This is a genomic window from Desulfovermiculus halophilus DSM 18834, from assembly GCF_000620765.1.
In the GTDB taxonomy this organism is placed as follows: Bacteria; Desulfobacterota; Desulfovibrionia; order Desulfovibrionales; family Desulfothermaceae; genus Desulfovermiculus; species Desulfovermiculus halophilus.
The window spans coordinates 1-57432 of sequence record NZ_JIAK01000010.1 but is presented as its reverse complement, the minus strand read 5'-3'; the positions used below and the strand labels follow the sequence as shown (position 1 = coordinate 57432).

General features: G+C 53.9%; 53 protein-coding genes, 1 tRNA gene and 1 pseudogene. 18 read left to right on the top strand and 37 right to left on the bottom strand.

Annotated features, from left to right (window positions below; all coding sequences use genetic code 11):
* Window positions 1-23 precede the first annotated feature (23 nt).
* The 4 genes from rdgB (at window position 24) to N902_RS0106425 (ending at window position 5292) form a co-directional block, all read left to right on the top strand.
* Window positions 24-638 (top strand): RdgB/HAM1 family non-canonical purine NTP pyrophosphatase, encoded by a 615-nt coding sequence (rdgB, locus tag N902_RS0106440; protein WP_208596278.1) that lies wholly within the window; start codon window positions 24-26, stop codon window positions 636-638.
* A gap of 26 nt (window positions 639-664) precedes the next feature.
* Complete coding sequence (gene glmS / locus N902_RS0106435) at window positions 665-2488, top strand: glutamine--fructose-6-phosphate transaminase (isomerizing) (RefSeq protein ID WP_027370265.1); 1824 nt, start codon at window positions 665-667, stop codon at window positions 2486-2488.
* A 615-nt stretch (window positions 2489-3103) separates the two neighbouring features.
* A complete protein-coding gene (locus N902_RS0106430; RefSeq protein WP_027370264.1) occupies window positions 3104-4822 on the top strand; it encodes an N-acetylmuramoyl-L-alanine amidase in 1719 nt (572 codons plus the stop codon).
* A gap of 59 nt (window positions 4823-4881) precedes the next feature.
* The gene (locus N902_RS0106425; protein ID WP_027370263.1) at window positions 4882-5292 is read left to right on the top strand and encodes a hypothetical protein; all 411 of its coding nucleotides are present in this window, start codon (window positions 4882-4884) and stop codon (window positions 5290-5292) included.
* On the opposite strand, the gene N902_RS0106420 is transcribed toward N902_RS0106425, so the two are convergent.
* Entirely contained in the window at window positions 5282-5632 is a 351-nt protein-coding gene (locus N902_RS0106420) for a sulfite exporter TauE/SafE family protein (protein WP_027370262.1), read from the bottom strand. The two genes, N902_RS0106425 and N902_RS0106420, sit on opposite strands and share 11 nt — an antisense overlap.
* 555 nt (window positions 5633-6187) lie before the next feature.
* Here N902_RS0106420 and N902_RS0106415 point away from each other — a divergent pair.
* The 8 genes from N902_RS0106415 (at window position 6188) to N902_RS0106375 (ending at window position 16761) form a co-directional block, all read left to right on the top strand.
* Entirely contained in the window at window positions 6188-6949 is a 762-nt protein-coding gene (locus N902_RS0106415) for an SIR2 family NAD-dependent protein deacylase (protein WP_027370261.1), read from the top strand.
* 3 nt (window positions 6950-6952) lie between these two features.
* Entirely contained in the window at window positions 6953-8284 is a 1332-nt protein-coding gene (locus N902_RS0106410) for a helix-turn-helix domain-containing protein (protein WP_027370260.1), read from the top strand.
* A 17-nt stretch (window positions 8285-8301) separates the two neighbouring features.
* Window positions 8302-9450 (top strand): DNA polymerase III subunit beta, encoded by a 1149-nt coding sequence (gene dnaN, locus N902_RS0106405; protein WP_027370259.1) that lies wholly within the window; start codon window positions 8302-8304, stop codon window positions 9448-9450.
* A 5-nt stretch (window positions 9451-9455) separates the two neighbouring features.
* Complete coding sequence (gyrB, locus tag N902_RS0106400) at window positions 9456-11873, top strand: DNA topoisomerase (ATP-hydrolyzing) subunit B (protein ID WP_027370258.1); 2418 nt, start codon at window positions 9456-9458, stop codon at window positions 11871-11873.
* Window positions 11874-12410: 537 nt separating this feature from the next.
* Window positions 12411-14837 (top strand): DNA gyrase subunit A, encoded by a 2427-nt coding sequence (gene gyrA / locus N902_RS0106390; protein ID WP_027370256.1) that lies wholly within the window; start codon window positions 12411-12413, stop codon window positions 14835-14837.
* 132 nt (window positions 14838-14969) lie between these two features.
* On the top strand, window positions 14970-15587 hold the full coding sequence (locus tag N902_RS0106385; protein WP_027370255.1) for a M23 family metallopeptidase: 618 nt from the start codon (window positions 14970-14972) through the stop codon (window positions 15585-15587).
* Window positions 15588-15809: 222 nt separating this feature from the next.
* Window positions 15810-16163: a DVU0772 family protein gene (locus N902_RS0106380; RefSeq protein WP_027370254.1), complete on the top strand. Its 354-nt coding sequence runs from the start codon at window positions 15810-15812 to the stop codon at window positions 16161-16163.
* A 70-nt stretch (window positions 16164-16233) separates the two neighbouring features.
* Window positions 16234-16761 (top strand): universal stress protein, encoded by a 528-nt coding sequence (locus tag N902_RS0106375; protein WP_027370253.1) that lies wholly within the window; start codon window positions 16234-16236, stop codon window positions 16759-16761.
* Between the two features lie 79 nt (window positions 16762-16840).
* On the opposite strand, the gene N902_RS16725 is transcribed toward N902_RS0106375, so the two are convergent.
* From N902_RS16725 to N902_RS20495, 8 genes and pseudogenes are all read right to left on the bottom strand, one after another.
* Window positions 16841-18286 (bottom strand): MmgE/PrpD family protein, encoded by a 1446-nt coding sequence (locus N902_RS16725; protein ID WP_051564386.1) that lies wholly within the window; start codon window positions 18284-18286, stop codon window positions 16841-16843.
* A gap of 44 nt (window positions 18287-18330) precedes the next feature.
* Complete coding sequence (locus N902_RS0106365) at window positions 18331-19494, bottom strand: MFS transporter (protein WP_244147383.1); 1164 nt, start codon at window positions 19492-19494, stop codon at window positions 18331-18333.
* 297 nt (window positions 19495-19791) lie between these two features.
* Window positions 19792-21078, bottom strand: a complete 1287-nt coding sequence (locus N902_RS0106360) for a TRAP transporter large permease (protein ID WP_034621999.1) — start codon at window positions 21076-21078, stop codon at window positions 19792-19794.
* A 12-nt stretch (window positions 21079-21090) separates the two neighbouring features.
* Complete coding sequence (locus tag N902_RS0106355) at window positions 21091-21582, bottom strand: TRAP transporter small permease (protein ID WP_027370250.1); 492 nt, start codon at window positions 21580-21582, stop codon at window positions 21091-21093.
* 183 nt (window positions 21583-21765) lie between these two features.
* Window positions 21766-22758: a DctP family TRAP transporter solute-binding subunit gene (locus tag N902_RS0106350; RefSeq protein WP_027370249.1), complete on the bottom strand. Its 993-nt coding sequence runs from the start codon at window positions 22756-22758 to the stop codon at window positions 21766-21768.
* A gap of 106 nt (window positions 22759-22864) precedes the next feature.
* Entirely contained in the window at window positions 22865-23449 is a 585-nt protein-coding gene (locus N902_RS0106345; RefSeq protein WP_027370248.1) for an amino acid synthesis family protein, read from the bottom strand.
* Window positions 23450-23458: 9 nt separating this feature from the next.
* Complete coding sequence (locus tag N902_RS16720; protein WP_341830621.1) at window positions 23459-23911, bottom strand: NAD-binding protein; 453 nt, start codon at window positions 23909-23911, stop codon at window positions 23459-23461.
* Window positions 23885-24097, bottom strand: a pseudogene (locus N902_RS20495) (NAD(P)-binding domain-containing protein); the annotation flags it as partial. The pseudogene N902_RS20495 and the gene N902_RS16720, both read right to left, overlap by 27 nt.
* Before the next feature lie 191 nt (window positions 24098-24288).
* Here N902_RS20495 and N902_RS0106335 point away from each other — a divergent pair.
* Window positions 24289-26013: an IS1634 family transposase gene (locus N902_RS0106335; RefSeq protein WP_027370247.1), complete on the top strand. Its 1725-nt coding sequence runs from the start codon at window positions 24289-24291 to the stop codon at window positions 26011-26013.
* A 10-nt stretch (window positions 26014-26023) separates the two neighbouring features.
* Here the strand turns inward: N902_RS0106335 and N902_RS16715 are convergent, their stop codons facing one another.
* The 13 genes from N902_RS16715 to N902_RS16690 all read right to left on the bottom strand — a co-directional run bounded on the left by N902_RS16715 (window position 26024) and on the right by N902_RS16690 (window position 38344).
* Window positions 26024-26323, bottom strand: a complete 300-nt coding sequence (locus N902_RS16715; RefSeq protein WP_051564383.1) for an NAD(P)-binding domain-containing protein — start codon at window positions 26321-26323, stop codon at window positions 26024-26026.
* Window positions 26324-27566: 1243 nt separating this feature from the next.
* Window positions 27567-28961: an MmgE/PrpD family protein gene (locus N902_RS0106315; protein ID WP_027370245.1), complete on the bottom strand. Its 1395-nt coding sequence runs from the start codon at window positions 28959-28961 to the stop codon at window positions 27567-27569.
* A gap of 45 nt (window positions 28962-29006) precedes the next feature.
* Entirely contained in the window at window positions 29007-29516 is a 510-nt protein-coding gene (locus N902_RS0106310; protein WP_084287910.1) for an MmgE/PrpD family protein, read from the bottom strand.
* A 12-nt stretch (window positions 29517-29528) separates the two neighbouring features.
* Window positions 29529-30341 (bottom strand): MmgE/PrpD family protein, encoded by an 813-nt coding sequence (locus N902_RS0106305; protein ID WP_027370243.1) that lies wholly within the window; start codon window positions 30339-30341, stop codon window positions 29529-29531.
* A 3-nt stretch (window positions 30342-30344) separates the two neighbouring features.
* On the bottom strand, window positions 30345-31079 hold the full coding sequence (locus N902_RS0106300) for a succinate dehydrogenase/fumarate reductase iron-sulfur subunit (protein ID WP_027370242.1): 735 nt from the start codon (window positions 31077-31079) through the stop codon (window positions 30345-30347).
* 26 nt (window positions 31080-31105) lie between these two features.
* Window positions 31106-32926, bottom strand: a complete 1821-nt coding sequence (locus tag N902_RS16710) for an FAD-binding protein (protein WP_153304153.1) — start codon at window positions 32924-32926, stop codon at window positions 31106-31108.
* A complete protein-coding gene (locus N902_RS18645; RefSeq protein WP_153304152.1) occupies window positions 32919-33758 on the bottom strand; it encodes a succinate dehydrogenase/fumarate reductase transmembrane subunit in 840 nt (279 codons plus the stop codon). The genes N902_RS16710 and N902_RS18645 overlap by 8 nt, the downstream gene beginning before the upstream one ends.
* 23 nt (window positions 33759-33781) lie before the next feature.
* The gene (locus N902_RS16700) at window positions 33782-34465 is read right to left on the bottom strand and encodes a GntR family transcriptional regulator (RefSeq protein ID WP_051564379.1); all 684 of its coding nucleotides are present in this window, start codon (window positions 34463-34465) and stop codon (window positions 33782-33784) included.
* A 44-nt stretch (window positions 34466-34509) separates the two neighbouring features.
* On the bottom strand, window positions 34510-34725 hold the full coding sequence (locus N902_RS0106280) for a 4Fe-4S dicluster domain-containing protein (RefSeq protein ID WP_027370241.1): 216 nt from the start codon (window positions 34723-34725) through the stop codon (window positions 34510-34512).
* Window positions 34726-34749: 24 nt separating this feature from the next.
* Window positions 34750-35640, bottom strand: a complete 891-nt coding sequence (locus tag N902_RS0106275) for an HpcH/HpaI aldolase/citrate lyase family protein (protein ID WP_027370240.1) — start codon at window positions 35638-35640, stop codon at window positions 34750-34752.
* The gene (locus N902_RS18640) at window positions 35637-36233 is read right to left on the bottom strand and encodes an HD domain-containing protein (protein ID WP_051564378.1); all 597 of its coding nucleotides are present in this window, start codon (window positions 36231-36233) and stop codon (window positions 35637-35639) included. Before N902_RS18640 ends, N902_RS0106275 begins: the two co-directional genes overlap by 4 nt.
* Before the next feature lie 2 nt (window positions 36234-36235).
* Window positions 36236-37138 carry a succinate--CoA ligase subunit alpha gene (locus N902_RS0106265; protein WP_027370239.1) on the bottom strand — a complete coding sequence of 301 codons (903 nt, stop codon included), beginning with the start codon at window positions 37136-37138 and terminating at the stop codon, window positions 36236-36238.
* Between the two features lie 18 nt (window positions 37139-37156).
* On the bottom strand, window positions 37157-38344 hold the full coding sequence (locus N902_RS16690; RefSeq protein ID WP_051564377.1) for an ATP-grasp domain-containing protein: 1188 nt from the start codon (window positions 38342-38344) through the stop codon (window positions 37157-37159).
* Between the two features lie 326 nt (window positions 38345-38670).
* On the opposite strand from N902_RS16690, the gene feoB reads away from it, so the two are divergent.
* Window positions 38671-40857, top strand: a complete 2187-nt coding sequence (gene feoB / locus N902_RS0106255) for a ferrous iron transport protein B (protein ID WP_027370238.1) — start codon at window positions 38671-38673, stop codon at window positions 40855-40857.
* A 329-nt stretch (window positions 40858-41186) separates the two neighbouring features.
* On the opposite strand, the gene N902_RS0106245 is transcribed toward feoB, so the two are convergent.
* Complete coding sequence (locus N902_RS0106245) at window positions 41187-42035, bottom strand: MurR/RpiR family transcriptional regulator (RefSeq protein WP_027370236.1); 849 nt, start codon at window positions 42033-42035, stop codon at window positions 41187-41189.
* 34 nt (window positions 42036-42069) lie between these two features.
* A complete protein-coding gene (locus N902_RS0106240; RefSeq protein ID WP_027370235.1) occupies window positions 42070-42960 on the bottom strand; it encodes a DMT family transporter in 891 nt (296 codons plus the stop codon).
* 87 nt (window positions 42961-43047) lie between these two features.
* Here N902_RS0106240 and N902_RS0106235 point away from each other — a divergent pair, with 87 nt between their 5' ends.
* Window positions 43048-43800, top strand: a complete 753-nt coding sequence (locus tag N902_RS0106235; protein WP_027370234.1) for a DUF6125 family protein — start codon at window positions 43048-43050, stop codon at window positions 43798-43800.
* A gap of 67 nt (window positions 43801-43867) precedes the next feature.
* On the opposite strand, the gene N902_RS0106230 is transcribed toward N902_RS0106235, so the two are convergent.
* From N902_RS0106230 to N902_RS0106190, 9 genes are all read right to left on the bottom strand, one after another.
* Window positions 43868-44533 (bottom strand): amino acid ABC transporter permease, encoded by a 666-nt coding sequence (locus N902_RS0106230; RefSeq protein WP_027370233.1) that lies wholly within the window; start codon window positions 44531-44533, stop codon window positions 43868-43870.
* A 6-nt stretch (window positions 44534-44539) separates the two neighbouring features.
* Entirely contained in the window at window positions 44540-45280 is a 741-nt protein-coding gene (locus N902_RS0106225) for an amino acid ABC transporter ATP-binding protein (RefSeq protein ID WP_027370232.1), read from the bottom strand.
* Window positions 45277-45969 (bottom strand): amino acid ABC transporter permease, encoded by a 693-nt coding sequence (locus N902_RS0106220; protein ID WP_034621994.1) that lies wholly within the window; start codon window positions 45967-45969, stop codon window positions 45277-45279. The genes N902_RS0106225 and N902_RS0106220 overlap by 4 nt, the downstream gene beginning before the upstream one ends.
* 182 nt (window positions 45970-46151) lie before the next feature.
* Window positions 46152-46946 carry an ABC transporter substrate-binding protein gene (locus N902_RS0106215; RefSeq protein ID WP_027370230.1) on the bottom strand — a complete coding sequence of 265 codons (795 nt, stop codon included), beginning with the start codon at window positions 46944-46946 and terminating at the stop codon, window positions 46152-46154.
* A 186-nt stretch (window positions 46947-47132) separates the two neighbouring features.
* Window positions 47133-47792 carry a hypothetical protein gene (locus N902_RS0106210; RefSeq protein WP_027370229.1) on the bottom strand — a complete coding sequence of 220 codons (660 nt, stop codon included), beginning with the start codon at window positions 47790-47792 and terminating at the stop codon, window positions 47133-47135.
* Window positions 47793-47833: 41 nt separating this feature from the next.
* Window positions 47834-48763, bottom strand: coding sequence for an ArsA family ATPase (locus N902_RS16685; protein ID WP_034621991.1), 930 nt, complete (start codon window positions 48761-48763; stop codon window positions 47834-47836).
* Complete coding sequence (locus N902_RS0106200) at window positions 48764-49045, bottom strand: DUF7990 family protein (protein ID WP_027370228.1); 282 nt, start codon at window positions 49043-49045, stop codon at window positions 48764-48766. It abuts the gene before it with no gap.
* A gap of 9 nt (window positions 49046-49054) precedes the next feature.
* Entirely contained in the window at window positions 49055-49546 is a 492-nt protein-coding gene (locus tag N902_RS18635) for a ferritin-like domain-containing protein (RefSeq protein ID WP_027370227.1), read from the bottom strand.
* A 470-nt stretch (window positions 49547-50016) separates the two neighbouring features.
* The gene (locus tag N902_RS0106190) at window positions 50017-51747 is read right to left on the bottom strand and encodes a carbon starvation CstA family protein (RefSeq protein WP_027370226.1); all 1731 of its coding nucleotides are present in this window, start codon (window positions 51745-51747) and stop codon (window positions 50017-50019) included.
* Window positions 51748-52064: 317 nt separating this feature from the next.
* Here N902_RS0106190 and N902_RS19650 point away from each other — a divergent pair, with 317 nt between their 5' ends.
* Window positions 52065-52211 (top strand): hypothetical protein, encoded by a 147-nt coding sequence (locus N902_RS19650; protein ID WP_153304151.1) that lies wholly within the window; start codon window positions 52065-52067, stop codon window positions 52209-52211.
* Window positions 52212-52328: 117 nt separating this feature from the next.
* Here the strand turns inward: N902_RS19650 and N902_RS0106185 are convergent, their stop codons facing one another.
* The 3 genes from N902_RS0106185 to N902_RS0106175 all read right to left on the bottom strand — a co-directional run bounded on the left by N902_RS0106185 (window position 52329) and on the right by N902_RS0106175 (window position 55819).
* Window positions 52329-53246: a dihydroorotate dehydrogenase gene (locus N902_RS0106185; protein WP_027370225.1), complete on the bottom strand. Its 918-nt coding sequence runs from the start codon at window positions 53244-53246 to the stop codon at window positions 52329-52331.
* Window positions 53247-53435: 189 nt separating this feature from the next.
* Window positions 53436-54221 carry an iron-sulfur cluster-binding protein gene (locus N902_RS0106180; RefSeq protein WP_034621988.1) on the bottom strand — a complete coding sequence of 262 codons (786 nt, stop codon included), beginning with the start codon at window positions 54219-54221 and terminating at the stop codon, window positions 53436-53438.
* Window positions 54221-55819, bottom strand: a complete 1599-nt coding sequence (locus tag N902_RS0106175) for a DNA repair protein RecN (protein ID WP_027370223.1) — start codon at window positions 55817-55819, stop codon at window positions 54221-54223. Before N902_RS0106175 ends, N902_RS0106180 begins: the two co-directional genes overlap by 1 nt.
* Before the next feature lie 166 nt (window positions 55820-55985).
* Here N902_RS0106175 and N902_RS0106170 point away from each other — a divergent pair.
* Window positions 55986-56061, top strand: a tRNA-Ala gene (locus N902_RS0106170).
* Window positions 56062-56221: 160 nt separating this feature from the next.
* Here N902_RS0106170 and N902_RS19125 read toward each other — a convergent pair.
* Window positions 56222-56551, bottom strand: coding sequence for a tyrosine-type recombinase/integrase (locus N902_RS19125; protein WP_084287901.1), 330 nt, complete (start codon window positions 56549-56551; stop codon window positions 56222-56224).
* Between the two features lie 107 nt (window positions 56552-56658).
* Between N902_RS19125 and N902_RS20150 the strand changes: the two genes are divergently transcribed.
* A complete protein-coding gene (locus N902_RS20150; protein ID WP_208596277.1) occupies window positions 56659-57246 on the top strand; it encodes a four helix bundle protein in 588 nt (195 codons plus the stop codon).
* Window positions 57247-57432: the final 186 nt, after the last annotated feature.

Here is a 57432-nt window from a genome sequence, read left to right as displayed (position 1 = left end):
TGACCTCTGAATCAGGAGACAGTATGCGCATAGTACTGGCCAGTGCCAACACGGGAAAGATCGGGGAAATAAAAGAGCTGCTCCGGGAGCTGGATCCAGAGCTGAAAGTCTGCGGGAAAGACGACTATCCGGAGCTCGGCTCCATCCCCGAGCCCGGCCGGACCTTTGCAGACAATGCCCTGTATAAGGCCAGGTACGTCTGCCGCCATACCCGCCTTGTCGCCCTGGCCGACGACTCCGGACTGGAGGTTGAGGCCTTGAACGGGGCACCTGGCGTCTATTCCGCCCGTTACAGCGGGGAAGGGGCCACGGACGACAAGAATAACGCCAAGCTCCTGCAGGCCCTGTCCGGCCACCAGAACCGCCGGGCCAGGTTCTGCTGCGTCCTGGCCGCCTGTGCCCCAAACGGGGCCGAGCTGACCGTCACTGGAATCTGGGAGGGGAGGATTGCCGAAACTCCCCGCGGCGAGCAGGGTTTCGGCTACGATCCCATCTTTGTGGACCTGGAGAGCAAACGGACGGCTGCTGAAATGAGCAGGGAGGAAAAGTCCAGCCGGAGCCACCGGGGACATGCCCTGCGGGAGTTGGTCCGGCTCTGGCCGGAGTTCATCGCCCGAGCCGGGCACACTCAAACCTGAACCATCAAAATTTCGGAGACAGGCTTATGTGCGGAATAATCGGATACAGCGGCCACCGCCCAGCCATCCCCATGATCATGGACGGCCTGCGCCGTTTGGAATACAGGGGCTACGACTCGGCCGGGGTTGCCTTCGTCCAGAACAAAAGGCTGGAGACCATCCGGGCCCAGGGCAAGCTGGACCAACTGGCGGCCAAAATCAAGGCCAGCGACGCAGCCCATGCCACCACCGGCCTCGGTCATACCCGGTGGGCAACCCACGGGCTGCCCACTGAAGACAATGCCCATCCCCACCGGGATTCGGGAAGCCATCTGGCCCTGGTCCACAACGGGATCATCGAGAACTATTCCTCTCTCAAACGGGAGCTCCAATCCCAGGGGGTGAGCTTCTCCTCCCAGACGGATACTGAAGTACTGGTCCACCTTATCAGCGGCTTCCTGAACCAGGGACAGGATATCCCCCAGGCCATCAAGTCCACCCTGGACCGGGTTGACGGCTCATACGCCCTGGCGGTGATCAATGTCCATAATCCGGAGGAGATCTGGGCCGCCCGGCACTCCAGCCCTTTGATCCTGGGTCTGGGGACCGGAGAAAACTATGTGGCCTCGGACATCCCGGCCTTTTTGCCCTATACCCGGGAGGTGGTGTTTCTCGAAGACCGGGAGCTGGTCCGGATCACCCCTTCATCCTGGCAGGTCTTCGACTTGCGCAGCATGCAGGAAGTGGACAAGACCCCCCAGCACATCTCATGGGATGTCCAGGCGGCCCAAAAGGGCGGATACAGGCATTTCATGCTCAAGGAGATCATGGAGCAGCCCGAGGTCATCCGGGACTGCACATCCGGACGAATCGATCCGGAACAGGGCAGCGTCGTCCTGGAGGAGATTCAGGACCTGCCCATCCCTGAGGTACTGCACATTGTGGCCTGCGGCACATCCTACCATGCCGGGCTGTGGGCCAAGTACCTCTTTGAAAAATGGGCCCAAATCCCGGTTCAAGTGGATATAGCCTCCGAGTTCCGTTACCGCAGCCCCATCCTTCGAAAGCAGGATCTGGTCCTGACCATCAGTCAGTCCGGGGAAACCGCAGACACCCTGGCCGGACAGCGGATAGCTGCCGAGCAGGGGGTCAAGGTTTTGGGCTTGTGCAATGTCCTGGGTTCCAGCGTGGCCAGGGAGTCGGACGCGGTCATCTACACCCAGGCCGGCCCGGAGATCAGCGTGGCCTCGACCAAGGCCATGTGCAGCCAGATGGTGGCCCTGCTGCTCATCGCTCTGGATTGGGGCCGGAAACGCTCTTTTCTGTCTTCGGACTTTGTTCGCCGAGCTGTAGCCGGACTCAGCGACCTTCCCCAGGTCATGCAGGCCGCCCTGCCAGGCATGCAGGACCGGGCCTCCCGCCTGGCTCAAGACTTCAGCCGGGCCCGCAGCTTCTTCTATCTCGGGCGGGGAATGTACACGCCCCTGGCTATGGAGGGAGCCCTGAAACTTAAAGAAATCTCCTACATCCATGCAGAAGGGTATGCCGCCGGAGAGATGAAGCACGGCCCTATTGCCCTGATCGATGCTGATTTTCCCACCTTTGCCCTGGCCCCGGCCGATGAACTCTTGCCCAAGCTCCAGGCCAACCTACAGGAGGTGCAGGCCCGGGGCGGCCCGATCCTGGCCTTGACCCATCCGGGATCCGGGGTGGACATATCCCCTGTGTGGGAGGTTCCCCAAGTCTGGGGACCGTTGAACAGCTTTCTTTTCCTCCCCGCTTTGCAGCTCTTTGCCTATGAAATGGCCGTCTATCTGGGCAAAGACGTGGACCAGCCCCGCAACCTGGCCAAAAGCGTAACCGTCGAATAGACAGGCAAAACGTCCGCCCCGGGCCAAACCAGCGCGGGGCGGCAGATCGGCCCAGCCCAGGTTCTCCTGGACATGGGGCGGCTGTGGACGGGTCACGCGCCTGTCCGCCCTTGCCACACGTCCTGTCTTTTATTACCCTCGCTTAAAAAATGGCTCTTGGACACAGAAAATGAAGTTGCATAGATAAGAGTTTGCCGTCTCTTCTGTGTGCCTTGAGCGGCAGGCCCGCACATTTTCTTGGTCCCGCCAAAAGGGGGAAACCAGGCACTCACGTGTATGAAAAGCTTTTATATGAAAAACTGTTATGAGTTATTGGTTAATAGTTATCAGGATCCGATTGGGTAACCTCTCCCAGTCGGTATCGGTATCGGTATCGAAATCGTTTGTATGCTTCGTTAGCGCAAGCGTGCCTGCGCCTTGGCAGGCATGTGGGTTAGTCACACAGAAAGCAGTGATCTGCACGTGAGTAGCCTGGAGGGGGCAGGGATCCCCCTTTGGCGGGGCTTAGAAAATACCGGGCCGAAAGTGGGCACACAGAAGAGATGGCAAACTCCCAAAATCCACAGCCTACGTCGAAGAACCAAAAAATGATCCAAGGACGCCCTGATATCTCATATGCCTTGTTCTAAGCTGACTGCCATATGCCTTGGCATCCTTTCACTGGTCCTTTTAGCCACGCCGGGCTGGTCAGCCGGTCCGGTCCAGGAGTTCCAGGCTGGATGGCGCGCTTTCCATGCCCTGAGCAAGGATCCCCAGGATGCCAAGTACCGCTCCTCCTGGATGCGGGTAAAAGACCGCTTTCAGCGGGCATACAAAGCCAATCCGGACGGCTCCTACGCTCCCAAGGCCCTGTATTATTTGGGCCGGACCTACCAGGAACTCGGCAAGCGGTCCTATCTCCAGGAAGACTTTGAGCAGGCGGTGGACTATTTCCGGCGGGTGGAAAAGAAATTCCCAACCCACAGTTGGACGGACGACGCCCTGCTCTTTGCAGCAAAGACCTTGCTCAACCATATGGACAGTCCCCAGGGGGCCTATCAGATCCTGACCCGGATCACCCAGTCCTATAATCAGGGGGACAAGGCACCGGAAGCCGAGGCCCTGCTGGAAAAGATCAAAGCCGAGTATCCGTCCAGGATCGATGCCTGGAGGGCTTCCTGCCATACCGCAGGCAAAAAAGGTGCAGACTCTGGCCAATCATCCGGGTCTTCCGATCCTGTCCATATCCAAACCATCCGGCACTGGAGCAGCGACGACTATACCCGGGTGGTCCTTGATCTGGATTCGCAAGCCGCTTACAAGGATATGCTCCTCAAGCCGGATCCGTCCATTGACAAGCCCTTTTACCGGGTGGTTGTGGACGTGCACAACACCCGGCTGGCCGAAGATGTCCAGGACAAGCTTTCCATCAAGGACGGGATCCTGCGCACGGTTCGAGCCGGGCAGTTCCGCCCCGATCAGGCCCGGGTGGTCCTGGACGTCAATTCCTTGAACGACTACCGGACCTTTTCCCTGGACAACCCGAATCGAGTGGTCATAGACGTCTATGCCCCAGCCAGCTCTGCACAGCAGAAAAGCACCAGCAAGGCCTTGGCCCGGGCGGCCAAGGAAGGAGGCAAGTCGGTTTCCAGCAACCTAGTCGAGCAGCTGGGCCTGGACATCCAGACCATCATGCTCGACCCGGGACACGGAGGGAAAGACCCGGGTGCGGTCTGTTCCGGGATCATGGAAAAGGACATCAATCTTCGCCTGGCCACGATAATGGGCCAGATTCTGGAAGAAAAGGGCTACAATGTGCTCTACACCCGGACCTCGGACAAATTCATCCCCTTAGAGGAACGCACCGCCATGGCCAATGCCGAGTCGACGGACCTCTTCATCTCCCTGCACGTCAACGCCCATCGCAGCTCCAAGATCCACGGGCTGGAGATCTACTACCTCAACCTGGCCAACTCCGACGAGGCAGTCCGGGTAGCGGCCCGGGAAAACTCCGTATCAGAAAAAAAGATCAGCGATCTGCAGCTCATCCTCTCCGATTTGATGCTCAACTCCAAAATCGAAGAGTCCGAAAAGCTGGCCGAGAGGGTCCTGGACGCCACGTTGGATTACAGCCAGCGGTTTTACAACATAAACGACCATGGGGTGCGCAGGGCACCATTTTACGTGCTCATGGGCGCCCAGATGCCGGCCATCCTGGTCGAACTGGGCTACCTGACAAACCCCACTGAACGCAAGAGGTTGCAGAACTACGCTTTCTTGAAACGAATGGCCTGGGGGATCGTCCAGGGCATTACCCACTACCATCAGGACATCAACAGCTTCGCCCAGCGGTGACCGGCGCGAAATCTGCCGGTCCAGGCCGGGGGCACTTCCATCCACAAGGAGACAGCGCCATGACCCATTCGTATCCGCAAGAAATGAACGATTTTCTGAACCAATGGCCGGATGAAGACATGAAGGACTCCTTTCTCCTTCTGGCCCAGCAACTGGCTGGATACCCCGATGTGGACCTTGACTTCAAGGCCAGACCTGGAGTGACCTATTCGCTGCGCGGGAAACGGCAGGGACAGAGCCGGGAGCTCATGGTCATGATTGATGTTATCGACGACGATCCCGAGGCCCGCTGGCTTTCAGTCTGTTTTTTTGCCGAGATGATCACCGACCCCAAGGAAGAAGGGGATATTGTGCCCGAGGGACTCTTAGGCCATGACGGGTACTGTTTTGATCTCATCTCTTCAGACCAGGAAGATCTGGACTATGTGGCCCAGCGCATCCAGGAGGCCTACACGGCTGCTATTTCTTAAACATATACACGGCCAAGGCCACCAAAACAAAGGCAAAGATCCTTTTAAAGCCCTGGGTCGAGACATGCTCAACCAGGCGGGCTCCAACCTGGGCTCCGAGAATCCCTCCCAGTCCCAGCATGATCCCGGCCCAATAATCCACATTGGCCAATTTGTTGTGGGCTATCAGGGCGGAAAGAGAGATAACCAGAATGGCCGCAAAGGACGTTCCCACTGCCTGCTGGGCCGAATAGCCCATGAACAACAGGAGGGGGACCATGAGAAACCCGCCCCCGAGTCCGGTGAATGAGGCCCCAACTCCGACTCCGATTCCAAGCACAATCAACAAAACATGGTGCATAGCGCCTTCCTTGTGGTTTCCATGCCGATCCGGGACCGGCCTGTCCTCCCACCGTTTTTCGGCTCTTCGACACAGAAAACTGTCATTAGTTAATAGTTGGCATAATCCAAATCGAAATCGGGATCGCTATCGAAATCGAAAGAATATGTCATTCGGTGCAGCAGGAACCCTCAGTTTATGGATATCGATCCCGATAGCGATTACGAAACCGAAGAAAGAAAATCACAACAATGGGTAACCACTTTCAATCGGTATCGAAATCGTTTGTATGCTTCGTTAGCCTAAGCGTGCCTGCGCCTTGGCAGGCATGTGGGTTAGAAAATACCGGGCCGAAAGTGGGCACACAGAAGAGATGTCAAACTCCAAACCTCCACAGGCTAGGTCGAAGGACCCTTTTTTCAGAGGGACAGACTGGCGTGCCCCACAGATGAAATATTCCCACAATCCAGCAGGCATTTCAATGCCTTAACAGCCCGCCTCGACTTGTTTTTCCTGCCGATTTCTGGTAAGAATACAAACTTGCGCTGATGAAGTCTTCTGCCCAAGGAGGTGGCTATGACATCAGAGTCTGAGAAGGCCAAGCTGCAGGAAGCTGCGGCCCTGTTGCAGCATGCCCGCACAGCAGTCGCCTTCACCGGTGCCGGGATTTCCGTGCCCAGCGGCATACCTGATTTCCGCAGCCCAGGCGGATTGTGGACCAAGTACGATCCCTTCGAGGTGGCCTCTGCCCATGCCCTGGACCACAACCCCCGCAAGGTCTGGGAGTTCATGCTCGAGACTGTGGACCTCCTCGGACGAAGCCAGCCCAACCCGGGGCACCTGGCCCTGGCTGACCTGGAAACGAACAGCCGGCTGAGCGGGGTCATTACCCAGAATATCGACAACCTGCACCAACGGGCTGGCTCGCGCCTGGTCGTGGAGTACCACGGAAACTTCCAGCGCTTTTACTGCCACGGATGCCTTCGGGAATGTCCGGAGCAGGAGGTCATGGATCACTGCTCCCGCTCCATTCCGGTCTACTGTCCGTCCTGCGGGGGGTTAGTCCGTCCGGATGTGGTCTTCTTCGGCGAAGCCATCCCGGCTCAGGCCCATCAGCACAGCCTGGAGCTCATCCAGGCCGCTGACGTCCTGATTATCGTTGGGACCTCCGGGGAGGTGGCCCCGGCCAATGTCCTGCCCAGACAAGTAAAACTCAGCGGGGGCAAAATCATCGAGGTCAACCTGGGCCAGACCCATTATGCCGACATCACCGACATCCGTTTCGATGCTTCGGCCGAGCAGGTACTGCCCCAACTTGCAGCCATGGTCCTTGAGTAAGCAATGGTCGCCTGCAGCCTCAGCCAATCTCATCCATCCATGACCCACTGGAACCAAAGCGAGCTGCGCAGCTTCATCCACGCCCACTTCCAGCCGAACGCCTCGGGAGCCAATCCCTCCTGGGTCAATTCGGTGGCGTTGCAGATCGATGCACAAGGGGTGCTCAACGTAGCATTCCCCCACGCCTACTTTCAGGAATGGTTCACCCAGTACCTGCAGGGCGAGTTTGAATCCTTTATCCTGCACAATGTGCCAGGCATAACCGGTTTTCTCTATCAGGACAAGCCGTTTGCCCGGGAAAAGGGCGAGCCGTTCTTTCCTCCGTTTCAGGGCGATGAGCGGCACACATTCACCCGGTTTCTGCACAACAGCGGGAACCGGGAACAGATCCGAACCGCCCGGGCCCTGAGCGCACACCTCCAATGGCCGGCCACAGTCCTGCTCATTTGCGGCCCCCCGGGCAGCGGAAAAACCTCGTGTCTTTTTTCCATGGCCAATGCCTTGCTCAACATGCCGGCTGCCGATCCAGTCCTGGCCCTGAACTGCGACGACCTCCAGAGCCTGGCCCACCTTTCCGGCAGGGAGCAGGAGAGGGCCCGCAAGGAGATCCATAGGGCCCGGGCCTTTTTGCTCGACGATGTGCACCTGAGCGCTCGTTCCACAGCCCTGCAGGAAGAGCTGGTCCTGCTTTTCGACGCCCTGGAAGAGGCCAAAACGCCGATGGTCTTCACCAGGCGGGAGAACATGGCTGAAAACGACGGCCTTGACCCCAGGCTTCGCTCCCGGCTGGCAGGCGGGCTCATACTCCACCTCAACCGCCCGGACCTGGATATCAGGATCCAGTTCGTCCAGCAGGAAAACGACCGCTACCGGCTGGGGCTGACTGACGACGAGCAGCTGACCCTGGCCCGGCAGTGCACTGACTTCCAGACCCTGAATCAGGCCCTGTGCCGGCTGGCGGCGCAAAACGAGCGGCGATCTCCCGGCCGGGGGCGACGAACCGTCCGCGACCTCATTCCCCGGGCCGCCCCTCAGGGCCCCACGCCAATGCCCAAAGAAGATATTATTTCCCTGGTCGCAGGTCATTTTTCCCTGGCTCCGGGTGACCTCCTGTCCTCCAGCCGGAAAAAAAACGTGGTTCTGGCCCGGCAGATTGCCATTTATATCTGCCGGGAAACGCACAACCTTTCATTCACCCGCCTGGGGACCTTGTTCGGAAACCGCAATCACAGCTCAATAATCTATGCATATAAAAGAGTCCAGTCTCTGCAGAAGGAGCGGCCGGAAGTCAAATCCCGGATCCAGAACCTGATCAAGCAATGCGTCCACAAGTGACAAGGAGAGCCAGTTCCATGCATGTAACAGTGACGAAAGACGCCATCCTGGAAGGGGTCCAAAAGGCGGCCAGCATCATACCGGCCAAGACAGGAGCCGCTTTTTTGCGGACCATATGGATGGAAAACACGGATTCGGTCTTGAACATCATGTCTACGGACTCCAAGCTGGAGTTCTTCGGCACATATCCGGTCCAAAGCCAGGAGACCGGCCTGGTTGGTGTTCAGGGCCGCAGCTTCTACGATCTGCTGCGCAAGCTCCCCCCCGGGGAGATCACCTTCCGGACCGATGAGGACACCCTGCTTATGGAGCAGGGCAGACGGAAATACAAGCTGCCCACATTCGATTCCACCTGGTTTCAGCCCTTCACCCCCTTTCCGGCTGAAAACGCGGCAGTTTGGTCCGGGTCCGAGCTGCGAAGCCTCATCGACCGCATCCTGTTCTGCATCGCAGACGACAGCACGGACAATATGCAGTATTTAAAAATGACCCCCTTGCCGAATTCCGACCAGATCGAAGCCTGCGGCCTGAATGGTCACCAGTTCGCCATGGTCAGCATTTCCCATGCCGAAATCCACCCCCTGCTGGGCGAAGAGGGGATTCTGATCGCCAAGGCCTACCTGGCTGAGCTGAAAAAATGGCTGACCGACAAGCAGATCTCCTTCACCGTGAATCAAAAGCGTCTCTTCTTCACCAATCAAAACAGCACTGAGATCTTCAGCCTTCCTCTCAACTATGAGCAATTTCCGAACTACCACGCGTTCTTCACCTTTTTTGAAGGCCAGACCTCTCGCATGCGGGTGGACAAGGAAGAGCTGATGGACTCCCTGGAACGGCTGCTCATCTTCAACACCGAAACCCAGCGCTGTTCCTACTTTGTTTTCGACGACCAGGAACTGATCATCTATTCCCAGGGGCCGGACACCGGGGAGGCGACCGAGTCTTTGCCCATGGAGTTCGAAGGACAGCTGGACAAGATCATCTTCCCCACCAAAAACGTCATCGATGTCCTGCACCATTTCCAGTCTCCGGTTGTCGAGTTCGAGTTCACCGAAAACAACGGACCGTGCAGAATCACCGGTGAGGACGATCCGGACTATACCGTGATCATCATGCCGGTTCAGCTTGACGAGGAAACCTACTACACCGACGAACCAATGGAATAACCCGTATGGAAGCCACCAGCTACAACGCCGAAAGCATCACCATCCTGGAAGGCCTGAGCGCTGTTCGCAAGCGCCCGGCCATGTATATCGGAAGCACGGACACCAATGGCGTCCACCACCTGATCTACGAGGTGGTGGACAACAGCATCGACGAAGCCATGGCCGGCTACTGCAGCCGGATCAACGTGACCATTCACCTGGACAATAGCGTCACGGTCACGGACAACGGCCGGGGCATACCAGTGGACACCCATCCCAAGGAAAACCGGCCCGCGGTTGAAGTGGTCATGACCGTGCTCCATGCCGGGGGCAAGTTTGACAATCAGAGCTACAAGGTCTCCGGCGGACTGCACGGGGTGGGCATATCCGTGGTCAACGCCCTTTCCGAGTCCCTGGAGGTGACCATCCGTCGGGACGGCCGCATGTACTACCAGAAGTACGCCCAGGGACACCTGGTAAGCGCCCTGCAGGACAAGGGCCCCACGGAACGGACCGGAACCAGCATCCACTTCCGCCCGGACGAGACCATCTTCGAGGACCTGGTCCTGAATTACCAGGTCCTGGGCAAACGCTTCGAGGAGCTGGCCTACCTGAACAGCGGCCTGCAGATCCATCTGTTCGATGAACGGACCGGGCAGGAAGACGAGTTTCAGTTCGAAGGGGGCATCAAATCCTTTGTCCGGCACCTGAACGAGTCGGAGACCCCGCTCCACGACATAGTCTTCGGCCGTGGGGAGATGCACGACGTGATCATCGAGTTCGCCCTCCAGTATCACAGCGGATACAAGAACAACGTGATCTCCTTTGCCAACAATATCCGGACCCGGGAGGGCGGCAGCCATTTGTCCGGATTCAAGACCGCCATGACCAGGACCATCAACGGATATATCCAAAGCTCTGATCTTCCCAAGAAGCTGCAGCAGCGGATAACAGGGGACGACATCCTGGAGGGCCTGACCACTGTCATCAGCGTCAAGCTCCCGGACCCCCAGTTTGAAGGCCAGACCAAGACCAAGCTGGGCAACAGCGAGGTAGCCGGGTATATGTCCGCCATCTGTGGGGAGATCCTGGGCACTTATCTGCAGGAGAATCCCAAGGACGCCAAGGTGATGGTGGAGAAGGTGGTGGACGCGGCCAGGGCCAGGGAAGCGGCCAGGAAGGCCAAGGACCTGGTCCGGCGCAAGAGCGCCCTGTCCGACTCCGCCCTGCCGGGCAAGCTGGCTGATTGCCAAACCAAGGATCCTGCTCAAAGCGAGCTCTTCATCGTGGAGGGGGATTCCGCCGGCGGCTCGGCCAAGCAGGGCCGGGATCCCAAGTGCCAGGCCATTCTCCCCCTGCGGGGCAAAATCCTGAACGTGGAAAAGACCCGTTTTGACAAGATGTTGGAAAACAAGGAAATTCAACATCTGATAACCGCCATGGGCGCCGGGATCGGCCAAGATGAGCTGGACCTGAAAAAGCTCCGCTATCACAAAATCATCATCATGACCGACGCGGATGTGGACGGAGCCCATATCCGCACCTTGCTGCTGACCTTTTTCTACCGCCAGTATTTTCAGCTTATTGAAGATGGATACCTGTACATTGCCCAGCCCCCGTTGTACCGGGTGCACAAAAATAAATTCGAGAAGTTCATTGCCTCGGACCAGGAACTGAAGGCCTACCTCTTGGACCGGATCAGCGAGGAGGTCACTGTTTATCCCGGAGCCGGGTCCGTGGATACAGAGAGTGGGCAGTCCTTTCGGAGTCAGAAGCTGGTCCAGCTGCTGCATCAGATCATGGATCTGGAGAACCGGTTTCGGGAAGCAGTGAACATCGGGCTGCAGAACGACCTGTTTGCCGCCATCCTGAGCACCCCGGAACAGCTTTCTCCGGATATGTTCCAGGCCCACTCTGAAGGACCGGAGCAAGCAGCGTTCCGCAACCATATGTCCCAGCACGGCCAGGAGCTGGAGGTGGCCCAGGAGGAACTGGAGGAGTTCAGCCGGGTCTTTCTCCATTTCACCGATCGCAACCTGCATTCGGTCAAGCTGGGGGTGGAGTTCTTCAACTCCAGGCTGTACCGCCAGACCTATGAGCTCTGGAACTCCCTCCAGGCTGTCAGCCCGGATCATTCCTTCACCATTGTGGACGCCAAAAAGGAGTCCCATCCGGCCCGGTCCCCATTTGAGCTTTTAAGCACCATCATCTCCTTGGCGGACAAGGGATTGAATATCCAGCGGTACAAAGGGCTGGGGGAGATGAATCCGGAGCAGCTGTGGGAGACGACGATGAACTCCGAAAACCGGAATCTGCTTCAAGTCCGGGTGGAAGAGGCCGAAGAGGCCGACTCCCTGTTCCGCAAGCTTATGGGCGAAAACGTTGAACCCAGGCGGGAATTCATCGAGAAAAACGCCCTGGCGGTGGAAGATTTGGACATTTGATCATCATGCAAGATACAACCCCAATGTGTGCAGCAAAGAGATCCTTCGCTTCCAGACGCACTCAGGATGACCTGCGCTCGCTGACTCGCTCCGAGCTTATCCTGAATTTTTACAGGAACCGACATGAGAAGGCTAGAGAAGTGATTTGTCATTCTGAACGAGTCTTCGAGTGAAGAATCTCTCAAACATATTGTGGCTCCTCGACACAAAAAGTGGAATTGCCTGCATAAGAGTTTGCCGTCTCTTCTGTGTGCCGTGAGCGGCAGGCCCGCACATTTTCTTGGTCCCGCCAAAAGGGGGAAACCAGGCACTCACATGCATGGTATGCTCAGTCCATCTGAAAGCAATGTCCATCATGTGAGTGCCTGGAGGGGGCAGGGATCCCCCTTTGGCGGGAGTTAGAAAATACCGGGCCGAAAGTGGGCACACAGAAGAGATGGCAAACTCCAAAAATCCACAGGCTACGCCGAAAAACCCATGTTGTCATATCTCCCAACAAAAAACTGATACGTAATTCCTGATAACCCGAGGTCAACCGTGCAGCCAACAGTCAGCATCGAAGACGAAATCAAAAAATCGTATCTGGAATATTCCTTGAGCGTGATCATCGGCCGGGCCATCCCCGATGTCCGTGATGGTCTCAAGCCTGTGCACCGCCGGATCCTGTACGCCATGCACGATCTGGGCAACACCTTCAATCGCCCATACAAGAAGTCGGCCCGTATCGTGGGTGATGTCATCGGTAAATATCATCCCCACGGCGATGCCGCGGTCTACGACGCCCTGGTCCGCATGGCTCAGGATTTCAACATGCGTCAGCCCCTGGTTGACGGCCAGGGCAACTTCGGGTCCATCGACGGCGACGCACCGGCGGCAATGCGGTATACGGAATCCCGGATGTCCAAACTGGCCGGGGAATTTTTGGCCGATATCGACAAAGACACCGTGAACTTCCGGATCAATTACGACAACACCATCTATGAGCCGGAAGTCCTGCCCACCCGGGTCCCCAACCTGCTGGTCAATGGGGCCGCCGGTATCGCCGTGGGCATGGCCACCAACATCCCGCCCCACAACTTGGGGGAAGTGGTGGACGCGACCCTGGCCCTTTTGGACAACCCCGAGCTGACGGTCCCGGACCTGATGACCTGGATAAAAGGACCGGATTTTCCGACCGGAGCCATGATGTTCGGGCTCAAGGGGTTAAAGGACGCCTACACTACAGGCCGGGGCAGCGTGAAGCTCAGGGCCAGGCTGCAGACCGAAGAGCGCGCACGGGGCCTGGAGTCCATCGTGGTCACCGAGATCCCCTACGCCCTGAACAAGGCCAACCTGATCCAAAAGATCGCCGCCCTGATCAACGACCGGAAGATCGAGGGCGTCAGCGACTTGCGGGACGAGTCGGACAGGACCGGGATCCGCATCGTGATCGACCTGAAAAAAGGGGCGATTTCAGACCTGATCATCAACTCCCTGTACAAGTACACGTCCCTGGAGACCTCCATCGGCATCAACCTCCTGGCCGTGGTCAAGAACCGTCCCAAGCTCCTCAATCTCAAGGAATACCTGGAACAGTTCATTGAACACCGCCAGGAGGTCGTCCTCCGCCGCTCCAGGTTTGAGCTGAAAAAGGCCCAGCACAGGGCTCATATCCTGGAGGGCCTGCGCATCGCCCTGGACAACATCGACGAGGTCGTGGCCGTCATCCGCGGTTCCGCCAACCCGGCCGAAGCCAAAGGCAAGCTGATCAGCCGGTTTGAGCTCTCGGACGTTCAGAGCCAAGCCATCCTGGACATGCGCCTACAGCGCCTGACCAACATGGAGCAATCCAAGATCCAGGAAGAATACCAGGATCTTTTGAAGCAGATTGAGTTCCTGCAGAGCGTGATCAACAGCTCCGAGGTCCTCCGCGGAGTGATTCGGGACGAGCTGAAGGAGATCAAGAAGACCTATCCCTCGCCCCGATTGACCCAGATCCTGGCCGACGATCCCAGCGAGATCGACATCCAGGACCTGATTGCCGACGAGGAAGTGGTTATCACCCTCTCCCGCAAGGGCTATATCAAGCGGACTCCGATTTCCAGCTACAACCAGCAGAAGCGGGGCGGCAAGGGCATGTCCGGCTCCAGCCTTGGAGATTCTGACTACATCCAGGCCCTGCTGACCAGCACGAACCACCAGCACCTGCTCTTGTTCACCAATCAGGGCCGGGTCTTCAAGCTCAAGGTCTTTCAGATCCCCGAAGGCAGCCGCCGGGCCAAGGGGGCCCACATCTCCAACCTCATCGACATGCACAAGAACGAGTACGTGGCCACAGCCCTGAGTCAACGGGACCTGAACCTGAACAACTTCTTTGTCTTTATCACCAAGCGGGGGATGGTCAAGCGCTCCGAGGTTGTTCTGTACAAGAATCTTCGGGCCAGCGGGCTCATAGCCCTCAGCCTGCGCAAGGACGACGAGCTCATGGCTGTTCGGGAGGTGACCCAAGACGACGAGCTGATGCTCCTGACCGGGCTTGGCTTCGCCATCCGCTTTCCCTGTCATGACATCCGGCCGACCGGCAGACAGGCCTCAGGGGTCAAGGGCATCTCCCTGCGGGATCGGGATGAAGTGGTCTCCGGACTGGTCATCGGCAAGGACACAACCAGCGAGGTGCTCACAGTCACCGAACACGGCTACGGCAAGCGCACTCCCCTTGATCACTACCGGGTTCAGGCCAGAGGGGGCAAGGGGATCATCAACCTCAAGCCGAACCAGAAGACAGGAACCGTCCTGGGCGGCATGATAATCACTGACCAGGATCAGGTCCTGATCCTGACCAGCGAGAACAAGATGATCCGCTTTGCGGTCAGCGACGTGCGCATATGCGGACGGGCCGCGCAGGGGGTAAAGCTGGTAAGCATGGACAACGGCGGATCGGTCATTTGTTTTGACCGCATCCCGACTGAAAACGGGGAAGAGTAGGCCGCGGAGCGGGGCGCAAACGCGGGAACGTGCGGAAACGGGGCATTGGACTGCACGTGCCCGCGTTGCAGAGAGCATACCCCTGTATTCAGATACACACATCATCACCAAAGTGGCAGACTTCGAGGACATATGTCCGCTTTCCCCGCATCACTGAGCGTCCCCCTGGGGGGCGATCTTTCCGGATCGGATTCTGCTTTTGTCTTCCATCCCGGCATGCTCTTCGACACTGACCGCAAATGGTGGTCTCCCCACGGTACTCGGGCCTCCAGTCACGAGGGCCTGGATCTCTGCCTGATTCACAGGCCGGACCGGGTCCCGCAGCCCTTGCCCGCGGATATTCCAGTCCTTGCACCGGCCGGGGGGCGGATTGCGGCGGTGTTCCCCGACTTTCTGGGCCGCACCGTCCTGCTCAGCCACGGCCTGGACTCCAGCCGGGACCGTGAATGGTTCTCACTTCTGGCCCATATCCGGCCTCATCCGGAGCTGGAACCCGGCATGCCGGTCAAGACCGGGTCTGTCCTGGGCTGGACCATGCGGTTTACCCGTCCGCCAGGCATGCTCTGCCACCTGCACTTTTCCCTGGGCCTTTTCCAGACCCCCGGAGATTATGACCTGTCCTGGCCGGAGCTGGCCAGACGAAAACGCGTCTCTTTCTTTGACCCTCTGCCCCTTTTGCCCATCACCCCAGTGATCTGGGATAATCCAGCTCACTGGTTCGCCTTTGTGGACCACCTCCTCCCGGGCTGATATCCGGCCCCAGCCTTGCTCACTGTCCCCTGTTCCCTAAGGATTGGCTTATGATGCTTACTGTGCATTCCCGTGACAAGCACTGTGCAGCGTCTTGACCTTATTATCAATAATCATTATTATGATTATAAAGAGGCCAAGGTTCGAGCCGGTCGGTGCAGACCTTCCCGGCATTGCCCTGAACACATCGAAACTTATTCAATCACCACCAAGGAGGCTTTCATGGGCCAGCTGAGCACATATCGATTCCTGCCCATCGATTGGGAAATGACACCGGAAGAGGCGGTCACCATGTATCTGGAGTGGGGCAACAACTGGCGCAAAGGGGAGAGGGCCCCTGTTCGATCCAAGCTTGACGAATCGTATTATTTCGTCTTGAATACCTGGGATGAACAGCCGCGCATAATTCTGCTCCGCCGGGATTCGGAACAGGTGGAAGAACTTGTCAGCCTTACGGTCCCCCACCCCCTGCAGGATGCCGTGCACAGGGAAGTCGGCCGGATCCGGGGCGTACATCCGATCACGTCAGAGCTCCGCACTTGGCTGGAACAGGAAATGCGGCACGAACCCCAGTGATCGCCGGATCTGAATCCCCCCCGGGCGGAGAAACCGGGATGCACGCAGCAAGCAAAGGAAAGTCCATTCCATGATTCAAGAATTTACCTCCATTCTTTTCGCCACCAACTTATCCGAGGACTGCGCTCAGGCCTACAACCTCGCTCTGTCCATAGCCACGAGGTACCGTGCGAAGATTCATATCCTGCATGTCATGGATAAGCCTGCTGAATACACGGACAACTTTTTGAAAGGGGTCTTGGGAGAAGAAAAATGGAATGAGATTCAGCAGAGCCATGCAGATGCCGCCCGTTCTGCACTCATCGGGAAAAAGCCCACCAACAAGCTGATCCAGGACACATTGAACGAGTTCTGCTTGGAGCTGGGACGTGAGTGCGGTATTGAGTACAACCACACCCCTCCCCAGGTTCTGATCCGGGAGGGAGAAGTGGTTTCTGAGATACTCAATCAGGCCCGGGAAAATGCCTGCGACGTGATCATCATGGCCGGCAAGGCGAGCCGGTTCGGCCACAGCGCCCGAATCGGGCACACGATCAAGGAGGTCCTCAGGCAATCCAAGGTGCCTGTTCTCGTTGTTCCTCCCGCGGAAAACGGCTAGGCCCTGCTCCGGGACAGGCCTGCAGGTGCTTTTTGAGCATAAACTTCCTGCCTCTGTGCCTGAGAACCGCAAGCTGCGGCTAGTCGTGTGTCCTGTGCAGCCCAGGCTGTATATCCCGGGTCAGGATTCTGACGCCCTCCAGGCTCGGTAAGTTCCAAACCCGCTTAATCAGCTGATCTTGCTGGACATCATCCAGAATGCCCCGACAACAGGAGCGGACCTTGTCTTCAAGCTCGGCATCGGTCAAGGGATTGTCCGGCCCCCCCCGGTACGGCGTATCTGTCCGGCCGCTGATTTCCCGTCCACCCGTCAAGTGAAGAGTGATTCTGGACCGCATCCGTTCGAAGCCACAGCTCTCAATCTCCGGGTCATGTTCTGTCCTGATCCTGCGCTGCATGGCCTGCATCGCCCGAGACTGAACAAACGAGTCGCAGAACTCATCCTTTCCCGCCTTGCGGCACAGAACCATCATGGCCAGTCCGGCAGGGAGGGAAAACTTGGCCTGAAGGTGATTGCCAGCTATTGGGTAACGTATTGGATTTAATATATTGCTTCCAGCATGCAAGGTAATGCTCTCGATCTCCTCCGGCCGAATATCATTTTCCACGACCATGTTTCGCATCAGATCCATGGAGGGATGAGTGAGCACACCGCAGGGATATGGTTTTATGCTGACTCCCGGATCGATGATGGACCATGTCCGGCCAAATCCTTGGGCCATCTTTTCCTTCTGAACACCGCCCCCGTGAACAGCGAAAAACCCCCACGGTCCATCCAAGGCCTCTTGGTCTGCTGTAAAGCCTTTGGAAGCAAGTATGGCCGCAGTCAATCCGTTTTCTGCAGCCCTTCCGGCATGCAACGGCTTGGTCATGGTGCCGAAGTTGGCCCGGATGCCTGCGGCCATACTTGCGGCAAGGCCCAAGCCATGAGCTGTCTGGCCGCTGGTGAGCCCCATCAATTTGGCCCCTGCAGCCATGGCTCCCAGAGTTCCGACCGTCCCTGTGGAATGAAACCCCCGTGTATAATGTTCTGGTAGCATCCACTCCGAAACCTTGCATTCCACCTCAAATCCAGCAAGAAAAGCGAGCAGGAGTTCACGGCCCGTTGTTCTGCCCAGCATTTGGCTTCCTGCCAATGCGCTGGCCAGAACAGGTGTGGTCGGATGGGTCAGCAGTCCATAGACATGCTCTGGATCTCTGCTCACCTGGGTGTCATCCCAGTCGTGGGCATGGGCAGCCGTTCCCAAGACCCGGGCAGCAACCGGTGCAGGGACCATTACATCAGCACATCCCAGCAGGAGCGCTTCAGGACTCCCACCTTGACCAAGGGCCTCGTCGATCAATATCTTCGTACAGGCTTCTTCTGATCCTGCAACAAAGAGCCCCATACCGTCCATAATGCAACGTATCGCGTTTCGGACAGCTTGGTCCGGAATATCATCAAAATGCACAGATGCAACAAACTCGGCCGCAGCTTGTGTTACCTGCATTTTTTCGGGAATCTTTGCATGTGGATTGCGGATCATACACCCTGCTCCAAAGAAGGTCCGAGCTTGTAAAGCATATGGCCTCAGATTTTTTCATATTCTTTCCTCATGCCAAATAATAAAATAGTGCCCACAGCTGGAAAAATGGATAAGACGCCAAAGGTCAAGAGGTAAGACCCGACAAACTTGCATATCAAGGAAAAGAGACTGGGACCAATCACGACTCCGGAAAAAGTAAAGAATAAGGCCATACCAGTCATAGTACTGACTTGTTCAGGCTGACTCATGCGGGCCACTTCAGCCAAGAAAACACCATTCCATCCGATTGCTGAAAAGCCAAAAACGCACATGACGATGATCACAGCCCACAAAGGCCACTGCGTATTCAGCTGGGTCATGACCAGACAGGCAGCAATGGACAGGCAACCAATAAGGATCAAGACAGGCAACCCGCTGGAGACCTTGTCGGCGAAAACCCCCCAGGCAATCCGACCAACCGCCCCAAAGCCCTGCATTAAAGACACAATGGTTCCAGCCAAAACAAGCGTTCTGGACAGGTCCTCAACCAACATGGACACAGCAAAAGACATCAGGGAAAGCTGTGTTGCGGAAAAACAAAAGGCCATAATCGAAAGCCGCAACAATCCCTTATGCTGGCAAAGCATTGCGAGATCGTATTGTATATTTTTTCGTAACGGCTGGTTGGGGTTTTTGTCAGCATCAAGCTGTTTTCGATGGATATTGAGCAGGGCAACCATAAGGCCAGAGAGACACGCACAAACCAAAAGAGCAAACTTCCAACCGCCTATTTTAGTAAGAGGCGGAAGCATAAGTCCGGCCACGATGCCACCCAAAGGAACCGAGGTTTGTTTAAGGGAAAAAAGCAGATTTCTGTGCCCAGGAGAGGTCAAGCGGAAGAGCAGATGAGATGCCGCAGGGTTGGTCATCCCGTAACCGGCTCCAATGAGCAGAGAACCAAGCACCAAAATGAATACATTTCCAATGGCTATTCCCAAGAGCCCGACAATGCACAGAAGCAAAGCACATTGACTGACCCCCACTGCTCCCCATCTTCGGACCAAGGCTCCAGATACCAATGATATAGCCGCTCCACTCACATAAATAAGACTTACCTGGTACCCAACAAAACGTGTCTCCAGACCAAGGCTTTTGGAAACAACGGGAGCTAATGTAGCCAAGGACAACGCAGTAAGAGTTGCCAAAGCCTGTACACAGGCAACGAGCACAAGTATAATAATCAGTCCGCGTCGTGACAGGTGTTGGGGCTGTATCTTCAATCTCCTTCTAGTAGAAAGCCCTGTTGTCTTTGGGCGCTCCCTTCTGTGTCGAATTGCCTGGATTCTGGTCCCGCGTAGCCTGCCTCGGACTTGGATCCGGGGTTCGGGATGACCTTTACACTTTCCCCGCCTTCACAAGAACAGGCTGCCCGGGAATAATGGTAAAAGAGCGAAGCTTCGTTGAAGTTTTATGCTCTCCAAACTTTACATTCGGGATCACCAGCCCCCCCAGAAGGCAGAGGCAGGCTATCTTCCCAGGATCCATAGTGACAGCTGTGGAAAGGCCATGATAATAGCCAATCCTAGGACTAACAAGAGGAAGAAGGGAGCAACCCCCTTGAATACTTTCGTCACATCTTCATTGCCTACCCCGCTGACCACAAAAAGATTGAGGCCGACTGGGGGAGTAATCATGGCTAGCTCCATGTTCACAGTCATAATGACCGCAAAATGGATGACATCCACCCCAAAAACTTGAAATGCCGGTAAAAGAATCGGCAAGGTAATGAGCAAAATAGCCACGGCTTCCATAAACATGCCCATCATAATGAACATGAGATTGGCCCCAACCAAAAATACCCATTTATTGGGACTGACCTCGGCTATCCAGTTCGAGAAATTCTGCGGTATCTGCTGGATTGTAAGAAATTTGGCAAAGATCAGAGCTCCGGCAATGATAAGGAAAATCATTGCCGATATGTTGACTGCTTGCCGGGTTACTTCAATAAATAGCTTGAAGTCCATTTCACGATAAATGAAAAAGGATACCAAGAGTGCGTAGACAACGGCCACCAAGGAGGCTTCGGTCGGGGTGACCACGCCGCTATAAATACCGCCCAGAATGATCACCGGGAGCAGAAATCCCCATACAGCCTTTATTGTTTTCTGTTTCCGCTCAGTCCAGCCTTGTTTCTCAAGCCCACCGTGTCCCTTTCTCTTGGCATAGATGATGGCTGAAATGATAAGTATGCCCCCCATCATGATTCCAGGTATCATGGAGGCCATGAACAGCTTGGCTACGGATTCTTCGGAAATTGCTCCGTACAGGATAAGGGGGATGGAAGGGGGGATCAAGATGCCCAAGGTCCCGGAGGCAGCCACCAGGCCCATGGCGTAGTTCTTGCCGTATCCGGCATCGACCATTCCCGGAATCATAATAGCACCTATCGCCGCTGCTGTAGCCGGACTGGATCCGGATATAGCGGCAAATATCATGCATGACAATATGGTGACAACGGAAAGACCGCCATGGGTATGCCCCACCCAGGCCTTCATTGCTTCGATCAGGTAATAGGATATGCCCCCCCTGCCCATAATTGTCCCTGCGTAGACAAAACCTGGAATGGCCATCAGCACAACATTGTCCAGGGACGAAAACATATCATGGGGCACTGTGCTCAAGCTGTAGTAGGAGAAATGCAAGGCGGCAATACTGGCAACGCCAAGGCTGATGGCAATTGGAACCCTGATGATCAAGCAAAAAACAAAGGTACAAGCCAATACAATAGTAGGATGATCATAAAATAATTCCATTACGCACGCCTCTTATTTTTTTATATTACACTTATAGAGACGATAAATAAAGCTGATCCCTAAAAGGGACCCTCCGATAGGCAATATTAATGCAGTTATCCACATCGGTATGCGAGCATCCATGGTCACTCCGCCAAACCTATGCTGATCTATAACCATATGATACCCGTAATAGGTAAAAAATATACAAAATAATAACCCAATGAGGCTGCTAATAAAATCACAAATGCTTTGAATCCACTTAGGAAGATAATTGTACACGATAGTTACTTCAACGTGTCTTTCTTCTTTGAGAGCAGTGCTAAACCCTATAAATACTGCCCATACAAAACAATACGTAAATATTTCTTCGGCGCCATAAATAGAGGCGTGGAATACATACCTCAGCACAACATTGACAAAGCCGACCAACACCGCAACTGCAAAGAGAGGAACCATCACTGTCTCCTCAACCTTTGTCAGCTTTGACGTTATTATATTATCTAGTAATGTCTGCTGTTCCATAATCACCCTCGTTATGCCTGCTGTTGTATAAGATCCCGTTCCTCCTACGGCTACGATTTCTTTCTTTCAGGCTGCGCGGAAAAAATACTGTCCCTTTTCCTATTGAACTCAGCGATACATGCTCGGGGCAGGGCTATCCGTTCCGCCGGGAACCGGCGGAACGGATAGCCCCATGAACGGCCCCTACCAGCTCATAGCGTCTTTAATGACGTCCTGGCCAATAGCCGATCCATACTTTTCATAAACAGGAGCCAGAGCCTCCCTGAAGTCCTCGCGGTCTTCTTCGGTCAACTCATAGATCTCCATTTGCTCCCGCTCCTTAAGCTTCTCATAGGCCTCTGCGTTGAGCGAAATGGACAGCTCCCGTTCTTTCTTTGTGGCCACTTCCACCGCATCCATGACCAACTTCTTGGTTTTCTTGTTCAGACTGTCCATGAACCGTTTGTTGGTCAGCAACAGATAGTCGACCCGATTGTGCTTGGTAACCGACATGTACTTCTGCACTTCGTCCAGCTTCTTGGTATAGATATTGCTGAACGTATTGGACTGACCGTCCACAACCCCCTGTTGGAGGGCAGTGAACAGCTCGCCGAAGGCGATAGAGGACGGCGAAGCATCAAGCGTCTTATAGATGGCTGACAGCACCTCTCCGCTCTGCGTCCTGATTTTCAGGCCCTCCAAGTCTTCAGGCTTTTTGATCGGCCGTTCGTTGTTGGTGATGTTCTTAAAACCGTTGGGCCAGCACTTAAGCCCAATGATACCTTCACTTTCCAATCCCTTGAGCAGATCCTGGCCTTTGCCTTTATCCCAGAAGTCCAGCACAGCCTGATCGCTGCTGAACAAAAAAGGCATGGACGGCACATCGTACCGGGGATCATAACGGGTCAGCTTGGACATATCAGGGCAAATAAACTGCACATTATTGGCAATCAAATTTTCCACTTCATCCTTGTCACCATACAAAGAAGAGTTGGGATACACTTGGACCTTAATTTCTCCATTGGACTTTTCTTCAATATATTCCTTGAGCTTCAATGCGCCCTGATGTTTGGGCGTGTTTTCAGATACAACATGAGAAAAACGAATGACATTCACCGAATAATCCTCTGCCAAGGCCTGGCCAAGAGAGAGGAAAAAGCTGAGAGCTGATAAAATAAGCACTCTGTACAAGGACATGGAAATACCCTCCTTTGTTTGGTACATAAATACATTCATAATTTTTTCAAAAAATCTTTATGCACACATATGAACCACCCCCTTTATACAAGATAAGGTTTCCAAATTATGGAGAAGTATTTGGCTTTTTTTCATTGTGCAAACTCCCTATTCTGGGATGCGCCCGTCCGGAGTCGGTAACCACCGCCACGACAACCATCTCATCATCGTTTGGAGCATCAGGAATGCGCACTTCAAAAGACATATGATGGGACCGAGTTTTTGGGTCCATCTTATGCTTGATGGCCAAATCCAGACTTGCCCCAGCTCCAGCTCTTTTTTCCGCTGAAGGCAAAAGGGTTTGGGCGTTGTCGCACAGATGACGAAATGGGGTTCCAAAGGTCAACGTGTGTATGATTGCTGAACCATGTTCAATTTCGCCACGTAAGCCAACCAATGCACCTTTCCCAAAGGCCTCTACTTCCTTGCCGCTTATGCCCAAGGCCTTGATGGCCTGTTCCGGCAGCATGCGGCCCAGCCTTGCGGAATAGGTGTCGATCAACGGCTGCAGATCCTGTACGTACTGACTGGCGTACGGATTCTTGATCACCGCCATGGCCGCAGCAATGCGTACCGGCTTCGCAGCCTTCTTGCAGCCTTCTATGAATGTCTCATCAACAATTGTCACCACTTTCCGTATTTCTTCCTTCATCAGCCCCTCCTACGTATCGTCTTTCACCATTTGCTGTCCGGTCCAATCTTCATACAACTTCACGAGTTCCGTGTGATCATAGGCCCTGGCCCCTTTTGCATTGGCCAGATTCCAGATCTGGGACACAATACCAGGCAGAAAGGCAGGAGAGCGCAGTTCGTGTACCAGCTCTACAGCAATGGACACGTCCTTACACATCAAGTCCATGGAAAACTTGGAATCAAACTTTCTATTCAAGACAAAGCTTGGCATCTTGTACTCGCTTGACAAGTTGCGCCCCGTACTTGTGTTGATCACCTCCAACATTTTGTCCGGCTTAATGTCCAAGGCCATTCCAGCTGACAGGATTTCCACGGTAGCCAGAAAATGGGTTGCCGAAAGCAAATTATTCAACACCTTGATGCTGTGGCCACTCCCCAATGGCCCTACATGAACGATATTCGTACCCATGGTTTTCAGCATAGGGAGAACCTGGGCATATGTGCTCTCTTCTCCTCCGACCATTATGGTCAGAGTACCTTCCTCAGCCTTGGCCACACCTCCGCTTACTGGAGCATCAACCATAGCCGCACCCCTCTGCTCAACTTCTGGAGCCAAGGTCCTTGTAGACAGCGGGTTGGAGGTGGACATGTCCACAATCACCGATCCGGCTTTTAGACTTGACTTTCAACGGTCGCGGGTTACTTCCGGTGATTTTGCCTTTAATTTCAATGTCTTGAATACGAAATAAGCGTAGAACCCTACTTCATGATGCCATAAAGATTGGTTTAATCCGCCAATTGAGGCGAAATAGAAAAATTATTCTTGACTTTGTAGAACCCTACGGTTAGATTTGGGCTATGGCCCATGTGTACAAGAAGATCAAAAAAGGAAGAACCTACTATTACATTCGAGAAACCGCTCGAATCAACGGCAAGCCCAAGGTCGTCAACCAAATATACTTAGGCACCGTTGAAAAAATCATGGAGATGGCCCTTGGTCAGCAACAAGCTGGTCTGGGCAAGATCAAGGTCCAGGAGTTTGGGTCGCTTTTCCTGGCCCATCTTATCGAAAAACATATTGGTGTTGTCGATATCATTGACTCGGTCATTCCACCTGACCCCAGAGAGAAAGGTCCCACATTGGGCGAATATTTTCTCTATGCCGCTTTCAACCGGATGATCGAGCCTCGGTCAAAGCTGGGCCTGGCCAAGTGGTATGAAAACTTTGCTGTTCATCAGATCCGGCCTGCTGAGACTACTGCCCTGACCTCGCAGCGGTACTGGAAGAAATGGGACCGAGTCGATCAGCAAGCGATTGAAAAGATCTCCAGGATTTTCTTCAGCAAGGTCAACAAGGTGGAACCTCTTGATTCAGGCTGTTTTTTATTTGATACCACCAACTACTTCCATTACATGGATAGCAAAACACCGTCTGAACTCGCTGTCCGCGGCAAAAACAAGGATGGCAAGCACTGGCTCAGACAAATCGGGCTCGCTCTTCTGGTCTCTCGAACTGCCCAGATCCCTTTGTTTTACCGCGAGTTCGAGGGCAACTGCCACGACTCAAGGCTCTTCAACAGGCTTTTGCAGGAGATCTTTACCTCGCTTGATGCCCTGAACCAGGAAAAACGGGACCTCACCGTGGTCATAGACAAAGGCATGAACTCCGAGGCCAATATGGAGGCCATCGACCAGCAAGAGGGCGTTGATTTCATCACCACCTATTCCCCAGCCTTTGCGGAAGATTTGGCGCGCAAGGATCTCAGCTTTTTCAGCCCGGTGGACACGCCAAAGAACAGAGAGCTCGTTGAAAAAGGATGTGAAGACGATCAGATGGTGGCCTGGAGGACAAGCGGCCAGTACTGGGGCCGACCTCGCACTGTCGTGGTCACCTACAATCCTCGCACAGCGGCCAAACAGAGATACAGCTTCGAGAGAAAATTGGGGCGCCTCCAGGACGGCCTCTTTGAAATCAGGTCCAAGGTCAGGGCCGGGAAGAAGCAGTGGTCCACGCAGCATCAAGTTCAGCAGCGCTACAAAGACCTTTGCGAATCACTTTATCTCCCAAAAGACCTCTACGACATCGATTTCAAGGTCTCGAACCAGCGCCTTCAGATGTATTTTCGGAAGAATCATTACCGGATCAGCAAGTATATCGCCAGGTTTGGCAAAAACATTATCATCACTACGCACCATGACTGGTCCACTGACGATATTGTTCGGGCCAGCCTTGACCGGTATCAGGTCGAGCACTCCTTTCGCCAGACAAAAGCTGGAGAGTTCGCAAATCTTCGACCTATTTGGCACTGGACGGACTCAAAGATCCGCTGCCATATCTTTTCTTGCATGATTGCATTGACTTATCTGAGGTTGATGACCCTTTGGCTGAATCGAGCAGGGGTGACGTTATCAGCCGACAGCACGATGCAGGCCATGCGTAATCTCTCAAGCTGTCTCTGCTGGCCAAATGGGAAAAGAAAGCCATCTCGCGTGATCGAAGAACCGAATGAGGAACAGACAGCGATATTGCGAGCTTTTGGCTACAAAATAGAAAATGGGGTCCTACAGGAATTGAGCCAATAACCATATATTATTATTGACTTTTGGCGCTAAAACACCCCCTAAAGGGTGAAAGTCGAGTTAGAGAACAAAGGAGTCCATAACTATCTTTTATCACGCTTTGCACTACTTGACTATTGGGAAGCATTAAAATTATATGCGTTGCACTTTGAGCCAAGCTATCCAATGAATCTGCAACCTCGGCCTTGTGCTTTTGCATTTTTGCAATAGGCTCTGCATTGGTATCATATACTATAAGGTCATAGCCTGCGGCGAGCAGTCTCTTGGCCATAGGCAAACCCATCTTGCCCAGCCCGACAAATCCAATTTTCATGGTTGACTCCTTATAATGACTCAACTGCAAAAAGTCGAAGACTGGGGTTAAACGCACAAATTAAAATTTACAACTACTTGATTTCACTTAAAACTTCCAACTTAAAACTTAACACTGCCTGCAAAAACATATTTTTTGCAGGCGCATCTATAATACCGTCCAATGCCTTTTCCTCTATCTCGACTCAACTGCAAAAAGTCGAAGGCATGGGGGCAACGCACAGATTAAAATTTGCAACTCTTTGATTTTACTTAAAGCCTTCAATTTAACACTCAGCACTGCCTGCAAAAACATATTTTTTGAAGGCGCATCTATCTCGTCTTTCTTCAAGAGAGAAAAACCACGCGATTTTTTGCTACAAACTCTCATTTCTCGCCGGGATCAGATTGTATTCCGACCGGAATGTTCGATTCACAGGGAACACCAGTTTGGCATAATCCACAGCCATAGCCTTCAAATCCGTACCTTTCCTGAACATACTCCTTGCTTTGAAGCAAATGCTGACGGCACTTCACCTTGTCATGGCCGGCCTCAGTAATAGCCCGGGCCGGACAGCGGTCAATGCATTTGCCGCAGGTGCCCTGCGCATAAAACAAGCAATAGGCCTGGTGGGTTGAATATGGTCTGGGTGTTGGGGATATAACTGTCTTGGCTACCACTGACCCCACTCGTACGGCCTTGCCCTTCGGGGTGATCAGGCCGTCGCTGAGCCCAAAAGTGCCCAATCCGCAGGCGTGGGCAGCATGTCGTTCAGACCACGATGACGCATATGAAAAGCGTTCAGAGACAACCCTGGTCCAGCTTGGAGACAGTGTTGGAGGGATAGCTGCACAGCCAGATCTTTGAAGCCGATCAGCCACATGCCGACGGAGGGCTTCATTGAACAGCTCTCCGTATATCCTGTTCCTGGCCCATTCAGGCGATGGATATTTTCGAGCCCTTGCATTCGCCGAGCGTACAGAAGGCCTCTGGGGCAAGATCCAGGAAATGACAGTCAGCTCCTCTGGAGCGGCTAGCTCGTGTGGATAGTGTTGGCTAAACACTTCCCATGGGGTCCAGTGAAAAGCCCCCACGTACTCCTTGTATTGGCCCCATATGGGATCGGCCCCAGAAGCGAAGCCGACCAGGGCTTCGTCCCAGGCTGGTCCCATGGCCGCATTTCCCAGTGTATTCAAGGGGGACGTGGCAATAACCTCCTGTATCATACCCCGTACCCAGCTTGCCTGCTCTGCTGCTCCTGCGTTCATGGAGAGCTCCTATGGCTCAAAATCTTAAGCAGATGATCAATGTCCGGCTGCTCATCGCTAAGCCCCTGCAGACGAGACACCTTTCCGGCCTTGTCCTCCTCTGCGTAATAATCTGCACTCAACTCATTGAACTTGGAAATAAGCTCGTCCCAGCTCAGAGGATTGTCCGGATCCCCTTTAGGAGTGTCGACCCACGTCGTTAGCTCCTGCCCGTCCTTTGTCCTGATAACGACTGAGGCCGGCCATTTCCTGGGAAAATCTGCTTCTAATGCCTTGTCCCGCACACAGTGCACCTTGGTCATCAGCTCCTTGACCTGCGTGTCCTGCAAGTTCTTTTCGGTATACTCAGAAAGTGAGGCCCGGCCCTTGACAATGGCTACGGCCGCACCAAAAGGCATGCTGAACTGGGCATCGACAATGCTGTGTGGGTCTTGTTTCGTTTCCAAAGGATCTGCAACCAGAGAAAAACCAGCCTCCAGGATCCCGATCCGCATTTCCTCTATATCTTCAGGTGCCAAGCTGTGCTTTTGCTTCAAGTATAATATGCCATCTATGGCCGACTGCTTGTATCGGCAACAGGCGTGGGGCTTGATGCTTGTGTTGAGTACTTCAAACCTCATCCCCCAATCCTTCAGAAGATATTCCGGAACCGGGCTGGTAGTATAGGCATGCAGAAACCCATGCCGACCCTCAAGAATAGTGTCCGGTCCGGTAAATCCCTGCTTGGCCAACAGGGCAGCATTGAGCCCGCTCATGGCTGCCCACCCGGCATGCAACCTCTTGGTATAGGCCCCGGCAGCCAGAAACTCCATTGATCCGGCGGCTTGACTTCCGGCAATCCCCAAGGCATTCGTTATCCCCTCGCTATCCAAACCCATAACCTTGGCTGCGGCCACAGCCGCTCCAAAAGTGCCGCAGGTCCCGGTTGGGTGAAAGCCTTGACTGTAGTGGGCCTTGGGATCCACAGCCTTCCCCAGGCGAACCATGACCTCATATCCGGCCACGACTGCCGCAGTCAGATCCTGTCCATCCTTTTTGGCCATCCACGCTGCGCACAAGGCCGCGGGGAAAACCGCCACCCCAGGATGAAGGGAGGCTTCATTGACAACATCATCCAGTTCAAGTGAGTGAGCGGCCGTGCCCACGGTCAGAGCAGCAGCCGATGGGTTTAACTGCATATCCGTGCCCACAACCGGCATATCTTTTGGGCTCGAATCATAGACCTCGGCCATGGCTCGCTGCACACAACGAGCGGACTCAGTTGCCGCTCCCCTGATTGCAACACCAAAAAAGTCTACGCAGAGATAGGCTACCCGATCGACAACCTCGTGGCTCAAGCCGCTGAAATCGATTTCGGTACACAGTTGGGCAAGCGTGCGTGTCGTCCCCATACGCGGCTCCTTCAGAAAGTGGCCCTTCAAAGGGCACAGTCTTGGTTAACTGCTCAAGCTGCGGGCCAATGCCGATGCATCCATGATCTGGTCCAGGCCACGCACCTGTTCAATCAGCCCTTGGGCTCGCTTCTCGCTCAGATGCGGGGCTGCCGTGCTGCTGAACTTGTCCTCGATTTCCTCAAAGCTCAAGGGGTTCTCCGGGCTGCCCTTGGGATGCTCCCGGCTCTTCTCAATCTTTTGCCCGTCTGCAAGATGCACTTGCACCAATGCCCCGAACTTCCGCTCTCGAACCAGATGCGCATCCACCTTAGACAAAAGCTTTTGCAGGCCAGGATCTTGTACCTTTTGATCCGTAAACTTATCCAGAGACACCTTGCCTTCAGCAAGGGCCAAGGCGGCCAAAAACCACAGGCTAAACTTCCCCTCAACTCCGAGCTCAGGCTTTTGTATCCCTGCCGAGCTAAATGCAACTGGACCTGTCTCGATATAGATCTTGGTGACCTGATCAAGATTTGGGGTCCTTTCTGCATGGATCTCCTCCAGGAGACCTATCGCTGAATGGGTTCAGGCGCAGGTTGGATACGGCTTGAGGCTTATTTGATCAATATACCACAAGGATCCAAGACCGCGAAGGATTTCATCCTCATGGGCGTGCTCGGTGAACACCGTGAGCATGCCTAGCTCTCCCTCGATGATATGCCTTGAGCTGGTAAATCCGTCCTCAGCCAGAAAAACAGAAAGCACCCCATCCATAGCCGCCTTGCCGACATTTAACGGCTTGGACATTGTTCCGAAGACTTGGCGCACACCTCCAGCTTGAGTACCGCATATGCCCAAGGCGTTGATAACTTCTTCCTCCCTGAGCTTGAGCAGATTGCATATCCCGGCCACAGCACCGAATCTTCCGGCAGTGGATGACGAATGCCAGCCCAGCTCATAGTGGTAGCTGCCAAAGGCCTTCCCTAGACGAACGGCAACATCAATGGCCACAACCAAAGCGGCGAGCAAATCATTCCCGCTTAATCGTCTCTGCTCGGCCACAGCCAAAAGTGCCGGCAGACAGACCGAGGTGGCATGAATAACCGTTTCCTCATGATAATCGTCAAAATCAAGGGCATGAGCGATGACTCCGTTGGCCAGAGCCGCGCTGGCCGGATCAGCGGCATAGGACGCCCCCCAGATTGAAGACGAGCTCTTCCCGCCGTACTTGCGGACATAGTTGACGATATGCTTGCTGGCCGGATCATTTATGCCTCCCAAGGCACTTCCCAGGCAGTCCAAAATGCATGTCTTTGCCTTTTCCATGTGCTCAGCCGGGATATCCTCGGCCCGGGTTCCAGCAATAAACTTGCCGATGTTTTTGGTGAGCTCAGCCATGTTCTATCCTTTCTTCGAATTTTTGTCCTGGTCAAAGCTTCCCTGCTTGGCCAGGGCCAGAAAGTGGGCCACATCAATCTCTTTGGGACAGACAAAGGAGCAGGCACGAGAGGTGTGGCATCTGTAAATGCCTCGATCGCTGTATAGCAGCTTAAGCCGTTCCTCACGTGCTGTCTCCCGAGGATCCATGAGCCGCACCACACTGGCCATTGCTGCATTGGGGCCGATAAAGCTGTGATGGCTGCTAAGGCAGGCCTGGGCGCAGCAAAAACAGTTTATGCACCGGGTGGCATCAAGAAATGCCTCCAGGCTCCGGGGGAAGAGCGTGCTGTAGGACTCATCTTCGCGCAATGGTGCCGGATCAATAAGATACGGCTTGGCCTCGTGCACTCGAGAATAGGCCTGCTCAATATCTATAACTAAATCCCGAAGGACTGGGGCAATTGACAAAGGCTCGACTTGAAAATGAGTGGTCTCGAACCTTTCGATAGCCCGCTGGACAAGGAGCTCGCAGGCCAGTACCGGAGACTTGTTGACCAAAATCGAGCAGGTCCCGCATTGCCCGTGCTCACAGGAGGAGCTCCAAGCCAAGGAGGGATCAAGCTCACTGTTTATCGTCCGCAACACATCGACAAAGCGCATTATCTCACCGACTGTGACAGCGTACTCTTGCCACCAGGTCCGGTCGTGATCCGGATCATAGCGGCGTATATTCAAAGTTATATCCACAAGCCCCATTTCACGTCTCCTCGATATCCAACTTTTTAGTATTTTCGGGCAATAAAACCGAACTTCTCCGCATACTCCCCGCCGGATTCATATATATCCATGTTGATCGATCGCTTGGACAGCTCAACTGCTCCGGGCTCGGAGATCCGGGCCAAGGTATGATAGTTGAAAGCATCATCCCTTTCCGGGTAATCTTCACGGGTATGCGCGCCTCTGGACTCTCTCCGTTCGAGAGCAGACTGGGTTATGACCAAGGATACCGCCAGCAGATTATCAAGCTCCCAACGTTGGACAAGCTCCTGATTGTAGATCAAGGATGTGCATTCCATATGGATCGCCCGCGCATCCTCCTGAAGCTCACGCAGGGTATCTAGTGCACTGGATAGATCCTTTTCATTGCGAAAAACTCCAACCTTATCGCTCATTATGTTGCGCATATTGGATTTTAGCTTGTCCACATTATGCGACCCCTTGGCACTTAAGTAGCTCGAAAACTTGGTAAATGTATGCTCTCCAGCTTCGGCAGACGGTTCTGGCCTCCGAGTCGCTCCTTTCAGATTTTCCAAAACCTTGTTGCCTACGATCCTGCCCATGGTAATGAGCTCCAGGATCGAGTTGGTTGCCAGGCGGTTAAACCCGTGAAAGCTTGCACAGGCACATTCGCCGATTGCGTAGAGCCCAGGGATGGTATTAAGCGCAGAATCCTGCACCTCGCCGTGCAAAGTAGTAGGGATACCCCCCATGTGGTAGTGATTGCTTGGCCGAACTGGAGCCAGCTGTGTTTTGGGATCTATATTGACAAACTTTTGAAAGAAGGTGGAAATTTCCTTTAGCTTGACGTCATGGACGTAATCCGAGAGATGGCGCAGGTCTATCCACACATGTTCGATATTATGATCAGGATTGAGGATGCCGCGCCCTTCGCGAATTTCCATTTCATTGGCCCGGGATACCACATCCCGCGGAGCCAGATCCTTCATTTTGGGCGCATACCTCTCCATATATGGTTCCAGATCCTTGTTCCGAAGGATCCCTCCTTCTCCGCGCAAGGCTTCGCTGGCCAGTATCCCCGGTCCCACAACCCCAGTAGGGTGGAACTGAACAGCTTCCGGGTCCATCACCGGAAGCCCGTGCTGCAATACCACGCCAAGACCATCACCTGTATTATGCCGGCAGTTTGTGGTCACCCGAAACACCTGCCCGCTCCCGCCTGTGGACAAAACCGTGGCCTTTGCTCCTACATACAAGAAACGCCCATCTTTTTGATTAAAGAGGACAGCTCCAGTGCAAACTCCTTTGTCAAACACCAGCTCGGTCAGCAGATGCTGGTTATAGAACTCCACACCTTGCTTCACCGCCTCTCCCCACATGGTGTCCAAAATCCCCTTCCCTGTCCGATCGGATTCGAAAACCGCCCGGAAAGCGGAGCTCTCGCCAAAACGAATGGTATGCCCGCCAAAAGTCCTCTTGGCCAGCTTGCCTTCTTCATTTCTGGTATAAAACATCCCCCGCCGCTCAAGCCACAAGATTTCATCCCAGGCCGACTCAACAATCTGCTTGACCACGTCTTGGTCAGCAGTACAGTCCGAACCTTTCCAGGTATCAAACATGTGATACAGCGGAGAATCTGTGTGGTCGCTGGGATCAACAGCAGCTAGACCGCCCTGAGCAGTTCCTGTATGTGACTTTTGGGGATGAGGCACCTTTGTGACAACAACAATATTGGCATCCGGGCGTTTCTCCAGTATTTCCGCGACACAGCGCAGACCAGCACCGCCGGCCCCAGCAACCAGAACGTCGCATGAAATTCGATCATGAAAAACAAATTTGTTTGTCATACCCAATCCTTTATCCAACTATACAAGCTGTTTTAATGCCCCAAAGGGCCATCCAAGCCATAACACCAATCACAGCTGCCGCGACTATCTTGGAATAGAAGCCTGGACTCCGTATATAATCCTTGCTAATGGAAATCAGGCCATAGGCAGCATGGTAGGCAATAGCTAGAACAAGAGTAATATCAATAAATGTGATAAAAGCTGAGCTCATTCTTGCTGTGACCACGGAAGCATCATGGGCCATGGCCGTGTTAAGATGAGTAAAGAGCATATGGGCAGGCACAAGGACGAAAAGATAGGCAGCGGTAATGCGTTGTGCAATCCAGAATGGAGAATGCCTAGTTGATCTCACCGAGTTCCAAAACTCATATGTTATAACCACTGCCATCAGAAAAAAGAGCCCCCAGTAAAACATAGGGGTCACATTCTGACTTCCAGAAATCATAACCAGACCGAGAAACAAACTGTACAAAACAACACTTACCAAACACAAGCGAATGAGGAGATGATCCTTCCGCACGCCGAAGCTCTCATACAGCAACAGGCGAAGACCATTTACCGCATGAAATATTACAGGGACAGATAGAGCCCAAGCGAGAAAGAGAAAGAATGGAGATGTAAATATTTCCATTTTTTCTGCATACTTACCTGGGTCATCCAATGCAGACAAAGTAACTATATGGAACAAAAAGTAAACAGATAGGATAACTCCAGATATTCTATGCAGCCACGAGAACACATATGCCCATCCAAAACGTTCCGCTATACTCGAAAGGGCCTTGCAGACGTTTTTTATCGAAACTGCATACTTATTTTTCCCTGAAAGCGTCGATTCAATTGCATTGCTCATAATACGAACCCCATGCTTCAAACTTATTCCCCTTGAGCATCTAGGTATCTCAGGAACTTGCTGAAGGCGACTTCTATATGGTCACGGACGATATCTTCTATTTCTTGTCTAGCACTATGCGGATCTGTTAACTTTTGAAAAATATTTTCGTGAATTCTGTATGCCCGTTCCAAGTCTTCTTGATAATATTGGTACGAAAATTGATACCACAAGCTATGCATCCGCAAGTTGTACAGTATATCAATTAAGACTTGGTTTTCGGAGGCCTCAATGAACACATTGTGAAATACAGAGTGATGGCGCCAAAAAGATTTGGGCTCAATATGTTCTGCAGCGAATTTCATATTTTCGAGCTCAAACTGCAGGTCATCCATTGTTTTGCCATTCATTCTTGCATGCGCTTCCCGCGCGGCCAGTCCTTCCAGCCGTGCCCGAACCGGAAAGTTGTCTTCAATGTCCTTGAGTGTGATGGTCTTAACAAAGGTCCCCTTTCGGGGGATAATATGAACGAGCCCTCTTTTTTCCAAGACCCGAAAAGCTTCTCGAAGGGGAGAACGGCTCACCCCGAAGATCTTCTGCAGGTCCTGCTCAATAAGCTGCTGTCCCCCTTTGAACTTGCCCTCAAGTATGGCCTCGGTGAGTATATCTGTAATCTTCTCACCCAAGGCAGCATTTTCAAATTGGATATCACCAATATCTAACTGCATACGAAAATATCCCTGCACTGTGATTATTTATATAAATCTATATGTTATGCGTAGAGCTTTATTATCTCAATCGCATTCTGCCCGCACTCCTCCAAACATCTCTCGCATAATGTGCATTCATCTTCATTTTCTTCTATTATGGCTACTGCATCGTTGTCTGACTTGAATATATTAACCGGGCACACATTGATGCACTGCCCGCATTTCTCCACACCAATGCACTTCGTGTTGTCTATCCGTAGATTGATGAAGATACCCATTGCGTTTCCTTCCTTCTCATAGCCTTATGTTTGAGCAATACTTTCGGCCAATCGCATAATTTTTTTCGCCCTATATACAATAGGATAGTCTATGAACTTGCCGTCAACCTGAATTGCTGCCCATCCCTTGTTTTCCGCCTCTTCAAAAGCATCAACTACTCGCTGTGCAAAGTGGACTTCATTTTCACTCGGTGCGTAAACCGTGTTGCATACCTCCAACTGCGTTGGATGGATGCACAGCTTTCCCTGAAATCCCAGCTGCCTGGAACGTCGTGCATCGGCTTCCAGGGCCTCAATATTCTTGATGTCCAGCATAAAGGGCGAGTCTATGGGCGGAGATATCTTCGCCGCGCAGCACGCTACCGCGATCCTGGACCGGGGGTAGATCTGCTCCTCAGCTGTAAAGGTCATCTCAATGCCCATATCCAGGGTAAAGTCCGCCGCACCAAAGGCCACCGTGAACAGCCTTTGATGATCGGATGTTTCTGTGACGATTCGGAAAATATTCTGTACGGCCAAGGCAGTTTCAATTAAGGGCATAATCTTGATGGTGCCTTGTTCTATGCCCTTTTCTTTCTCTGCCTGAGTAAGATATGCATCAATCACATGCATATCCTCCGGCTTTTCCAACTTGGGGACCATAATACAGCCCAGGCCCTTAACAACTATTTCCTCGATATCTCTGGCAATATACTCAGTATCCAGAGCGTTGACCCGGACAAACACCTTTTTGTCGCTATTTTTTTGAATCTTGTCCTTGACGATTTTCCGGGCTTCATCTTTGAGCTTTAGAGGTACGGCGTCTTCAAGATCAATGATCACCCCATCCGCTTGGGACTGCAGGGCCTTATCGATTCGATCCTCTCTATTGCCGGGAACGAACAGTAAGCTTCGAACAGGTTCCAGGGCGGTCATGTCTCCTCCTCGGTACGCAGTTCATGTTCCAGTTGTTGCACAAAGCGCTCCATGTACGCGATTCTGGACTGGCCATACCTTTCCGCTTCGCGAGTGTGAAAGGAAGGGCTGACCTTGTTCAACAGATCGCGCAGATACTGAGCAAAGTCCGCGGCCCTCCCACTGAAGGACCCGTCGTTGAGCCCACGAACTACAGCCCGAACAATCCCCACCGCCCCGATGTATTCCAGCGCATCCGCATCCTGGGCGATCTGAGCCTCCTGCGTTTCCGGCTCCGGACCTCCATAGCGGCTGTGTGCCTCCATAACGTGCAGTGCAGGTTCAATCTTTTCTTCTTTCAGCCCGCCTTGGACCAGGATCTGTCGGGCAAGCCCCAGTCCAGCACTGTAGTGCGTCTTTCTGTCCACAGTCACCCCGACATCGTGAACCAAGGCCCCAGCCGTCAGGGCCTCTGTATCCACATCCTGTCTTTGAGCTAGATTCTGGCACCAGTTTGTCATCCGTTCTACGTGATCTGGACTGGCCACCTGTTCATCAGCCAACAGCTCACTGACTGCGGACCAGATCTTTTTTTGGACCGCATTGAGTTCCATGTTTACACCCCTTTGATCTGTTCTTTGAGAATCTTGGGTATGTCCGAAAACAAGTCCGCAACATGGATTCCGGCCTCCCGAAAGGCTGCGATCTTGCTTTTGCTGCTCCCCTTATCCCCTTCCACAATGGTCGCTGCGTGTCCAAACCGCACTCCAGGGAGATCGTCCACGAACCGACCGGCAATATAGGCTACAATCGGGGTTTGAATCCTATTCTCCACAACATACTCAGCCAGCTTCTCTTCAACCACCCCACCAGGCTCACTGAAAACCACGACTGCCTGAGTATCCGAATCCTCTTCAAAGAGCTTGATCAGATCTATAAAGTTCGATCCAACAACTGCGTCCCCGCCTACTCCAACGCACGTGCTCTGACCTATGCCATTGGTGGTCAGAAGGTTAGCCACCTCTGTAGTCATCCCTCCGCTTCGCGAGGCTATCCCCACTGATCCGGGCATATAGGCCTTCTTGACATCCACGGCAGGACCTCCAGCCATTCCCAAACGAACCACTTCCGGAGATATAAAGCCCAAGGTGTTGGGGCCGATCACCTGCGCCCCCTGTTCCCTAGCAACTTCCAGGAACTCTATGGTATCTCGCCTGGGTACCCGCTCGGTAATGACCACAATAAGCTTGATGCCGTTGTCTAAGGCCTCCAGCACCGCCCCTTTGACCAGCGGCGGAGGAACGGATATCACAGATGAGTCGGGCTGATGCTCGCGTACCGCCTGATGTACAGTGTCATAAACCGGAACGCCGTGGACGCTTTGCCCCTTTTTGCCAGGGGTCACTCCGGCCACCACCTTGGTCCCGTAATCAAGCATGTCCTTAGTAAAGGAGGTCGCTTCCCTGCCTGTAATACCCTGCACAACGACCCGAGTATTTTTGTCTGCTAAAATAGCCATATGCGTCCTTTGTAGAGCTTAGTTTGACATATTGGCCACAGCGATTTTCGCCGCCTCATCAATAGAAACCGTCCGATCGCAGAAGGTAATCCCGTACTTTTTCAGGATCTGAAAGCCTTCCTCCTCCCATGCTCCGGGAATCCTGAATACTGCAATGGCCTCTGCCGGATCCCTCTCCAGCTCCAAAACGCCCTTGACGATCCCTCTGGCCACGAGATCAACCCGGGTATTGCTGGTGACATTCATGATGACCGCAATTTTCTTCACCCCGGGGTTGGACAGAATCAGTTTGGTCAGCTCCTTGACCTTGAGCACGGAAGGATTGCCGCCGATCTCGCAGTAATTGGCCGGCTTGCCTCCATGGGCCTGAACGGCGTCAAAAGCGGTGAGCGACGCTCCCCCACCACCGATGATCAGACCAATGTCCCCATCAAACTGAATGACCCGACCGGCTACTCCTCGATGATCGAGGTTGTCTATTTCTTCGGCCTGACGCTCAAAATCAGTCTGCTCACGCAGGCTGCCTGCCCGATTACTGTCCTTGGCCATCTCCTGCAGATCCTTGTGCCGAAAGAGCGCGTCATCATCGATTTCCATATGACAGTCAGCAGCCTGAATCTGACCTTTTGAAGACAGGACAAGGGGATTGATTTCAGCTACAGTTGCATCGCAATCGAGAAAGGCATCCACCAGACGGGAAAGGACGCTCCCGATCCCGAGCAGGGCCTTGCCGCTTATGCCGGCCTCAGCAACAATGTCCCTGGCCTTGTACTCTGGAAGCCTCTCCCGCACGGAAATATGGAGCTTGTGTATCTTCTCCGGCGCTTCGCGAGCCAGGGTCTCAATATCAACTCCCCCCTCACTGGAAAAGATGACCAAAGGCTCCTTTTGAACCGTATCGTAGATCACAGAAAGAAAGTACTCCGCCTCGATCTCGAGCTTCTCCTCCAGAAGCACGTTCTGCGGCTTATAGCCTCGGAAGGTCTGGCCCAGAACATTTTTCAGCTCAGTGCCAGCTGCATCCTGATCCTGGACCTCAAACACTCCTCCGGCCTTACCTCTCCCCCCAATAGGGATTTGGACCTTCATCATGGCCGGATAGGAAAAGTCTCGCTCCTGGTCAGGAGAGCTCAAGAGCTTCCTCTGCGGCGTAGAGATCCTGAATCCAGATAAAATATCCTTTGCCTCATGTTCCAGCAGGCGCACAGCACACCCCCCCTTTTTTTAAGCAAAATGAAAAATTTCCGTTCTCTTAGCCAAAAGAGATACTTCCAAGAACCATCATCACTTCAACCCGATACGCTGTTCAATTTGCTAACCTGTATTTTGTCGACAATCTACAATATACTTTTTTCTTTTGTCAATGACTTTTCAAATTTTTGTCAAAACTCTTGCAATGCATTGCAATATAGCCAGTGTTAGGCCAGCCAAATTTTTCCTTGACCTGCTTTCATCAGGTGCATATTGTTTTCTGCACTCCCGTAGGGAAACCAACCCGTTGTAGCTCCTAAATGATACATAACGAGACTTCCATGCCCCAACCATTTACTCTGGCCCTGGCCGGAAATCCGAATTCCGGAAAGACGACTCTGTTCAACACCCTGACCGGGTCCAGGCAGCAGGTAGGCAACTATCCCGGCATCACCGTGGAAAAGCGGGAAGGAGTGCTCAAGCACGGCGAGCACAGCCTGCATATTGTCGATCTGCCCGGCACCTACTCCCTGACTACCTACTCCCAGGAAGAGCTGGTGGCCCGGAATTTCCTGGTTCAAGACAAACCTCAGGCCGTGGTAGACGTCCTGGATGCATCCAACCTGGAGCGCAACCTGTATCTCACGGTACAGTTCATGGAGCTGGGAATCCCGGTGCTGGTCGTTTTGAACATGATGGACGAGGTGGCCAAACGGGGAATGACCATCGATACCCGCAAGCTGTCCGAGCTCTTGGGCAATCCGGTTGTGGAGACCATTGCCAGGAGCGGACAGGGCAAGGAGCACCTCCTGGATGAGGCGGTGCGCCTGGCGGGCGAACGCCGGAATCAGCCCTGGCAGCCGCTGTCTATTTCCTACGGACCAGATCTTGACCCAGTCCTGGACAAGATGGCCGCTCTTATTCAGGACAAGGGGTTTCTGACCGGGACATATCCAGCCCGGTGGGTTGCCCTGAAATATCTTGAAGAAGACGAGGAAATCAGGCGTCTCGGCCGGCTGGAAGACGAGTCGGTGGCGGCTGAACTGGACGCCCTGTTTGCATCCGTAAGCAGCCACTGCCAAAAGACCTTGGACACCCATCCCGAAGCCCTCATCGCCGACTACCGGTACGGGTTCATCACCTCCCTGCTCAAGCAGGGAGTGGTCAAGCGCAAAGACGCCCTGAACCGGATTTCCTTTTCCGACAAAGCGGACAGGATCCTGACCCACAAGCTCCTGGGGCCGGGCATCATGCTTGCCGTTCTCTACGGCATGTTCCAGATCACCTTTGGATTGGGCGAAGCCCCCCTGGGCTGGGTGGAATCCTTTTTCGGCTGGCTGGGCACCAGCGTCCAAAGCCTTTTGCCTCCCGGCCTGCTGCAGTCCCTCATCGTTTCCGGCCTTATCGACGGGGTAGGGGGAGTGCTCAGTTTTGTGCCCCTTATCCTCATCATGTTCTTTGTTCTTTCTTTTTTGGAGGACTCCGGGTATATGGCCCGCATGGCCTATATGCTGGACCGGGTCATGCGCATATTCGGCCTGCACGGCTGCTCGGTCATGCCTTTTATTATTTCCGGCGGGATTCCAGGAGGGTGTGCAGTTCCGGGCCTTATGGCCGCTCGAACCCTGCGCAGTCCGAAAGAAAAGCTGGCCACAGTCCTCACCGCCCCTTTCTTAAGCTGCGGGGCCAAGGTCCCTGTGTTCTTGCTCATCAGCGGGGCCTTCTTCCCCAACCAGGCGGCCCAGGTCCTGTTCTGGACCACCCTGGCCGGCTGGGCTGTAGCCCTGATCGTGGCCCGAATCCTGCGATCGACAATCATCACTGGAGAACCCACTCCGTTTGTCATGGAGCTGCCTCCATATCGCATGCCGACCCTGAAAGGACTGTTCATCCATACCTGGGAAAGGGGCTGGCAGTACATCAAGAAGGCCGGAACCGTGATCCTGGCTATCTCCATCCTGATTTGGGCGGCCATGACCTTTCCCGGCCTGCCTGCGGAAAAGGCAGAGCAGTATACCAGCCGTATCCAGGCCCTGGAGCAGAAAATCCAGGAGGCAGCTCCCTCCCGTCAGGCGGAGCTGACCAAAAAGCTGCAGGCCGTTAGGACTCAGAAAAACGCGGAGCAACTGCAGGCGACAGCTGCCGGGCGGATAGGGACCTGGCTGGAACCGGTTTCCTCCTGGGCCGGTTTCGACTGGAAGACGAACATCGCCCTGGTCGGAGGCATCGCGGCCAAGGAGGTCATTGTCTCCTCCCTGGGCACCGCCTATTCCCTGGGCGAACAAGGGGCGGGTGCGGAAAATATTTCTCTGTCCGACAGGTTGACCAAGGACCCCGGCTGGAACAAGATCAAGGGCATAAGCCTGATGGTCTTTGTCCTTCTCTATGCCCCCTGTTTCGTGACCTTGGTGACCATGGCCAGGGAGACATCCAAGAAATGGGCCGTGTTCAGCCTGGTGTTCAACACCGCAGTAGCCTTTGCCCTGTCAGTGGGCGTCTATCAGGTGGGAACCGCAGTCTGGGGGTAGAGCTTCAGCCCCGCCCCTGCACCGGGCGGGGCTGAAGTTCTATATGGCTCTTCGACACAGGAAGTGGAATTGGATGCATAAGAGTTTGCCGTCTCTTCTGGGTGCCTTGAGCGTAAGGCCCGCACATTTTCTTGGTCCCGTCAAAAGGGGGAAACCAGGCACTCACATACATGATATGCTCAGTCCATCTGAAGGCAATGTCCATCATGTGAGTGCCTGGAGGGGGCAGGGATCCCCCTTTGGCGGGAGTTAGAAAATACCGGGCCGAAAGTGGGCACACAGAAGAGAGGGCAAACTCCAAAAATCCACAGGCTACGTCCAAGAACCCTCTATATGTAGGTCTCAAACTCGGCCAAGGCCTCTTCCAGCCTTTCCAGGGCTGGCAAAGCGACATCCTTCTTCTGCAGGGCCACCCCTCCGATCAGGGCATTGAGCAGACTGAGGGTGGCTGTGTACGACTCCAGAAAAGACGGCAGGTTGGTAGGTACAACCAGCGAAATATCCGAAAGCTGGGCAATAGGCGAAAGTTCACTGTCCGATATCCCGATCACTGTCTTCACCCTGGGCCTGATCGCCTGAGCCATCTCCACTGTCCCCCTGGTGTAGCGCTTGAAGCTGATGGCCAGGACCACGTCCTCTTTTCCCGCGGTGAGCATCTTCTCCGGCATATCGCCACAGCCGGGCCAAAGCATAAACACATTGGGGAAAAAGAAGCGAATGCAGAAATAGAAATGGAAGGAAAGCCCCAAACAGGAACGCAGCCCCAAAGAGTAGATCTTTTGCGCCCCGCACAGGGCATCCACCGCCCTATCCACATCCTCTGTTTTGACCATGGAGGTCAGTTGCTGCAGGTTGTCCATGTCCTGCCCGGCAATCCTGTGCAGAACATGCTCCCCGGATTCCAGCTGATTGGCTAAGGCCAGCAGCCGATTGGCTGTTGAATAGTTCTCCATGGACTGTCTGGCCAGTTCGTCCCGGAACTCCAGAAAGCTGGCAAACCCCAGCTTGCGCACAAACCTGGATATGGTGGCCTCAGAAACATCCGCCCGCGCCGCCAAGTCCTTGGATTTGAGCATGAAGGCCTGATTGTGATGAGCCCGAATGAACTCTGCCACTCTCTTTTCCTTTCTCGTCATCTGGACGGCATAGGAATTCAGCAGCTGAAGTATTGGTTCCATAGTGTCGTCTTTTTCCATCCAAAGTTAAAGGGATTCACCCCGCCCGCAAAAGCCTGGCCGCCTGCTGGCCCCCGATGCCGATAACAATCAGGATCAGGCCGACAAATGTGCTGGGCAGTATTGTCTCACCGACCAGAAAATGAATAAAAACCAGGGACAGGAAAGGGGAGAGGTAAATAAAGATGCTCACCTGTGCCGCAGACTGGGACAGCTTTAAGGCCATACTCCACAGCACGAAGGTGATGCCCATCTCCAGCGCCCCGACGTACAGGGCACCCAGAAGCCCCTTGAGCGGGGGCACTGAGAAGCCTTGGGTCAGAGCCAGAGCCGCTCCCACAAACAGTGTTCCAAAAATGAAGTTGAGAAACAACCGGCAGGCCGGGTCCAATGCATCCCTGGTGTTCAAGATCCAGTACAGGGCCCAGATGATCGTGCTGCCCAGGGCCAGCCCCACCCCGAGCGGATTGGAAAACTCCAGACTCCACAGGTCCCCGCGGGTGGAAATGACGTAGACTCCGCTGTAGCTGACCGCCAGGGCACACAGATCTATCAGCCGCAGGGGCTGCTTGAGCAGGGGCACAGACAAAAGGGACAATGTGATGGCCCAGGTGTAGTTCAAGGGCTGCGCTTCTTGGGCCGGCAATAGATCATAGGCCTGAAAAAGGACACAGTAATAGGCAAAGGGGTTTAAGAACCCCAGGCCGGCGGAAAGCCACACATCGCGCCCGGAGATATGCGCCAGCTGCCTGAGCCGTCCCTGAGCGGCAATGACCAGCCCCAGGACCACCACGGAGCAGGCTGACGAGTACAGCAAGAGCTCCTGCACCGTCAGCAGACGCAGGGAAAGCTTGAACGCCGAGGCCACGGTGGACCAGATCAGGACTGTGGTCAGGGCGAGAATAGTGGCTTTGGCTTGCTGTCTCATGGGAAGTGATTTCCTACCACGTCAGTCCCTTGACCGCAAACCGGACATCGTGCTTTTATGCAAGCAAAAATCAACAAAGGAGCAGCCATGTCTGATCGAATCTCGGCCAAGCCATTGGATGAACTTTCCCAAAACGAACTGGTCCAGTGGGTCATGGAGGGCTTCCGCCGGACTCTTGTCCATTACGGATTATGGCTCAGCCAGGTGGACTACCAGCTGGGGACCAAGAACATGGTGGATGTTGAGGATGAGGCCGGAGAACGATCGATTTCCATAATGCTCAAGCGCCTGTCCAAGGTGCTGGGGTTTGAAATGGAGGACGGCGTGCCCACTGCCCTGAAAAACAAAAGCCGGGATGAGCTGCTGTCCATACTGGATTCCGTCTCCGTGAACTGGCTGGCCAACGACGGGGTCTGGTTCCAGGCCGTGGAGAACACTTTTGGGATGAACGATGCCAAACGATGCAACGACACCTGCTGGACACGATTTTCCCCCTTTGAGGCCATGCGGATCAAGAAGCTGGTCGACATGCCGGAACGGCCCGGTTTGGAAGGGTTGAAGACAGCCCTGCAGCTGCGCATGTACTCCCGGGTCAACGTCCAGTCCGTTGAAGATGTGGACGATTCGACCATAATCTTTCGGATGAACGAATGCCGGGTCCAGGCGGCCAGGAAACGGAAAGGCCTGCCCGACTACCCCTGCAAGTCGGCGGGAATGGTCGAGTATCCGTACTTTGCAACCGCCATAGACGACCGGATCGTTACCGAATGCATTGGCTGCCCCCCGGACGATCACCCGGATGAGTGGTGGTGCGCCTGGAAATTTACCCTGCGAAAGTAATCGGAAACCACAAGAAGCCGGCATGAGGTCTCATGCCGAGCCGTAAATGGCGGCCTCAGCAGGCCGCCTACTCCAGCTGTCCTTTTTTCAGTCCCGGAATGGACAGTCTGGACTCGGCATAGTCCAAGAGAAGGGAAATAACAGTGACCGCAGCCAGATAGATCATGGCTGCGGCAAAAAAGGTGGGGAAGATCTTAAAGGTCTTGTACCCGATCATTTTGGAGACCCCGAGCAGCTCTTCTACACCAATGGTAAAGGAGAGGCTGGCGAACTTCAGTATGCCGATGCACTCATTGGACCAGGGAGCGATAACAACCCGTATCGCCTGAGGAACCACAATCAAACGCACAATCTGTATCCGGGTCATGCCCAGGGACTCGGCGGCCAGGATCTGCTCCCCCCGCACGGTTTCAATGGCTCCGCGGAAGTACTGGGCCTGATATCCGGAGGAGTTCATGGTCAAGGCCACGGCAGCCGCCGGAAACGAGGGCAGATCAATACCGATGCTCGGAAGCCCGAAATAGATCAAAAAGAGCTGGACCAGCAGCGGGGTACCCCGAAAAAATTCCGAATATGCAATGCAGGCCAGGGAAAGCGGCTTGGTCCCGTAGACCTGGCCGAAAGCCAAAAGCAGGCCGAATACGATTCCCAATCCAACGGCGATGACCCACAGCTCGAGGGTGACCACAAAGGCCTGCAGCAGCTGGGGGAGAATGCTTATTATATAATCCATAACCCCTTACTGCTCATCTATCTTGTGCAGAAACTGCCTGGTCCGGTCATGGATTGGATCGGAAAACTGCTCCGGCGGTCCTTGTTCGATAATCTTTCCCTGTTCAATAAAGATAATCTCGTTGGACACCGCTTGGGCAAAGCTCATCTCGTGGGTGACGATAAGCATGGTCATTCCTTCCTGGGCCAGATCCTTCATGATCCGCAGAACCTCCCCGATCAGTTCAGGATCCAGGGCCGATGTCGGCTCATCAAAAAGGATCAGCTTGGGCTTCATCCCCAGGGCCCGGGCAATGCCCAGCCGCTGCTTTTGTCCTCCAGACAGCTCGGCCGGATAGGTATGCATCTTGTCCTGGAGACCGACCTTGGCCAGAAGGCGCTCGGCATCTTCCCTGGCCTGTTTGCGCGGGACGCCCTTTACCGTCCTCGGGCCCAGGGTCACATTGTCCAGGGCGCTCAAATGAGCGAACAGGTTGAAATGCTGGAACACAAACCCAATATTCTGGCGGCAGACGTTTTTGTTTGCATGTTTGATCAACACCCCATCCAGAAAGATCTGGCCCTTTTCGTAGGGGGTGAGGAGATTTATGCACTGCAAGAGGGTACTCTTGCCACCGCCTGAAGATCCTATCAGCACCTTCACTTCATTGGCAAAAAGCTGAAATGAGATTCCGTCCAGAACCTTGCCCTGTCCCTTGTAGCTCTTTTCTAGATCCTGGACCAGCAAAAGGGGGTGCCCGCTGTTCATGAAAAACCTTTTGTCGTCACGCCGGGTATGGCCAGTTTGAACTCCAGATAGCGCAAAAACTTGTTTCCACTGGCAGTGATGATCAGGTAAAACAAAGCAACAGTCAAAAATATGGGGATGGCGACCCCGGTTCGGTCCACAATCATCTTGGCCCTGGTCATCATTTCCACCACGCCCAGGACATAGACCAGGGAAGAATCCTTGACCATGGTCGACCATTCATTGGACCAGGCAGGGATTGCCCGTCGCAGGGCCTGGGGCAGGACCACTTTGCGGATGACCTTTAGCTTGCCCATGCCCAGGGATTCCGCAGCATCGATCTGATCTTTGCCCACCGACTGTATAGAACCGCGAAAGATCTGTGATTGGTAGGCTGAACTGCGGATACTCAGGGCCAGCACCCCGGAGATGAAGGCATTGAGCTCAATCCCGATATACGGAGCGCCAAAGTAGATCAGGAAGATGGAGAACATGACCGGAATCCCGCGGATGATCCGCTCGTACACGAACATGAGCACGGCCAGGGGACGCCAGCTGTAGACCTGAATGGAGGCAATCGGAATACTCATCACAAAGCCGGCGCTTAAGGTAATGAAGATGATCTCCAGGGTGAGGGTGAGCCCGCTCAGTATGGTCGGTATGCTCTCCCAGGTCACAGTGGCTGTGGTCAAGAATTCCTGAATGGTCATGACTCCTACAAAGCATTGTATCCCGGCAGCGTCCCGCAGGTCCGCCCAGCTGCTGAGACGAAACCGGAACGAAAACGAACGGGTGGGGCCCCATCCTGCACTCGCCTTCTGGGTGATTGTGCGTACCCTGCGCAGTCAACGCAAGTGCAGGCGGGGGGCGGGTGACGTACTGGATCAGATCTCTATTCCTCTTCCGCTCCGGCCTGGGGAATGGTCGGCGGGACCCCCCACTTGGAGTAGATCTCGGAGAGCTTGCCGGACTCTATCATTTTGTTCAGCCCGGAATTCAGGATGGGCAGCAGACCTTTTGGATCGCCTTCCGGAACGGCAAAGGCATAGTATTCATTGCTGGCCACTGTGCCCACAATCTTTAAGGGCATATCCTGCACATAGCTCTCTGCGGTGGGCGCATCCACGAACACGGAATCGATCTTGCCCTGAATCACTGCCTGTAGGGCAGCCACATAGCTGTCGTAGATCTTGAGTTTGGTGTCAAAGCCTTGGTCCACAAGATTCTCTTGGACCCAGTCCGCACCAGTGGTTCCGCTGTTGGCCGAGGTCACCGCACCATGGGTCAGGGCCGTGACCGGGTTGAGATCAGACTCTTGGTGGACAACAATGGCGAAATCGACGCGATAGATAGGACGAGTGAAGTCCATGACCTTTTTGCGTTCCTCAGTTATGGACATCCCGCCGAACATGCCGTCCACTCTGCCTTGGGCCGTGCTGGCTATGCAGGCATCCCAGGGCATGTTCTGAACCTCTATGCGTACATCCTCCGAGGCTTCGATGGCCTTGAGCATATCGATCTCAACGCCCACGAACTGACCGTCCTCATTCATGAACTCCCAGGGCTTATACGCCGCATGGGTGGCCATTTTAAAGCTCTTTTGTTCCGCCTTGGCCTGCGAAGGCAGCCCGACAAAGGCCAATACCGCGACTGCCAGCATGAAAACTCCGGTCCATTTTCTCATCATGTGCAAACCTCCTGATAATGAAAGATGTGTACTCTGCATTGCATTTTAGACCAACCGACATGCCTGCCAAGGCGCAGGCACGCTTACGCTAACCAAGCATACAAACGATTTCGATACCGATACCGACTGGGAGTGGCTGCCCAATCTGATCCTGATAACTATTAACCAATAACTCATAACAGTTTTTCATACCAAGGAGGCCAACCGCGCATAGACAGGCGAGAGGGTCTTGCCCACCTCCCCTTTCTTGGGGATGAGGAACACAAAACACTTGTTCTGCTCCGGAACCAGGGCCAAATGCCGTATGCCTCGAGGATGAGGATTGTGGGTTATGAAATCCATGAGCTTCTGTCGCATCTGCTCCGACTCGAAGAACAGATCGAAATCCATCCCCTCCCATTCTACGCTTTCCACAGACAGCTTGTGCTTGTTGGTGATCTTTGTCCCGGAAAATCTGGCGTATTCCTTTTCCAAAAGATGAGCTTCCTCACCCGGCCTTTTCTTGAGGTACAGCTCCACAAACAGCCGATCATATTTGCGGATCAGCTTTGATATGGGCAGATAAAGCAGCGAGTGCCTGGGCAGCATGGTGATGGTGGCATCCACTCTGGACAGCCGGGCTTTTTTGCTTTTGATCAACAGATTGGCGTGGTAGCCTATGGCTCCTCCGATATTGGTAAACTGCTGGTCATCGGGCTTGAAAACCCGGACCAAGTCCTCAAAGGCGCTGGCAGAAAGCTCTTTATTCTGTCGTTTTCCCCGGAAATATCCCCAGGTCAAAACCAGAGAAAAGGCCACAAAGAGAATAAAGATTGGCTGGTATATGATCACGTCGTTGTCAGGCATAGGGGGATGTCATGTTTTGGTTTCAAGCAATTCATAAGCAGTTACCAGTCTTCCGGCAGGATTCGTTCCCCAAGATCGTCCATCCCAGCCTTGTTTCCCATATCCTCCAGATTCGGGTTCAATCCAATCCGCCGCAGTTCGACCCCTGGCGCACGAGCCTGCATCTTGGCTTCAACTGTTTGGGCCTGATCAATATGCTCAGTTCGTACCTTGTTGTCGATAAGCAGCCTCAGGGGCAGCCCCAATTCCTCTAACCCGTCTATCAATCGTTCCGACTCTCTGCAGGAGAGCATATCCGGATTAAAGACCACTACTACATGACAGTCATTGCCCCGCAATCTGGTGTCTAGATCCTGATAGGTCTCCTTCAGGGTCCACAATCTGCGCAAAATATCATCATCCTTTTCTTCATAGGCCAAAACGGTCTCTTCTGAGCTGATGGGCCCTTTGATCCTGTGGATAGTGTATCGCTTTTCCAAAATCCGCCGCCTGATGTCGATCAGCCGATCAATCCAGGTCATGCTTATCCGGGGCAGGGCCAAGAACCTCAGGGTCAGGCCGGTGGGAGGGGTATCGAAAATGATGTAGTCAAAGGATGTCTCATTGTTGATGGTTCCCGCGATGCTGGACAGCAGGGCATATTCCTCGATTCCCGGAGAGTACTTCAGGGTGGAGAAATAGCTGTCCAGGTTCAAGGTCTTGAGATAACTGTAGGTGGAGGTCAGGGTCGTGATCTCTTTGCGCAGGTATTCCCGGGACAGCTTGTGCAGGTCAACTTCCTGCAGAAACAGGGAATCCGTCAGCCTGTCCTTCCCTCCAGTCGCCTGGACCCCGAAGATATCCCCCAGGTTGTGGGCCGGATCCAGGGAAACGATCAGGACCCGAGCCTTCTGAGCCAGCTGCCGGGCAGCAGCGGCAGCCGTGGTCGACTTGCCCACCCCTCCCTTGCCGGCAAAAAAGAAGATCTTCATCTAATCGATCCCTAGCGTGCCGCACAGTTCAGCGAGCATGTCCCCGGAATCCCTGGCCCTGCACTGCAGCAGCTCCAGCTCCCGGTCCATGTACGGAAGCAGCTCCACCGCCAGAAAAGAGGGTGGAGCCGGCAATCCGACAAACGACCCCACCACCAGGAGAGCAAAGATATTCTCCAGCTCCCGGCACTCCACTTCGGTCAGAGAAGCCGCCTGTTCCCGGTGAGCGGCATCTATACCCTTGAGCATCTCGCGAACAGCTTGAAATATCCTGGGCGGCATACAACCTGCTTAAAAACGGAACATGCTGTACTTTTTGGTATAATAGCTTTCCAAAAAGCCGATCTGACTCTGTAGATACTCATAGTGCCCGTGTTCCCAATCAGCCAGCTTGAGAAACAACTCTTTGATTCCCTCTTCTTGTGCCTGGTCAGCCATCTCTCTATAGAACTTCTCCGACTCCAGCTCCAGCTTGACCCCGATGGACAAGGCGGACATATCAAAGTCGCTGACTTTCTCCTTGAATTCCCGGGTAAAGATCGGACTTTCTGCATCTTCAAATCGAGCCGGGGCCTCAAACTGGGGCATGGTCAGCTCTTTGGCCCGGGCCAAGTCTTCAGCCATTCGGACCAAGGCGTCGTAATGCTTTTGTTCCTCATCTGCCAGCATTTGAAACACCTGTTTGGCCTTGCTGTCCGCCGTCTTTTCCGCAGCAGCGGTATACAGTTCCCGACCCTCTATCTCACCCTTCATTGCGGTTTGCAACGCTGTTTGAAGATCCATAAGCCCCCCTTGACCCCTCAGTTTCACTGCTCATGATAATGTTCAAACCAGATGAGGGCAGGCATTGCGCGAAGACGCGCAGCACTGCCCCTCCAACGAGGTTCCCGGTTGTCCGCCAAATTCACAAAGCATGCCAAGTCTTGACTCAGTTACCAACCTCCTCCCCTCTCATCTCTGGCTTTTATCTTCTGCCCACCGTTCTCTCTCTTCCCTCCCTCTCTCTCTCAGTCACTCAGTCTTCCGACCTCTGACCTCTGACCTCTGATCTCCGATTTCCGACCTCCGATCTCCGACCTCTGACCTCTGATCTCTGATCTCCGACCTCCGACCTCTGATCTCTGATCTCCGACCTCCGACCTCTGACCTCTGATCTCCGACCTCCGATTTCCGATCTCCGACCTCCGATCTCCGATTTCCGACCTCCGACCTCCGACCTCCGACTTCCGACCTCCGACCTCCGATCTCCGACCTCAGTCTTCACTCACCTTATACGCCTTGGATTTCACGAAATCCCAGATGAACATGAGGTTTAGGACCAGCATAATGCACAGGATGACCATGACCGTCCAGCCTGTAAGCGGCTTGTTGGCGATGGCTCCGGGCTGGACCATGATGACAAACCATACGATGGCAGCCGTCACCGTGACCCAGAGTATCCAGGCCGGAATAACCGCTGAATTGGCAAAATTGGACTTAAGCTTCTTGGCCACATAGGCCGCACCGGCCATAAGGGCGATGGATGCAATCAGCTGATTGGCCGCCCCGAAGGATCCCCATATGACCAGCCAGTTGCCGCTGGCAGCCAGCCAGATCCCGATGGCCGCTGGAATAACCGAGGCCACCCAGGGATTGGTCAGCAGGGAGTACAGCCCTTCCGCCTTGTCCTTGAGGGGCAGGGCCATCTCGGACAGACAATAGCGGGCCAGGCGGTTGGTGGTGTCCAGAGTGGTCATGGCAAATGATGCCACCCACATGCCGGCCACGATTTTGACGATCTTTGTGGGCAGAAATGCCAGCCAGGTGGCATTGACCATGTCGGCGTAGGATTGAACGAAGAGATTGGCCTTGGACAGTCCCACAGAGGCCGAAGCCTTGGTGAACATGGCCCCCCAGTTGTCCGCATTCAGGGTTTCGGCGTCCACCCCGGCATTTTTCAGGGCGGTATACCCGAACCCGGCGATGGCCACAATGACGATAGTGGACAAAAATCCCTCGGTGAACATGGCCCCGTACCCGATAAACAGGGCGTCGCTCTCCTTGGCCAGCTGCTTTGAAGTTGTCCCCGAAGCGACCAGGGAATGGAAGCCGGACAGGGACCCGCAGGCGATCACCAAGGGGATTGCCGGCCAGAACGGCGTTGGCTTGCCCCCAAGAAGGACCGGGGAAAAAGATGAAAAGGCAGGGACTTCAAACCCCTTGAAGGCAAAGACCGCCCCCAGGAATCCCAAGGCCAGACCGGCGTAGAGCAGCCATGAGTTCAGATAGTCTCTGGGCTGGAGCAGGATATTGACCGGGATGGAAGCGGCTATGATGATGTAGAAAAAGAAGATCCACATCCAGGACGTATAGCTCAAGGCGATGCCCTGCAGGGATCCGAGCCAGATGGCGGCGATGAGCATAGCAATGCCCACGACAGTTGCCAGGAGAAAGTTCATTCTGATCCGGTACATCAAAACCCCGAGGATCAGGGCGGCAACTATCTTGAGCACATAAGTGGAGGCGATCTCAGGCGTTTTGACGAACATCCCTCCGACAATGGCGGCAAAGGCGGCCACAACCAGTATGAGCAGAAAGAAGACCAGCCAGTAGAAACCGCGCCCGGTCTTTTTGCCCAGAAGGTCCGAGGCCACAAACTGAATGGACTTGCCGTCGTAGCGGGTGGAGGCCATCAAAGCCAGATAATCGTGGACCGCGCCGATAAAAATATTGCCGAACCAGACCCAGAGCAGTCCCGGCACCCACCCCCAGCAGATGGCCAGGGCCGGGCCAATGATCGGGGCGGCTCCGGCTATGGAGGCGAAATGGTGTCCAAACAGGACTTCTCTCCGGGCAGGGATAAAGTCCACCCCGTCGTAAATGCGTTTGGACGGGGCTTCTGTCTCATCCGTAGCCTTGACCACCTCACGTTCCAGTTTCTTGCCGTAGGTGAAATAAAAAAAGATGTAGAGCAAAAAACCAAGCACAATGATCACGGTCGTCATCGTTCCCCCCCTTTGCACGTAGGTTGGCAGTTCCTTGCCTCAGACCGACCTCGTATCACCCCCTTATCATGTAAATGTTATTGGCTTTTCGACACAGAAAGTGGAATTGCATACATAAGAGTTTGTCGTCTCTTCTGTGTGCCGTAAGCGGCAGGCCCGCACATTTTCTTGGCCCCGTCACCCGGCACTCACATGCATGATAAGCTTTCGTATGAAAAACTGTTATGAGTTAATAGCTGGTATAATCCAAATCGAAATCGGGATCGCTATCGAAATCGAAAGAATATGTCATTCGGTGCAGCAGGAACCCTCAGTTTATGGATATCGATCCCGATCCCGATAGCGATTACGAAACCGAAGAAAGAAAATCACAACAATGGGTAACCACTTTCAATCGGTATCGAAATCGTTTGTATGCTTCGTTAGCGCAAGCGTGCCTGCGCCTTGGCAGGCATGTGGCTTAGAAAATACCGGGCCGAAAGTGGGCTCACAGAAGAGATGGCAAACTCCAAAAATCCACAGGCTACGTTAAAGAACCACGTTATTCCAATGTGCTACACTGGCAATTTCAAAACCACGCGTCATTCGACCTTCAAGCTTCCCCGCCATTCATCCCAGGAAGAAATTTCCAGCTCCTCGGTCAGGGTCTGCAGCTCATCCACGAGCCGAAAGCTCATATCCGGACGGAGGAAGTTGGCCGAACCGATTTGCACCGCCTGGGCCCCGACCAGAATAAACTCCAGTATATCCCTTGCCGAGGATATGCCCCCCAGCCCGATGACCGGAATGCTCACTTCCTGGCAGACCTGGTACACCTGGTGCAGGGCCACCGGCTTGATAGCCGGGCCGGACAACCCACCGTGAATATTGGCCAGCTTCGGACGTCTGGTAGAGATATCTACAGCCATACCGCTAAGCGTATTGATCAGCGAGATGACATCTGCGCCCGCATCCTGCACAGCCACAGCCATGGCCCGGATATCGGTCACATTCGGGGTCAGCTTGACCATGACCGGCTTTGCTCCACTCACGTCCTTCACCGCCCGGCACACAGCTGCCGCCTGTCCCGGGTCCTGGCCAAAAGCCGTTCCCCCTTTGGCCACGTTGGGGCAGGAGACATTGACCTCCAGGCCTGCAATTTCCTCGAACTGGGCCAGGTACGCGCCCAGTTCGGCAAATTCGTCCCTGCTTTGGGCATACAGATTGGCGATGATCGGGGTCTCTTTCCACGGCAGCCCGGGGAGCTTATCCTGCACAAAGCTTGAAGCTCCTATGTTCTGCAGCCCGATGGCGTTGAGCAGTCCGCAGGGGGTTTCCACGATCCGAGGCCCGGGGTTCCCGGAACGGGGTTCAAGGGAGAGCCCCTTGACCACCAAGCCTCCAAGCTTGCGCAGTTCTCCGTACGGGGCATACTCCAGGCCGTAGCCGAAAGTGCCGGAAGCGGTCATAATCGGATTGGACAGCTCCAGTCCGGCCAGATTGCAATGTAGATCCTTCATTGGCGTTCCCGTTGTCTGGTCATATATATTGGCTGCTGTCGATCAGCACAGCATGGCTCTGATAGCCGTTTAGCCCCCCGGCTTGCGGGGCCAAGTTCAAGTCATATCTCCACCGGGCCCAGACCCGGCTGCATTACTAATAAGAGCGAAATGTTCTTTCCATTGCGCTCCCATTACATGAGATTCAGCTCAATTTGAGGGCAAAACAATCTCCGCAGCGTTGAACACCGGGCCCTCGACACAGGCCTGCTTTTGGCCCCCGTCCCTGGTGTGCACAACGCATCCCAGGCAGGCTCCGACCCCGCAGACCATGGTCGTTTCCAGAGAGAGCTGGCAGCTGGCCTCATTTTCCATGACCAGCTCCTGAACCTCTTTGAGGAATGGAACCGGACCGCAGGCCAGAATGGTCCCGTCCCGGGAATAGCCGTCGATCTTTACCTTCAAGGCCTTATGCAGCTTTTTCAAGTCCTTGGCTATCTTATCCTGGAGATTCCAGACCAGGATCGTATCTGCAATTTCCTGGTAGGGATAATTTTTTAGATCGTGGCGGTGTCCGAAAAGAAGTTCCAGATTTCCCGGCTTGGGATGGCTGCGGATGAGGCCCAGAAAGGGGATGACCCCCATGCCGCCGGCCAGAAGAAGGGTCGGTGTCTTCGGATCATAGGCAAAGCCCCGCCCCAGGGGCCCCCAGACGGTCACCGGGTCTTTTGGCTTCAGGGCCGTCATCTGCCGGGTGGCCTTGCCCACTACTTGATAATGGATATGCAGACCTTCCGAGTTCAAATCTGCAATGGAGAACGGCCGAGAGCTGAAGGGATCCAAGGTCCAGGTCTGAGGCCGGAGCATGACAAATTGGCCCGGTGTCCAGTCCCAGTCCGGGGGCTCCAGAACCACGTGGTGGAAGAGTTCCTGGTCTGGAGAGGAGGTGCTGAGAACTGACAGAGTCTGACACGATGGTTGCTGGCGCGGCTTCATTATGTTCCCTCCAAAAACTGTCTGGCCATTGCCCGGCCCTGATCCCCGCCTCCGGCCATACGGGAGAGTTCCTGTTCCACCTCCCGGCCCTGGAGCCTGGTACAAAAAGTAAACGTCTGTTCTTCTTCAATTTCCTTGTATACCTTGAAGTGACATTCGGCCAGGGAAGCGAGTTGGGGCCAATGCGAAATGAGTATGACTTGATGATGGCGGGCCAATTCTTGGATCCGCCGTCCGACTTGCCCCAGGATAAGCCCTCCAATCCCTGCATCCACCTCGTCAAAAAGCAGAGTGGGGAACTCGTCCCCAGCTGTCAGCCCGACCAGGGCCAGCAGGAATCTGGACAGCTCTCCGCCGGAGGCGATTTGATCCAAAGGCTGGGGAGGCTGTCCGGGATTGGGGACCCAGAGCAGACGCCCCTGAATCTCTTCGATTCCAGGGGCCAGCTCGACAGTGGAAAAATCAAATCTGACCTGGACGTCAGAGGAAAAACCCAGCTGCTGCAGCTCATTCTGGAGGCAAGAGCACAGCTTGTCGGCATTACTCCGGCGTGCAGCATTGACTTCATCAATAATATCGGCCAATTGAGAATGGACTTGCTTCAGTTCCCTGTCGATCTGACTGAGCTCCAAATGGCAGGTATCCAGAAAAGACAGGTTGTCCTCAATCTCCCGGTCCAGGTCCAGAAGCTGCTCCAGAGTCCTGTTCATCCGCCGCTGCAGCTGACTGAGCTGCCATAATCTGGATTCAATCTCTTCCAGCTCCCGCTCGCTTTCCTGTCCGCCCGGACCCTGCTTCAGACTGGAGCCGAAATCCATCAACACCTGGCGAACGTCTTCAAGCTGCTGGTCAAAAGGTGTATACTCCCCATCCAGGGAAGCCAAGGTCCGGACTTCCCGCTGCAGATCATGGATACGGTCCACCAGAGCCCCCTGGTCTCCGTACAGGAGATCCAGACAGCTGTTGACTGCTGTTTGGGCCTGCGCCTGGTCCCTCAGGACTTGTTTGCGGTTTTCCAGCTCGTCCATCTCCCCAGGCTTGGGATCAACCTTGCGGATTTCATGTTGCTGGTACTCCAAAAACTCCCGTTTGCTCTCCAGTTCCTGAGTCTTTTCCACAAGGTCCTGTTCTCTGGAGCGCAGCTCCTTGAGCCGAGCAACAAGCTCCTCCCGTTTGCGGCGCAGTTCCTGGGGCAGGTATGTATCCAAAAGCTGCTGGTGATAGGACGGCCTGAGCAGACGCTGCTGAGCATGCTGACTGGTGTGAATGATCAGGCGGGGCCGCATCTGACGCACCTTGTCTTGAGAACTCAACCTGTCGTTGACATAGACGCGGCTGCGCCCGGTTTCAGCCGTTAGCTCCCGGCGCAGAAGGGTCTCGCCCTCCGGAAGCTGAAACACAGCTTCCACCAAGGCCTTTTCCCGACCGGAACGGATCATGCCGGGGCCCAATTTTTCGCCAAGGATGAAATCCAAGGCCCGAAGGATGAAGGATTTTCCTGCTCCGCTCTCTCCAGTCAGGACATTGAGCCCCGGAGCAAACTCCATTTCCAGGTCCTCTATTAGGGCCAGGTTCTGTATACGCAAAAATTCCAGCATGATGAATCTGCTCCTTGCCAATGCAAAGCAGCGTAGCATCTTTTTGGATATTCATCCAGGGACTGACCCAATATTTTGTGAATTTTGGTACAAACAATATCCAGCCCGAGGCTGAAACTCTCTGTTGACAAAAGGGAAAAGATATGATTTGTTTCTTTCTTCGCATGGGGCTGTAGCTCAGTTGGGAGAGCACCTGAATGGCATTCAGGGGGTCAGGGGTTCAAGTCCCCTCAGCTCCACCAAAGAAAATCAAGGGGTTAGGTCGACAAGACCTAGCCCCTTTTTTATTTAAACCCTATCAATATACCCCTCAGATACCCATCAGCTTCCCTTAACATTATTCTCATAATGTTTGTATGAAAAACTGTTATTAGTTATCTGGATCCGATTGGGCAGCCACTCCTAGTCGGTATCGGTATCGGTATCGAAATCGTTTGTATGCTTCGTTAGCGTAAGCGTGCCTGCGCCTTGGCAGGCATGTGGGTTAGTCAATTGCCGCTGCATAAGTAATTTATGCTGGGCAGTCAGATGAGAATACCGGTCAGTCATTCCGATATCCGCATGCCCAATCATTTCCTTTACATCCTTCAGATCGGCACCTGAAAGAACGAGGTTTGAGCAGAATGTGTGCCGCAGATCGTGAAGGGGGGGGAGGAACCCCCAATGGGATTCACTCGGGCCTGCCCCGCCTGCCCTATGAAATACACGTAGTGTCGGCTCTGCCGATTTCATTGGGGTAGCTCAGCCTTGTGATGGTACTGGGGTAGCTCCGGAGATGGTACTGGGGTGGGCAAAAACCTCTTCAAAAGTCCTTGACAAAAACCCGACCCCTGACCTAAATGTTCAGCCGTGAACTTGGATATAAGCTCAAAGCTCAAAGCTCAAAGCTCGAAGCTCAAAGCTCAAAGCTCGAAGCTCAAAGCTCAAAGCTCAAAGCTCGAAGCTCGAAGCTCAAAGCTCGAAGCTCAAAGCTCAAAGCGAATCAGACCAAAATCATCGGCATTTCTAATAGAGATGAGCATCCCCATGTGTCAGGCAAAGAAAGGGTAGAAATGGATTTTGGATTTGAGAATCTGGATGTATGGACCAGATCAGTTGATTTTGCCGTCAAAGTAATTGAGCTTATTGAATCCCTTGATACTCCCAGGAAACATTACAGACTGTTGGAACAAATTGAGGCTTCGTCAACATCCATTGGGATGAATTTGGCTGAAGGTAAGGGCCGATTTTCCAAAAAAGAGTTTATTCAATACTGCTATATTGCCCGAGGATCATTGTATGAAACAATGACCCTCCTTGAAATATTTAGACGGAAGAGATGGATTGCTGATAAAGATTTTGATGCGCTCAAATCAGAGGGCTTGCAAATAGCGTCTATGATCAAAGGCCTGATTAATTCTCTTTATACATCTATGAATAATAAGTAACTTCTTCAGGATTCGAGCTTCTTTACTTCTTTGATTTTCTTTGAACTTTCAGCTTTGAGCTTCTTTCTTTCTGCGGTTTGCTTTCAGCTTCTTTTCTTCTGCGGCTTACTTTGAACTTTCAGCTTTTATCTTTTTTCTTAATCTCTTTCAGCTTTGAGCTTTCAGCTTTCAGCTTTTATCTTTTTT

Excerpts from the sequence above, each read along its gene's own strand:
- rdgB (WP_208596278.1), top strand. The coding sequence starts at position 24 with ATGCGCATAGTACTGGCCAGTGCCAACACGGGAAAGATCGGGGAAATA.
- glmS (WP_027370265.1), top strand. The coding sequence starts at position 665 with ATGTGCGGAATAATCGGATACAGCGGCCACCGCCCAGCCATCCCCATG.
- N902_RS0106430 (WP_027370264.1), top strand. The coding sequence starts at position 3,104 with ATGCCTTGTTCTAAGCTGACTGCCATATGCCTTGGCATCCTTTCACTG.
- N902_RS0106425 (WP_027370263.1), top strand. The coding sequence starts at position 4,882 with ATGACCCATTCGTATCCGCAAGAAATGAACGATTTTCTGAACCAATGG.
- N902_RS0106420 (WP_027370262.1), bottom strand. The coding sequence starts at position 5,632 with ATGCACCATGTTTTGTTGATTGTGCTTGGAATCGGAGTCGGAGTTGGG.
- N902_RS0106415 (WP_027370261.1), top strand. The coding sequence starts at position 6,188 with ATGACATCAGAGTCTGAGAAGGCCAAGCTGCAGGAAGCTGCGGCCCTG.
- N902_RS0106410 (WP_027370260.1), top strand. The coding sequence starts at position 6,953 with ATGGTCGCCTGCAGCCTCAGCCAATCTCATCCATCCATGACCCACTGG.
- dnaN (WP_027370259.1), top strand. The coding sequence starts at position 8,302 with ATGCATGTAACAGTGACGAAAGACGCCATCCTGGAAGGGGTCCAAAAG.
- gyrB (WP_027370258.1), top strand. The coding sequence starts at position 9,456 with ATGGAAGCCACCAGCTACAACGCCGAAAGCATCACCATCCTGGAAGGC.
- N902_RS0106385 (WP_027370255.1), top strand. The coding sequence starts at position 14,970 with ATGTCCGCTTTCCCCGCATCACTGAGCGTCCCCCTGGGGGGCGATCTT.
- N902_RS0106380 (WP_027370254.1), top strand. The coding sequence starts at position 15,810 with ATGGGCCAGCTGAGCACATATCGATTCCTGCCCATCGATTGGGAAATG.
- N902_RS0106375 (WP_027370253.1), top strand. The coding sequence starts at position 16,234 with ATGATTCAAGAATTTACCTCCATTCTTTTCGCCACCAACTTATCCGAG.
- N902_RS16725 (WP_051564386.1), bottom strand. The coding sequence starts at position 18,286 with ATGATCCGCAATCCACATGCAAAGATTCCCGAAAAAATGCAGGTAACA.
- N902_RS0106360 (WP_034621999.1), bottom strand. The coding sequence starts at position 21,078 with ATGGAATTATTTTATGATCATCCTACTATTGTATTGGCTTGTACCTTT.
- N902_RS0106355 (WP_027370250.1), bottom strand. The coding sequence starts at position 21,582 with ATGGAACAGCAGACATTACTAGATAATATAATAACGTCAAAGCTGACA.
- N902_RS0106350 (WP_027370249.1), bottom strand. The coding sequence starts at position 22,758 with ATGTCCTTGTACAGAGTGCTTATTTTATCAGCTCTCAGCTTTTTCCTC.
- N902_RS0106345 (WP_027370248.1), bottom strand. The coding sequence starts at position 23,449 with ATGAAGGAAGAAATACGGAAAGTGGTGACAATTGTTGATGAGACATTC.
- N902_RS16720 (WP_341830621.1), bottom strand. The coding sequence starts at position 23,911 with ATGCTGAAAACCATGGGTACGAATATCGTTCATGTAGGGCCATTGGGG.
- N902_RS0106335 (WP_027370247.1), top strand. The coding sequence starts at position 24,289 with ATGGCCCATGTGTACAAGAAGATCAAAAAAGGAAGAACCTACTATTAC.
- N902_RS16715 (WP_051564383.1), bottom strand. The coding sequence starts at position 26,323 with ATGAAAATTGGATTTGTCGGGCTGGGCAAGATGGGTTTGCCTATGGCC.
- N902_RS0106315 (WP_027370245.1), bottom strand. The coding sequence starts at position 28,961 with ATGGGGACGACACGCACGCTTGCCCAACTGTGTACCGAAATCGATTTC.
- N902_RS0106305 (WP_027370243.1), bottom strand. The coding sequence starts at position 30,341 with ATGGCTGAGCTCACCAAAAACATCGGCAAGTTTATTGCTGGAACCCGG.
- N902_RS0106300 (WP_027370242.1), bottom strand. The coding sequence starts at position 31,079 with ATGGGGCTTGTGGATATAACTTTGAATATACGCCGCTATGATCCGGAT.
- N902_RS18645 (WP_153304152.1), bottom strand. The coding sequence starts at position 33,758 with ATGAGCAATGCAATTGAATCGACGCTTTCAGGGAAAAATAAGTATGCA.
- N902_RS16700 (WP_051564379.1), bottom strand. The coding sequence starts at position 34,465 with ATGCAGTTAGATATTGGTGATATCCAATTTGAAAATGCTGCCTTGGGT.
- N902_RS0106280 (WP_027370241.1), bottom strand. The coding sequence starts at position 34,725 with ATGGGTATCTTCATCAATCTACGGATAGACAACACGAAGTGCATTGGT.
- N902_RS0106275 (WP_027370240.1), bottom strand. The coding sequence starts at position 35,640 with ATGACCGCCCTGGAACCTGTTCGAAGCTTACTGTTCGTTCCCGGCAAT.
- N902_RS18640 (WP_051564378.1), bottom strand. The coding sequence starts at position 36,233 with ATGGAACTCAATGCGGTCCAAAAAAAGATCTGGTCCGCAGTCAGTGAG.
- N902_RS0106265 (WP_027370239.1), bottom strand. The coding sequence starts at position 37,138 with ATGGCTATTTTAGCAGACAAAAATACTCGGGTCGTTGTGCAGGGTATT.
- feoB (WP_027370238.1), top strand. The coding sequence starts at position 38,671 with ATGCCCCAACCATTTACTCTGGCCCTGGCCGGAAATCCGAATTCCGGA.
- N902_RS0106245 (WP_027370236.1), bottom strand. The coding sequence starts at position 42,035 with ATGGAACCAATACTTCAGCTGCTGAATTCCTATGCCGTCCAGATGACG.
- N902_RS0106240 (WP_027370235.1), bottom strand. The coding sequence starts at position 42,960 with ATGAGACAGCAAGCCAAAGCCACTATTCTCGCCCTGACCACAGTCCTG.
- N902_RS0106235 (WP_027370234.1), top strand. The coding sequence starts at position 43,048 with ATGTCTGATCGAATCTCGGCCAAGCCATTGGATGAACTTTCCCAAAAC.
- N902_RS0106230 (WP_027370233.1), bottom strand. The coding sequence starts at position 44,533 with ATGGATTATATAATAAGCATTCTCCCCCAGCTGCTGCAGGCCTTTGTG.
- N902_RS0106225 (WP_027370232.1), bottom strand. The coding sequence starts at position 45,280 with ATGAACAGCGGGCACCCCCTTTTGCTGGTCCAGGATCTAGAAAAGAGC.
- N902_RS0106220 (WP_034621994.1), bottom strand. The coding sequence starts at position 45,969 with ATGACCATTCAGGAATTCTTGACCACAGCCACTGTGACCTGGGAGAGC.
- N902_RS0106215 (WP_027370230.1), bottom strand. The coding sequence starts at position 46,946 with ATGATGAGAAAATGGACCGGAGTTTTCATGCTGGCAGTCGCGGTATTG.
- N902_RS0106210 (WP_027370229.1), bottom strand. The coding sequence starts at position 47,792 with ATGCCTGACAACGACGTGATCATATACCAGCCAATCTTTATTCTCTTT.
- N902_RS16685 (WP_034621991.1), bottom strand. The coding sequence starts at position 48,763 with ATGAAGATCTTCTTTTTTGCCGGCAAGGGAGGGGTGGGCAAGTCGACC.
- N902_RS0106200 (WP_027370228.1), bottom strand. The coding sequence starts at position 49,045 with ATGCCGCCCAGGATATTTCAAGCTGTTCGCGAGATGCTCAAGGGTATA.
- N902_RS18635 (WP_027370227.1), bottom strand. The coding sequence starts at position 49,546 with ATGGATCTTCAAACAGCGTTGCAAACCGCAATGAAGGGTGAGATAGAG.
- N902_RS0106190 (WP_027370226.1), bottom strand. The coding sequence starts at position 51,747 with ATGACGACCGTGATCATTGTGCTTGGTTTTTTGCTCTACATCTTTTTT.
- N902_RS19650 (WP_153304151.1), top strand. The coding sequence starts at position 52,065 with ATGGATATCGATCCCGATCCCGATAGCGATTACGAAACCGAAGAAAGA.
- N902_RS0106185 (WP_027370225.1), bottom strand. The coding sequence starts at position 53,246 with ATGAAGGATCTACATTGCAATCTGGCCGGACTGGAGCTGTCCAATCCG.
- N902_RS0106180 (WP_034621988.1), bottom strand. The coding sequence starts at position 54,221 with ATGAAGCCGCGCCAGCAACCATCGTGTCAGACTCTGTCAGTTCTCAGC.
- N902_RS0106175 (WP_027370223.1), bottom strand. The coding sequence starts at position 55,819 with ATGCTGGAATTTTTGCGTATACAGAACCTGGCCCTAATAGAGGACCTG.
- N902_RS19125 (WP_084287901.1), bottom strand. The coding sequence starts at position 56,551 with ATGAAATCGGCAGAGCCGACACTACGTGTATTTCATAGGGCAGGCGGG.
- N902_RS20150 (WP_208596277.1), top strand. The coding sequence starts at position 56,659 with ATGTTCAGCCGTGAACTTGGATATAAGCTCAAAGCTCAAAGCTCAAAG.